The organism is Streptomyces sp. HB132 (genome assembly GCF_016909575.1).
GTDB lineage: Bacteria > Actinomycetota > Actinomycetes > Streptomycetales > Streptomycetaceae > Streptomyces.
In genome coordinates, this window is sequence record NZ_JAFBGA010000013.1 from 114,449 (window position 1) to 172,119 (window position 57,671).

At 70.0% G+C, this 57,671-nt stretch carries 47 protein-coding genes and 1 pseudogene (2 of these 48 running past the window's edge); 30 read left to right on the forward strand and 18 right to left on the reverse strand.

The genetic code is table 11. The features are described 5' to 3' along the window. The 8 genes from JOC24_RS25345 to JOC24_RS25380 form a co-directional block, all read left to right on the forward strand. Positions 1-396: the 3' portion of an acyl-CoA dehydrogenase family protein gene (locus JOC24_RS25345; RefSeq protein ID WP_205022700.1), read on the forward strand. The gene continues 1,551 nt to the left of window position 1, outside the view; the window shows 396 of its 1,947 coding nt (coding positions 1,552-1,947); its start codon lies beyond the left edge, outside the window; it ends in the stop codon at positions 394-396. Between the two features lie 81 nt (positions 397-477). Further along, positions 478-1,719 carry a 3-phosphoshikimate 1-carboxyvinyltransferase gene (aroA, locus tag JOC24_RS25350; protein WP_205022701.1) on the forward strand — a complete coding sequence of 414 codons (1,242 nt, stop codon included), beginning with the start codon at positions 478-480 and terminating at the stop codon, positions 1,717-1,719. A gap of 121 nt (positions 1,720-1,840) precedes the next feature. Then, positions 1,841-3,103, forward strand: a complete 1,263-nt coding sequence (gene dxr / locus JOC24_RS25355) for a 1-deoxy-D-xylulose-5-phosphate reductoisomerase (protein ID WP_205022750.1) — start codon at positions 1,841-1,843, stop codon at positions 3,101-3,103. Beyond that, on the forward strand, positions 3,100-4,410 hold the full coding sequence (locus JOC24_RS25360; protein ID WP_205022702.1) for a M50 family metallopeptidase: 1,311 nt from the start codon (positions 3,100-3,102) through the stop codon (positions 4,408-4,410). The genes dxr and JOC24_RS25360 overlap by 4 nt, the downstream gene beginning before the upstream one ends. 182 nt (positions 4,411-4,592) lie before the next feature. Then, the gene (gene ispG, locus JOC24_RS25365) at positions 4,593-5,750 is read left to right on the forward strand and encodes a flavodoxin-dependent (E)-4-hydroxy-3-methylbut-2-enyl-diphosphate synthase (RefSeq protein ID WP_205022703.1); all 1,158 of its coding nucleotides are present in this window, start codon (positions 4,593-4,595) and stop codon (positions 5,748-5,750) included. Positions 5,751-5,896: 146 nt separating this feature from the next. Next, a complete protein-coding gene (locus JOC24_RS25370; RefSeq protein WP_205022704.1) occupies positions 5,897-6,742 on the forward strand; it encodes a GNAT family N-acetyltransferase in 846 nt (281 codons plus the stop codon). A gap of 29 nt (positions 6,743-6,771) precedes the next feature. Continuing rightward, a complete protein-coding gene (locus JOC24_RS25375) occupies positions 6,772-7,347 on the forward strand; it encodes a GNAT family N-acetyltransferase (protein ID WP_205022705.1) in 576 nt (191 codons plus the stop codon). Between the two features lie 72 nt (positions 7,348-7,419). Next, complete coding sequence (locus tag JOC24_RS25380; RefSeq protein ID WP_205022706.1) at positions 7,420-9,123, forward strand: proline--tRNA ligase; 1,704 nt, start codon at positions 7,420-7,422, stop codon at positions 9,121-9,123. Positions 9,124-9,199: 76 nt separating this feature from the next. On the opposite strand, the gene JOC24_RS25385 is transcribed toward JOC24_RS25380, so the two are convergent. The 3 genes from JOC24_RS25385 to JOC24_RS25395 form a co-directional block, all read right to left on the reverse strand. After that, positions 9,200-10,114 carry an aminoglycoside phosphotransferase family protein gene (locus tag JOC24_RS25385; protein ID WP_205022707.1) on the reverse strand — a complete coding sequence of 305 codons (915 nt, stop codon included), beginning with the start codon at positions 10,112-10,114 and terminating at the stop codon, positions 9,200-9,202. Between the two features lie 66 nt (positions 10,115-10,180). Beyond that, a complete protein-coding gene (locus JOC24_RS25390) occupies positions 10,181-10,675 on the reverse strand; it encodes a ferritin-like domain-containing protein (RefSeq protein WP_205022708.1) in 495 nt (164 codons plus the stop codon). Beyond that, the gene (locus JOC24_RS25395) at positions 10,672-11,190 is read right to left on the reverse strand and encodes a hypothetical protein (RefSeq protein ID WP_205022709.1); all 519 of its coding nucleotides are present in this window, start codon (positions 11,188-11,190) and stop codon (positions 10,672-10,674) included. Before JOC24_RS25395 ends, JOC24_RS25390 begins: the two co-directional genes overlap by 4 nt. 171 nt (positions 11,191-11,361) lie before the next feature. On the opposite strand from JOC24_RS25395, the gene rimP reads away from it, so the two are divergent. From rimP to JOC24_RS25440, 9 genes are all read left to right on the forward strand, one after another. Continuing rightward, a complete protein-coding gene (rimP, locus tag JOC24_RS25400) occupies positions 11,362-11,859 on the forward strand; it encodes a ribosome maturation factor RimP (RefSeq protein WP_205022710.1) in 498 nt (165 codons plus the stop codon). 2 nt (positions 11,860-11,861) lie between these two features. Continuing rightward, entirely contained in the window at positions 11,862-12,902 is a 1,041-nt protein-coding gene (nusA, locus tag JOC24_RS25405) for a transcription termination factor NusA (RefSeq protein ID WP_205022711.1), read from the forward strand. A gap of 152 nt (positions 12,903-13,054) precedes the next feature. Next, positions 13,055-13,333: a YlxR family protein gene (locus tag JOC24_RS25410; RefSeq protein WP_205022712.1), complete on the forward strand. Its 279-nt coding sequence runs from the start codon at positions 13,055-13,057 to the stop codon at positions 13,331-13,333. Between the two features lie 148 nt (positions 13,334-13,481). Further along, positions 13,482-16,604, forward strand: coding sequence for a translation initiation factor IF-2 (infB, locus tag JOC24_RS34055; RefSeq protein WP_205022713.1), 3,123 nt, complete (start codon positions 13,482-13,484; stop codon positions 16,602-16,604). Between the two features lie 165 nt (positions 16,605-16,769). Continuing rightward, positions 16,770-17,066, forward strand: a complete 297-nt coding sequence (locus JOC24_RS25420; RefSeq protein WP_053929043.1) for a DUF503 domain-containing protein — start codon at positions 16,770-16,772, stop codon at positions 17,064-17,066. Positions 17,067-17,091: 25 nt separating this feature from the next. Continuing rightward, on the forward strand, positions 17,092-17,553 hold the full coding sequence (gene rbfA / locus JOC24_RS25425) for a 30S ribosome-binding factor RbfA (RefSeq protein WP_014153744.1): 462 nt from the start codon (positions 17,092-17,094) through the stop codon (positions 17,551-17,553). Then, the gene (truB, locus tag JOC24_RS25430; RefSeq protein ID WP_205022714.1) at positions 17,550-18,455 is read left to right on the forward strand and encodes a tRNA pseudouridine(55) synthase TruB; all 906 of its coding nucleotides are present in this window, start codon (positions 17,550-17,552) and stop codon (positions 18,453-18,455) included. Before rbfA ends, truB begins: the two co-directional genes overlap by 4 nt. A 211-nt stretch (positions 18,456-18,666) precedes the next feature. Further along, positions 18,667-22,236: a S1 family peptidase gene (locus JOC24_RS25435; protein WP_205022715.1), complete on the forward strand. Its 3,570-nt coding sequence runs from the start codon at positions 18,667-18,669 to the stop codon at positions 22,234-22,236. A gap of 43 nt (positions 22,237-22,279) precedes the next feature. Continuing rightward, positions 22,280-23,233 (forward strand): bifunctional riboflavin kinase/FAD synthetase, encoded by a 954-nt coding sequence (locus JOC24_RS25440; protein ID WP_205022716.1) that lies wholly within the window; start codon positions 22,280-22,282, stop codon positions 23,231-23,233. Between the two features lie 131 nt (positions 23,234-23,364). Here the strand turns inward: JOC24_RS25440 and JOC24_RS25445 are convergent, their stop codons facing one another. The 9 genes from JOC24_RS25445 to eccE all read right to left on the reverse strand — a co-directional run bounded on the left by JOC24_RS25445 (position 23,365) and on the right by eccE (position 35,275). Then, complete coding sequence (locus JOC24_RS25445; RefSeq protein WP_205022717.1) at positions 23,365-24,372, reverse strand: oligopeptide/dipeptide ABC transporter ATP-binding protein; 1,008 nt, start codon at positions 24,370-24,372, stop codon at positions 23,365-23,367. After that, positions 24,369-25,421 (reverse strand): ABC transporter ATP-binding protein, encoded by a 1,053-nt coding sequence (locus JOC24_RS25450; protein WP_205022718.1) that lies wholly within the window; start codon positions 25,419-25,421, stop codon positions 24,369-24,371. The genes JOC24_RS25445 and JOC24_RS25450 overlap by 4 nt, the downstream gene beginning before the upstream one ends. Beyond that, positions 25,418-26,341: an ABC transporter permease gene (locus tag JOC24_RS25455; RefSeq protein WP_205022719.1), complete on the reverse strand. Its 924-nt coding sequence runs from the start codon at positions 26,339-26,341 to the stop codon at positions 25,418-25,420. The genes JOC24_RS25450 and JOC24_RS25455 overlap by 4 nt, the downstream gene beginning before the upstream one ends. Next, positions 26,338-27,426: an ABC transporter permease gene (locus tag JOC24_RS25460; protein ID WP_205022720.1), complete on the reverse strand. Its 1,089-nt coding sequence runs from the start codon at positions 27,424-27,426 to the stop codon at positions 26,338-26,340. The genes JOC24_RS25455 and JOC24_RS25460 overlap by 4 nt, the downstream gene beginning before the upstream one ends. A 3-nt stretch (positions 27,427-27,429) precedes the next feature. After that, a complete protein-coding gene (locus JOC24_RS25465) occupies positions 27,430-29,304 on the reverse strand; it encodes an ABC transporter substrate-binding protein (RefSeq protein WP_205022721.1) in 1,875 nt (624 codons plus the stop codon). Positions 29,305-29,500: 196 nt separating this feature from the next. After that, positions 29,501-32,521: an SCO5717 family growth-regulating ATPase gene (locus tag JOC24_RS25470; protein ID WP_205022722.1), complete on the reverse strand. Its 3,021-nt coding sequence runs from the start codon at positions 32,519-32,521 to the stop codon at positions 29,501-29,503. A gap of 389 nt (positions 32,522-32,910) precedes the next feature. Beyond that, a complete protein-coding gene (locus JOC24_RS25475; protein WP_205022723.1) occupies positions 32,911-33,144 on the reverse strand; it encodes a DUF397 domain-containing protein in 234 nt (77 codons plus the stop codon). Between the two features lie 83 nt (positions 33,145-33,227). Further along, a complete protein-coding gene (locus JOC24_RS25480; RefSeq protein WP_205022724.1) occupies positions 33,228-33,938 on the reverse strand; it encodes a hypothetical protein in 711 nt (236 codons plus the stop codon). After that, entirely contained in the window at positions 33,935-35,275 is a 1,341-nt protein-coding gene (gene eccE, locus JOC24_RS25485) for a type VII secretion protein EccE (protein ID WP_205022725.1), read from the reverse strand. Before eccE ends, JOC24_RS25480 begins: the two co-directional genes overlap by 4 nt. A 183-nt stretch (positions 35,276-35,458) precedes the next feature. Here eccE and eccB point away from each other — a divergent pair, with 183 nt between their 5' ends. The 7 genes from eccB to JOC24_RS25520 all read left to right on the forward strand — a co-directional run bounded on the left by eccB (position 35,459) and on the right by JOC24_RS25520 (position 42,701). Beyond that, positions 35,459-36,991 carry a type VII secretion protein EccB gene (eccB, locus tag JOC24_RS25490; protein ID WP_205022726.1) on the forward strand — a complete coding sequence of 511 codons (1,533 nt, stop codon included), beginning with the start codon at positions 35,459-35,461 and terminating at the stop codon, positions 36,989-36,991. An 11-nt stretch (positions 36,992-37,002) separates the two neighbouring features. Continuing rightward, on the forward strand, positions 37,003-38,244 hold the full coding sequence (gene mycP, locus JOC24_RS25495) for a type VII secretion-associated serine protease mycosin (RefSeq protein ID WP_205022727.1): 1,242 nt from the start codon (positions 37,003-37,005) through the stop codon (positions 38,242-38,244). A 184-nt stretch (positions 38,245-38,428) separates the two neighbouring features. Beyond that, positions 38,429-38,881, forward strand: a complete 453-nt coding sequence (locus JOC24_RS25500; RefSeq protein ID WP_205022728.1) for a hypothetical protein — start codon at positions 38,429-38,431, stop codon at positions 38,879-38,881. After that, a complete protein-coding gene (locus JOC24_RS25505) occupies positions 38,881-40,605 on the forward strand; it encodes a hypothetical protein (RefSeq protein ID WP_205022729.1) in 1,725 nt (574 codons plus the stop codon). The genes JOC24_RS25500 and JOC24_RS25505 overlap by 1 nt, the downstream gene beginning before the upstream one ends. 25 nt (positions 40,606-40,630) lie before the next feature. Next, a complete protein-coding gene (locus JOC24_RS25510) occupies positions 40,631-41,890 on the forward strand; it encodes a S8 family serine peptidase (protein ID WP_205022730.1) in 1,260 nt (419 codons plus the stop codon). A gap of 73 nt (positions 41,891-41,963) precedes the next feature. Beyond that, positions 41,964-42,338 carry a WXG100 family type VII secretion target gene (locus tag JOC24_RS25515; RefSeq protein ID WP_205022731.1) on the forward strand — a complete coding sequence of 125 codons (375 nt, stop codon included), beginning with the start codon at positions 41,964-41,966 and terminating at the stop codon, positions 42,336-42,338. Between the two features lie 63 nt (positions 42,339-42,401). Beyond that, the gene (locus JOC24_RS25520; protein ID WP_205022732.1) at positions 42,402-42,701 is read left to right on the forward strand and encodes a WXG100 family type VII secretion target; all 300 of its coding nucleotides are present in this window, start codon (positions 42,402-42,404) and stop codon (positions 42,699-42,701) included. A gap of 215 nt (positions 42,702-42,916) precedes the next feature. Here JOC24_RS25520 and JOC24_RS25525 read toward each other — a convergent pair whose 3' ends face one another. Continuing rightward, on the reverse strand, positions 42,917-43,990 hold the full coding sequence (locus JOC24_RS25525) for a (+)-(1(10)E,4E,6S,7R)-germacradien-6-ol synthase (RefSeq protein WP_205022733.1): 1,074 nt from the start codon (positions 43,988-43,990) through the stop codon (positions 42,917-42,919). A 382-nt stretch (positions 43,991-44,372) separates the two neighbouring features. On the opposite strand from JOC24_RS25525, the pseudogene JOC24_RS34275 reads away from it, so the two are divergent. After that, positions 44,373-44,423: pseudogene (locus tag JOC24_RS34275) on the forward strand (hypothetical protein); the annotation flags it as partial. Here JOC24_RS34275 and JOC24_RS34280 read toward each other — a convergent pair. Next, the gene (locus JOC24_RS34280) at positions 44,404-44,784 is read right to left on the reverse strand and encodes a winged helix-turn-helix domain-containing protein (RefSeq protein WP_374104524.1); all 381 of its coding nucleotides are present in this window, start codon (positions 44,782-44,784) and stop codon (positions 44,404-44,406) included. The pseudogene JOC24_RS34275 and the gene JOC24_RS34280 overlap by 20 nt on opposite strands. A gap of 86 nt (positions 44,785-44,870) precedes the next feature. Between JOC24_RS34280 and JOC24_RS25535 the strand changes: the two genes are divergently transcribed. Beyond that, entirely contained in the window at positions 44,871-45,320 is a 450-nt protein-coding gene (locus JOC24_RS25535; RefSeq protein WP_307792757.1) for an IS630 family transposase, read from the forward strand. A gap of 75 nt (positions 45,321-45,395) precedes the next feature. Here the strand turns inward: JOC24_RS25535 and JOC24_RS25540 are convergent, their stop codons facing one another. From JOC24_RS25540 to eccCa, 4 genes are all read right to left on the reverse strand, one after another. After that, positions 45,396-46,013: a hypothetical protein gene (locus tag JOC24_RS25540; RefSeq protein ID WP_205022734.1), complete on the reverse strand. Its 618-nt coding sequence runs from the start codon at positions 46,011-46,013 to the stop codon at positions 45,396-45,398. A gap of 3 nt (positions 46,014-46,016) precedes the next feature. Continuing rightward, a complete protein-coding gene (locus JOC24_RS25545) occupies positions 46,017-48,320 on the reverse strand; it encodes a DUF6571 family protein (protein ID WP_205022735.1) in 2,304 nt (767 codons plus the stop codon). Further along, positions 48,320-48,790 (reverse strand): hypothetical protein, encoded by a 471-nt coding sequence (locus tag JOC24_RS25550; protein ID WP_205022736.1) that lies wholly within the window; start codon positions 48,788-48,790, stop codon positions 48,320-48,322. The genes JOC24_RS25545 and JOC24_RS25550 overlap by 1 nt, the downstream gene beginning before the upstream one ends. Positions 48,791-48,937: 147 nt before the next feature. Further along, positions 48,938-52,906, reverse strand: a complete 3,969-nt coding sequence (gene eccCa / locus JOC24_RS25555; protein WP_205022737.1) for a type VII secretion protein EccCa — start codon at positions 52,904-52,906, stop codon at positions 48,938-48,940. A gap of 244 nt (positions 52,907-53,150) precedes the next feature. On the opposite strand from eccCa, the gene eccD reads away from it, so the two are divergent. The 4 genes from eccD to JOC24_RS25575 all read left to right on the forward strand — a co-directional run. Further along, positions 53,151-54,653: a type VII secretion integral membrane protein EccD gene (eccD, locus tag JOC24_RS25560; protein ID WP_205022752.1), complete on the forward strand. Its 1,503-nt coding sequence runs from the start codon at positions 53,151-53,153 to the stop codon at positions 54,651-54,653. Between the two features lie 178 nt (positions 54,654-54,831). After that, on the forward strand, positions 54,832-55,122 hold the full coding sequence (gene rpsO / locus JOC24_RS25565) for a 30S ribosomal protein S15 (protein WP_003965855.1): 291 nt from the start codon (positions 54,832-54,834) through the stop codon (positions 55,120-55,122). A 272-nt stretch (positions 55,123-55,394) separates the two neighbouring features. Next, positions 55,395-57,611: a polyribonucleotide nucleotidyltransferase gene (locus tag JOC24_RS25570; protein WP_205022753.1), complete on the forward strand. Its 2,217-nt coding sequence runs from the start codon at positions 55,395-55,397 to the stop codon at positions 57,609-57,611. After that, positions 57,608-57,671, forward strand: the 5' portion of a protein-coding gene (locus JOC24_RS25575; RefSeq protein WP_205022738.1) for a M16 family metallopeptidase. It continues 1,316 nt past the right edge of the window; only the first 64 of its 1,380 coding nucleotides appear in the window; the start codon lies at positions 57,608-57,610; the stop codon falls past the right edge of the window. The genes JOC24_RS25570 and JOC24_RS25575 overlap by 4 nt, the downstream gene beginning before the upstream one ends.

Genomic DNA, 57,671 nt, shown 5'->3' on the forward strand with positions numbered 1-57,671 from the left:
CGCTCCACCTTCTACGCGATGTCCCGCTGGCAGGGTCGTATGGAGACCAAGCAGGGTTTCCTCGGCCGGATCGTCGACATCGGCGCCGAACTCTTCGCGATGAGCGCCGCCTGCGTCCGGGCCGAGCACCTGCGGGCCGACGACGACCACGGCCGCGAGGCGTACCAGCTCGCCGACGTGTTCTGCCGGCAGGCCCGGATCCGGGTGGAGGAGCTCTTCAACCGGCTCTGGTCCAACACCGACGACATCGACCGGCGCGTCGTCGACGGTGTCCTCTCCGGGACCTACACCTGGCTGGAGGAGGGGGTCATCGACCCCAGCGGCGACGGCCCCTGGATCGCCGACGCCACTCCCGGCCCGGCCATCGGGGAGAACGTCCACCACCCCGTCCGCTGAACCCGGCACATCCCCGCGGGGCGCGTCCACTGCCTGGACGCGCCCTGCGGGCACGCCCTCCGCAGGGCAAAATGGACGCCCGTGACCGTCATCGACATCCCCGGCTCCAAGTCCGTCACCGCCCGCGCCCTGTTCCTGGCCGCCGCGGCGGACGGCACCACCACCCTCCTGCACCCCCTGCACTCGGACGACACCGAGGGGTTCACCGAGGGACTGACCCGCCTCGGCTACGCGGTCAGCCGGGAGCCGGACCGCTGGCACATCGAGGGAAGCCCCTCGGGGCCCGCGGCCGCCGAGGCCGAGGTCCACTGCCGCGACGGTGCCACCACCGCGCGCTTCCTGCCGACGCTCGCCGCCGCGGCGGCCTCCGGCACGTACCGCTTCGACGCCTCCGCACAGATGCGCCGCCGCCCTCTCGCACCCCTCACCGAGGCCCTGCGCGCCCTCGGGGTGGACCTGCGCCACGAGGGAGCGGAGGGCCACCACCCGCTCACCGTCGAGGCGTCCGGCGTCAAGGGCGGCGAACTGACCCTGGACGCGGGGGAGTCGTCCCAGTACCTCACCGCACTGCTCATGCTCGGTCCGCTCACGCGGGAAGGCCTCCGGATCGACGTCACGGAGCTGGTCTCGGCGCCGTACATAGAGATCACCCTCGCGATGATGCGAAGCTTCGGCGTCGAGGTCGCCCGGGAGGGGAACACCTTCACCGTCCCTCCCGGTGGCTACCGCGCCACCACCTACGCGATCGAGCCCGACGCCTCCACCGCGAGCTACTTCTTCGCCGCGGCGGCGCTCACCGGCCGCGAGGTCACCGTCCCCGGCCTCGGCACCGGCGCGCTCCAGGGGGACCTCCGCTTCACCGAGGTGCTGCGCCGCATGGGCGCGGACGTACGGACGACCGCGGAGTCCACGACCGTGCGGTCCACCGCCCCGCTCTCCGGTCTCACCGTCAACATGCGGGACATCTCGGACACGATGCCGACCCTCGCGGCCATCGCGCCGTTCGCGACGTCGCCGGTACGCATCGAGGACGTCGCGAACACCCGGGTGAAGGAGTGCGACAGGCTGGAGGCCTGCGCCCAGAACCTGCGGAACATGGGCATCACCGTGCACACGGGTCCCGACTGGATCGAGATCCACCCCGGCACCCCGAGGCCCACCGAGATCGTCACCCACGGCGACCACCGCATCGTGATGTCGTTCGCCGTCGCCGGCCTGCGTACGCCCGGCACGACGTACGACGACCCCGGCTGCGTACGGAAGACCTTCCCCGGCTTCCACGAGGAGTTCGCGGAGTTCGTGGCGAGGACCGCCGGCCGGTGACGGCGGTGCGCCGTTTCGGGTTACGTCGGCGGCCCACCGGTGCGGGGAAACCGGTGCCGGGCGGGCCGGAGCACGCGCCGACGGGGGAGCGCTGTCGGTGCGCACAGCGGATGCGGCAACAATGGGGGCCATGAGCGACAGCCCCGCACCCCTCGCCGACCCGCACCTCGTCTTCGACGCGACGGAAGGCCGCCGGGATCTGGTGATCCTCGGCTCCACCGGGTCCATCGGCACCCAGGCCATCGACCTGGTCCTGCGCAACCCCGCCCGCTTCCGCGTCACCGCCCTCTCCGCCGCGGGCGGCAGGGTCGGGCTCCTCGCCGAGCAGGCGCGGCAGCTGCGCGTGCGTACGGTCGCTGTCGCCGACGGGGACAAGGCGCCGGCCCTGCGCGAGGCGCTGCGCGAGGTCTACGGGGCGGGGAAGCCGCTCCCGGAGATCCTCGCGGGACCCGAGGCGGCCTCGGAGCTCGCGGCGAGCGACTGCCACACCGTTCTGAACGGGATCACCGGCTCCATCGGCCTCGCCCCGACGCTCGCAGCGCTGAAGGCGGGCCGCACGCTCGCCCTGGCGAACAAGGAGTCGCTGATCGTCGGCGGCCCGCTGGTGAAGGCACTCGCGGCCCCCGGCCAGATCATCCCGGTCGACTCCGAGCACGCCGCGCTCTTCCAGGCGCTCGCCGCGGGCAAGCGCGCGGACGTCCGCAAGCTCGTGGTGACCGCGTCCGGTGGCCCGTTCCGCGGGCGTACGCGCGCCGAGCTGGCCGACGTGACGCGGGAGCAGGCCCTGGCGCACCCGACCTGGGCCATGGGCCCGGTCATCACGGTCAACTCCGCGACCCTGGTCAACAAGGGCCTCGAGGTCATCGAGGCGCATCTGCTCTACGACATCCCGTTCGACCGGATCGAGGTCGTGGTCCACCCCCAGTCGTACGTTCACTCGATGGTGGAGTTCACCGACGGATCGACCCTCGCCCAGGCCACCCCGCCCGACATGGGGGGCCCCATCGCCATCGGTCTCGGCTGGCCCGAGCGGGTACCGGACGCGGCCCCCGCCTTCGACTGGACGAAGGCCTCCAGCTGGGAGTTCTTCCCGCTCGACACCGAGGCGTTCCCGTCCGTCGGGCTCGCCCGGCACGTGGGCACGCTCGGCGGCACCGCACCCGCGGTGTTCAACGCGGCCAACGAGGAGTGCGTGGACGCATTCCTGGCGGGACGGCTGCCCTTCAACGGAATCATGGATACGGTCACAGCGGTGGTGGCCGAACACGGCGACCCCGCCACGGGAACTTCACTGACGGTCGCGGACGTCCTCGAAGCGGAGACCTGGGCCCGGTCCAGGGCCCGCGAACTCTCGGCGGAAGCGACAGCGGAGGCGCACGCATGAGCATGACGACGATCCTGATGACGGTCCTTGGGATCGCCATCTTCGCCGTGGGTCTGCTGTTCTCGATCGCCTGGCACGAACTGGGCCACCTGTCGACCGCCAAGCTCTTCGGCATCCGGGTGCCGCAGTACATGGTCGGCTTCGGCCCGACGATCTGGTCGCGCAGGAAGGGCGACACCGAGTACGGGATCAAGGCCATCCCCGCCGGCGGCTACATCCGCATGATCGGCATGTTCCCCCCGGGGCCCGACGGCCGGCTGGAGGCGCGCTCCACCTCCCCCTGGCGCGGAATGATCGAGGACGCCAGGTCCGCCGCCTTCGAGGAGCTCCAGCCCGGCGACGAGTCGCGCCTCTTCTACACGCGCAAGCCGTGGAAGCGCGTGATCGTGATGTTCGCCGGACCCTTCATGAACCTGATCCTGGCCGTCGCGATCTTCATGGGCGTCGCGATGACCTTCGGCTTCCAGACGCAGACCACGGAGGTCGCGGGCGTCCAGCAGTGCGTGATCGCGCAGAGCGAGAAGCGCGACACCTGCGAGGCGTCCGACCCGGTCTCGCCGGCGAAGGCCGCGGGCCTCCAGGAGGGCGACACGATCGTCGCCTTCGACGGGCAGAGGATCGACGACTGGGCCACCCTCTCGGACAAGATCCGGCAGACGGTCGGCCCCGCCACCATCACCGTCCGGCGCGACGGCCGGGAACAGACGCTGAACGCCGTTCTGGAGAAGAACGCCGTGGCCAAGAAGGACGCCGACGGCGAGGTCGTCCCAGGCGAGTACGTCACCGCCGGCTACCTCGGCTTCGCCGCCAACACGGAGATCCTGCCGCTTTCCTTCGGTGACTCGGTGGTCCGCATGGGCGACATGATCGAGAACGGCGTCGATTCGATCATCGCCCTGCCCACCAAGATCCCCGACCTGTGGAACGCGGCCTTCGGCGACGGCGAACGCGCCGACGACTCCCCGGTCGGCGTGGTCGGCGCGGCCCGGATCGGCGGCGAGGTCATGAACCTCGACATCCCGGCCCAGAACCAGGTCGCGATGATGCTGTTCCTGCTGGCCGGGTTCAACCTCTCGCTGTTCCTGTTCAACATGCTGCCCCTGCTCCCGCTGGACGGCGGGCACATCGCGGGTGCGCTCTGGGAGGCCCTGCGCCGCAATGTGGCCAAGGTCTTCCGACGGCCCGACCCCGGCCCGTTCGACGTGGCGAAGCTCATGCCCGTCGCCTACGTGGTCGCCGGGATCTTCATCTGCTTCACGCTGCTGGTGCTGGTCGCCGACATCGTGAACCCCGTGAAGATCACCTGACGCGTTCGCCCGCCCATGGGCGGGCGGCCGGACTTCCAGATGGTGTCCGCCCGCCCGCCCCCGGGCGGTTCGACGGCACGGGTGCGCCCCGTCGGCCTCCGGTGCCGTAACCTCGAAGCCCGGAGCCCGCTGTTCTCGGGACCACGATCCAGACTCATCCACACCTTGGGGATGCTCAGCGCATGACTGCGATTTCTCTCGGAATGCCGGACGTTCCGACCAAGCTCGCCGACCGACGGGTCAGCCGCCAGATCCAGGTCGGATCGGTGGCGGTCGGTGGGGACGCACCGGTGTCGGTGCAGTCGATGACGACGACGCGTACGTCGGACATCGGTGCGACGCTCCAGCAGATCGCGGAGCTGACGGCCTCCGGCTGCCAGATCGTGCGGGTCGCGTGTCCCACGCAGGACGACGCGGACGCCCTGGCGACCATCGCGAGGAAGTCGCAGATCCCGGTGATCGCCGACATCCACTTCCAGCCGAAGTACGTCTTCGCGGCGATCGACGCCGGCTGTGCGGCGGTCCGGGTGAACCCGGGCAACATCAAGCAGTTCGACGACAAGGTCAAGGAGATCGCCAAGGCCGCCGGAGACGCGGGCACCCCGATCCGCATCGGTGTGAACGCGGGCTCGCTGGACGCGCGACTGCTGAAGAAGTACGGCAAGGCGACGCCTGAGGCCCTCGTGGAGTCGGCGCTGTGGGAGGCGTCGCTGTTCGAGGAGCACGGCTTCCGCGACATCAAGATCTCGGTCAAGCACAACGACCCGGTCGTCATGGTGAACGCCTACCGCCAGCTGGCGGCGCAGAGCGACTACCCGCTGCACCTGGGTGTGACGGAGGCGGGCCCGGCGTTCCAGGGGACGATCAAGTCCGCGGTGGCGTTCGGCGCACTGCTCTCGGAGGGCATCGGGGACACGATCCGGGTGTCGCTGTCCGCGCCTCCCGCCGAGGAGGTCAAGGTCGGGCTGCAGATCCTCGAGGCGCTGAACCTCAAGCAGCGGCGGCTGGAGATCGTGTCGTGCCCGTCGTGCGGGCGTGCGCAGGTCGACGTGTACAAGCTCGCGGACCAGGTGAGTGCCGGCCTGGAGGGCATGGAGGTCCCGCTGCGCGTCGCGGTCATGGGCTGTGTCGTGAACGGCCCGGGTGAGGCCCGCGAGGCCGACCTGGGTGTGGCGTCGGGGAACGGCAAGGGGCAGATCTTCGTGAAGGGCGAGGTCATCAAGACCGTCCCGGAGTCGAAGATCGTGGAGACCCTCATCGAGGAAGCCATGAAGATCGCGGAGCAGATGGAGAAGGACGGGATCGCCTCGGGCGACCCGCAGATCTCCGTCGCCGGCTGACCGACCCGGTCCCTCCGTGCCCCGCAGGCCCCGTCCTGCGGGGCACAGGCGTTTTCCCGGGCCTGCGGACCTCCCGCGCGGGGCGGCACCCCACAGCCTTCGCGGGTACAGTGCGGACATCAAGTAGACCGTTTGGTGAGGCCCCAGTGTTGACGCAGACCACTACCCGGGTCCTCGACCCCGGTGAGCTCCCCGCCGCGCTCGCCATCCTCGAGAGCGAACCCGTGGAGAACGCGTTCGTCACCTCACGCGTCCAGATCGCCGGACTCGATCCCTGGCGCCTCGGCGGCGAGATGTGGGGCTGGTACGCCGACGGCCGGCTGCGCTCCCTCTGCTACTCCGGGGCCAACCTGGTGCCCATCTGCGCCACCCCCGAGGCCGTCAGGGCCTTCGCCGACCGCGCCCGGCGGGCGGGCCGCCGCTGCTCCTCGATCGTCGGCCCCGCAGGCCCCACGGCCCAGCTGTGGCGCCTCCTCGAACCGAGCTGGGGTCCCGCCCGTGAGGTCCGGCCCAACCAGCCGCTGATGGTGACCGAGCGGACCTCGGCGGAAGTGGCCCCCGACCCGCTCGTACGCAGGGTCCGCAAGGAGGAGATGGACGTCCTCATGCCGGCCTGCGTGGCCATGTTCACCGAGGAGGTCGGCATCTCCCCGCTGGCCGGCGACGGCGGGCTCCTCTACCAGGCACGGGTCGCCGAACTGATCACCTCCCGCCGGTCCTTCGCGCGCATAGAGGACGGCAAGGTCCTCTTCAAGGCGGAGATCGGAGCGGCCACCTCCCACGCCTGCCAGATCCAGGGCGTCTGGGTCGCCCCCGAGGCCCGGGGCCAGGGCCTCTCCGAGGCGGGTATGGCCGCTGTCCTGCGTTACGCGCTCAGCGACGTGGCGCCGATCGTCAGCCTGTACGTGAACGACTACAACACCGCCGCACGCAGGGCGTACAGCCGCGTCGGCTTCCGTGAGACGGGCGCGTTCATGAGCGTGCTGTTCTGACCCGGCGGGCGGCCAGTAGGGTTCCCCGCATGGCAGCAGCAACGCCCGCGTCCCCCTGGGGCTCCGGGTCCCCCGACATCGTGGTCGGACCGCTCGACCTCGCCGCCCGCGTCGACGAGGCCCTCGCCGTGCAGGCCCTCGCCTTCGGTCTCGGCCGGGACGAGATCGAGGTACGCCGCCATATCGTGCTCCGGCACCTCGACCACCCGCAGGCCCGCGCCCTCGGCGCCACCGCCGCGGACGGACGGCTCGTCGGATTCGTCTACGGTCTGCCGAACGACCGGGCGCACTGGTGGTCCACCGTCGTCGAACCGTACCTGCGCGCCACGGGATCCGACGACTGGCTCGACGGCTCCTTCGTGATCACCGAGCTGCACGTCCACCCCGACTTCCAGCAACGCGGCATCGGCCGCAGCCTGATCACCACCATCACGGACGCCGTGGACCTGCCCCGCTCGATCCTCTCCGCGATCGACACCGAGAGCCCCGCCCGCGGCCTCTACCGCGCCCTGGGCTACCAGGACCTGGCCAGGCAGGTGCTCTTCCCGAGCGCGCCCAAGCCGTACGCGGTGATGGGCGCGCCCCTCCCGCTGCGCCGCGGCTGACGAATCGATTTCCGCCCGCGCGGGCCCCCCGGCTAACCTCGGGCTCACCACCCTTGCGAGCAGGAGTTCATCATGGCCCAGGTCCAGCGCATGTCCCGATTGATGATCAAGACACTGCGCGACGACCCGGCGGACGCCGAGACGCTCAACCACAAGCTCCTCGTCCGCGCCGGTTACGTCCGCCGCACCGCGGCCGGCATCTGGTCGTGGCTGCCGCTCGGCAAGAAGGTCCTGGAGAACGTCACCCGCGTCGTCCGCGAGGAGATGGACGCCATCGGCGGCCAGGAGGTCCTGCTCCCCGCGCTGCTCCCCAAGGAGGCGTACGAGGCGAGCGGCCGGTACGACGAGTACGGCGACCTGCTGTTCAGGCTCCAGGACCGCAAGGGCGCCGACTACCTCCTCGGCCCCACCCACGAGGAGATCTTCACCCAGGTCGTCAAGGACATGTGCTCGTCCTACAAGGACCTGCCCGTGATCCTCTACCAGATCCAGACCAAGTACCGCGACGAGGCCCGCCCCCGCGCCGGTGTGCTGCGCGGCCGCGAGTTCCAGATGAAGGACTCGTACTCCTTCGACACCACCGACGAGGGCCTGGCCGAGGCGTACCGGCTGCACCGCGCCGCCTACATCCGGATCTTCGAGCGCCTCGGCCTCGACCACCGCATCGTCTCTGCCGTCTCCGGGGCCATGGGCGGCTCCGCCTCCGAGGAGTTCCTCGCCCCCGCGCCCGCCGGCGAGGACACCTTCGTCGACTGCCCGAACTGCGACTACGCCGCCAACACCGAGGCGGTGACGTACAAGGTCACGTCCGTCGCCGACGCCTCCGCGGCCGGCGCCGTCGAGGAGCTGGACACCCCCGACACCCCGACGATCGAGTCCCTCGCCGCCCACCTCGGCGTCCCGGCCTCGGCCACCCTGAAGAACCTGTTGGTCAAGGTCGACGGCGAGATCGTCGCCGTGGGCGTGCCCGGAGACCGCGAGGTCGACCTCGGCAAGCTCGGCGAGCACCTCGCCCCCGCCGTCGTCGAACTCGTCACCGCCGAGGACTTCGTGGGCCGCCCCGACCTGGTGCGCGGTTACGTCGGCCCGCAGGGCCTGGAGAAGGTCCGCTACATCGCCGACCCCCGCGTCGCCGCGGGAACCGCCTGGATCACGGGCGCCAACAAGGAGGGCGTGCACGCGAAGAACGTCGTCGCGGGCCGCGACTTCGAGGTCGACGACCACTTCGACGTCGTCGTCGTCGAGGCCGGGGACCCCTGCCCCAACTGCGGCGCAGGCCTCCAGGTGGACCGCGCCATCGAGATCGGCCACATCTTCCAGCTCGGCCGCAAGTACGCCGACATCTTCTCCCTCGACGTCCTGGGCCAGCAGGGCAAGCCGGTCCGCGTCACGATGGGCTCGTACGGCATCGGCGTCTCCCGCGCGGTGGCCGCCCTCGCCGAGCAGACCGCCGACGACAAGGGCCTGTGCTGGCCCCGTGAGATCGCCCCTGCCGACGTGCACGTCGTCGCCGCGGGCAAGGCGCTCCAGACCGAGCTGGCCCTGGACGTCTCCGAGAAGCTCAACGCCGCCGGGCTGCGCGTCCTGGTCGACGACCGCGCGGGTGTCTCGCCCGGCGTGAAGTTCACCGACTCCGAGCTCATCGGCGTCCCGAAGATCCTGGTCGCCGGGCGCCGCTCGGCCGAAGGCGTCCTGGAACTGAAGGACCGCCGCACGGGCGAGCGCGAGGAGCTCACCGTCGACGAGGCGATCGCACGCCTGACCGACCAGGGCTGATCCCTCCGGACAACGCAGATGTCCTTCCGGACACGCAGAGGGCCCCGCGCGCCGCGCGGGGCCCTCTGCGTGTGCCCTACAGCCAGCCCGCGAACTCGAGGGACAGCTCGCCGTCCTGCGTGCGCCCCGCCGTCAGCGCGCGGGTGCCGGACTCGACCGCCCGGAACAGCGTCCAGCCGCGCAGCCGCGCCTGGTCGACCTCCAGCGAGTCGGCGAGCTTCTTGACCCGCCGCCGGGCCGTGGCGGCACCTCCGGGAGAGGCCACCAGGTCCTCGACCCGGTCACGCACCAGCCGCGCCAGGTCGTACGCCCGCTCCCCGGTCAGCGGCTCGGGGCCGACCGCCAGCCACGGCGCGCGCTCACCCGACAGGACCTTGCTCTGCCGGAAGTTGCCGTGCAGCAGGAGGAGTTCGGGGGAGTCCAGGACCAGCTCCTCGCGGGCCGCGAGGGCGGCCGAGACGAGCGGTTCGAGTTCGGGGTCCCGTTCCGCGGCGGCGCGCATGGCCTCCGACTGCCCGGCGGTGCGCTCCGCGACGGTCTCGAAGGCGTGGCCGGCCGGCGGCTCGACCCACAGCCGCCGCACCGTGCCGGCGGCCTCGAGCAGCGCCTTCGCCTCGGGGAGGGAGCGCAAGGACATCTCGTGGTGGAGCCGTTCCAGCAGGACGGCCTCCTCGGGCACCGCGCCGTCCGGAGCGGTCAGGAGCTCCACCGCGCCCCAGCCGTTCCAGTGGGCCAGCGCCGCCCGCTCGAGCGCGGGAGCAGCCCCGGGAGGCGCGATCTTCAGCACGGCGGGGCTGCCGTCCGCCCGGCGGACCAGGAGGACCAGGCTGCTGCGCCCGCCGGGGGCGCACACCCGGTCGAGGGAGACCGAGTGCGCGGACAGCGCGTCGTCGGTGAGTGCGGGGAGCCGCCCCAGCCAGTCGGCGGCGGCCGTGTCCCCGTACGTCTCGCCGAGCGCTCGCACCAGACGCTGCGGCGGTTCGAAACCCATACGTGCCTTGTTCCCTTTCGGAGCGTGGTCGGCTGCGGCGTGCTCGGCCGCAGCGCGCTCGGTTGCTCAGTGTGTGGCGCCGGTGGCCCCTGCCTCCGCCGTGTCGTCGGGCGGGGCGGCCCTCTCGGTGAGCCCAGGAAAGGCTACGCCGGTGCCGCGCCAGCGCACCGCACGCACCGCGGCCTCCCTGAGCGCGCCCGCGGCATCCTGCCGCAGCGGCCCTCGAGCGGCCCGTACGAGATCGGAGTAGACGCCCGCGACCCTGTCCTCCAGCACGGCGGCGAGCCGCATGGCGGTCGCCGGATCGCGTACGGCGAAGGGCAGTGCGTACGCCGCGTGCGCCGCCACCGGCGTACCGCCCAGGTCGCGGACCGTCCGTACGAGCGTGTCGCGACGGGCCCGGTGGGCGTCGCAGGCAGCCGTCGCGTCCCTGCGGCGGTCCCCCTCCAGCCGGCCGCCCAGCACCCCGTACCCGTACACCGCGGCGTGCGCGGCACCGAGCGCGGCCTGCGCGGCGCGCAGCGTTCCGTCGGCGTCGTCCGTCGTGGCCTTCGGTGTCATGCCGGGGTCTCCTTGGCCAGTTCTGTCAGCAGGAACGCGTGGGCGGCGCCGGCCGCGGCGACCGAGGCCAGCAGCCTGGCCAGTTCCGGTTCGGCGGTCAGCAGGGCGGTGGCGCGGCCGTCCGCCACCCGGCGCTCCTGGGCCGCGAGGTCCTTCAGGGCCGTCCGCGCCTCGGTGGGGGCAGCCGGCGGGGTCGGTGAGGGGGAGCCGCTCGGGGCCTTCGCCGGCCCGCCCAGCGCCGTCAGGTGCTCCCGCACAGCGGCGGCCAGTGGTGCGAGCCCGGCCTCCGTCACCGGGTGGGCGGCCGCGACCTGTTCGTAGCCGGAGAGCAGCGAGGCACTGTCACGGGCGGCCGACGCCCGCAGCGCCCCCGACCGGGAGGCGGTGCGTGCGTCCGTGCCTCCAAGGGCCGTTCGCGTCTCCGGCCCGCCCCCGCAACCCGTCAGCACCGCGCCCAGAGCGAATGCCCCCGTAGCGGTGAGCGCACCCCTGCGCGTCGTCCCCGTGCGGTGCACTTGTCTCCTTCAGCCTGGTTTTTGACAGTTTTTGACCTGAAGTGATCACCGAGGCTGAGCGTACCCGCGGTGGGGCGGGAGGCGGACGGCAACACCCCTGCGGACCGGATACCCTTTGACCTGACACGCGACGATCCCCACAACAGCACACGCGGCCGAGGAGTCACCCGGATGAGCACCACCCAGAGCGACAGGCTGCGCGAACTGCTGGAGCCGCTCGTTGGCGCCAAGGAGCTGGACCTCGAGGAGATCGAGGTGTCCCGGGCGGGCCGCCGCCGCGTGCTGAGGGTCATCGTGGATTCCGAGGACGGCGTGGAGCTCGACACCTGTGCCGAGCTGAGCCGCACGATCTCCGAGACGCTCGACGAGACCGACGCGATGGGCGACGACGAGTACGTCCTCGAGGTGAGCTCTCCGGGCGCCGACCGCCCGTTGACCGAGCACCGCCACTACGTACGCGCCATCGGACGGCTGGCCAAGCTGAACCTGGACGACGGCGGCGAGCTGGTGGCCCGCATCCTGGGCGTCGACGACGAGGGGCTGGATCTCGAAGTGCCGGGCGTCAAGGGCCGCAAGCCCACGGCGCGCCGTGTCGCCTTCGACGAGATCGCCAAGGCGCGCGTCGAGATCGAATTCAACCGCAAGGACAAGAAGGAAGAGGAGGCGTAGCCGTGGACATCGATGTGAAGCTTCTGAAGGGCTTGGCGCAGGACAAGGAGATCCCCTTCGACGTGCTCGTCGGGGCGATCGAGTCGGCCCTCCTCATCGCGTACCACCGCACCGAGGGCAGCCACCGCCGTGCGCGCGTCGAGCTGGACGCCGCCGGTCACGTCACGGTGTGGGCGAAGGACGACCCGGCCGAGCTCGAAGAGGGCCAGGAGGCGAAGGAGTTCGACGACACGCCCTCCGGCTTCGGCCGTATCGCCGCGACCACCGCCAAGCAGGTCATCCTGCAGCGGCTGCGCGACGCCGAGGACGACAGGACGTTCGGGGAGTACGCGGGCCACGAGGGTGACGTCGTCACCGGTCTCGTCCAGCAGGGCAAGGACCCGAAGAACGTACTGGTCGACATCGGCAAGCTGGAAGCGATCCTGCCCGTGCAGGAGCAGGTGCCGGGCGAGGAGTACACCCACGGCCTGCGGCTGCGTACGTACGTCGTGCGGGTGGCCAAGGGTGTGCGCGGTCCGTCCGTCACCCTCTCGCGTACCCACCCCAACCTGGTGAAGAAGCTCTTCGCCCTGGAGGTCCCGGAGATCGCGGACGGGTCGGTCGTCATCGAGGCCATCGCCCGCGAGGCCGGTCACCGCACCAAGATCGCCGTACGTTCCACCCGGGCCGGCCTGAACCCGAAGGGTGCCTGCATCGGCCCGATGGGCAGCCGTGTGCGCAATGTCATGGCCGAGCTGCACGGCGAGAAGATCGACATCGTGGACTGGTCGGACGACCCCGCGGAGATGGTCGCCAACGCGCTGTCCCCCGCGCGGGTGAGCAAGGTCGAGGTCGTGGACCTCGGCACGCGCTCCGCCAGGGTGACCGTGCCCGACTACCAGCTGTCGCTGGCGATCGGCAAGGAGGGGCAGAACGCCCGCCTGGCCGCGCGGCTCACGGGCTGGCGCATCGACATCCGTCCCGACACCGAGACCGAGGCCGAGCGCGACGTCGCCGACCGTGAGCGCGCCGAGCGCGCCCGGGAGCGTTCCGAGCGCGGCTGACCCGACCACGCACTGCCTCCGGAGCCGCTCAAGGGCGGCTCCGGAGGCAGTGCGACGGAATAGATCGAGGCGCTGTGCCGCTGAGATCACGACAACATCCGTTCGATTCTTGCCCCAAAGGGGTGAGGTCGGTGCGGGGAGGTAGACTTAGCGTGTCTGGCCGGACGCACGCCCGCGTTTGCCCCGAGCGAACCTGTGTGGGATGCCGGGAGCGAGCGGCCAAGAGCGAGCTGCTGCGCATCGTGGTGGACGGGGTTGAGGTTGTCCCTGATCCACGCGGTACGCTGCCCGGCCGGGGTGCGTATGTGCACCCGGCCTCTGTCTGTCTCGACCTGGCGGTTCGCCGCCGGGCATTCCCCCGGGCCTTCAAGGCCAAGGGGCCGTTCGATTCCGCGGCACTGCAGCGGTTCGTCGAACGGGTGACACCGTAGGAAAGTGAACGGCACGGGTCCCCGTGCGGTCAGGTACCTCGCGAGTTGGAAGTAGGTCGAGATTGCGATGAGCACTCGATGAGTACGCGATGAGTACGCCCATGAAGTAGCGACGGTCCGGCGGTAACCCGGACCTAAAAGGAGCGAAGTGGCTAAGGTCCGGGTATACGAGCTCGCCAAGGAGTTCGGCGTAGAGAGCAAGGTCGTCATGGCCAAGCTCCAAGAACTCGGTGAGTTCGTCCGTTCGGCGTCCTCGACGATCGAGGCGCCGGTTGTACGCAAATTGACTGACGCACTGCAGGGTCCCGGCGGCAACGCCGGCAAGTCCGCTGCGAAGCCTGGCGCGCCCCGCAAGGCCGCCCCCGCGAAGCCCGCTGCGCCGTCTCCGGCCGCCGCGGCACGTCCCGCTGCCCCGAAGCCCGGCGCCCCGGCTCCCAAGCCGGCCGCCGCGGAGACCCCGGCGAGCAGCACCCCTTCGGCGCCCTCCGCGCCGTCGGCGGGTCCCCGTCCGGGCCCCAAGCCCGCGCCGAAGCCGGCCCCGGTGACTCCGGTCCCCGCCGCCGAGTTCTCGGCACCGGCTCCGGCCCAGCCGGCCGCCCCCCAGCAGCCCCAGGCCCCGCGTCCCGCGGGCGCCACCCCGGGCCCCCGCCCCGCCCGTCCGGCTCCGGCCGGCGGTCAGCGCGACGGCGGCCGTGGTGGCGAGCGTGACGGCGGCCGTGGCGGCGAGCGCGGCGGAGACCGTCCCGCACGTCCCGCCGGCCAGGGCGCACCCCGCCCCGGTGGCGCGCGTCCGGCCGGACCCCGTCCGGGCAACAACCCCTTCACCTCCGGCGGTTCCACCGGCATGGCGCGCCCCCAGGCGCCCCGTCCCGGCGGTGCCCCGCGCCCCGGCGGCGGTCAGGAGCGCCCCGGCGCCCCGCGTCCGCAGGGTGGCCCCGGCGGCGCCCCGCGTCCGCAGGGCCAGGGTCAGGGCGGCGCACGTCCGTCCCCGGGCGGCATGCCCCGTCCGCAGGCTCCCCGTCCGGGCGGTGCCCCCTCGGGTAACCGTCCGAACCCCGGCATGATGCCGCAGCGTCCCGCTGCGGGCCCGCGTCCCGGCGGTGGCCCCGGCGGCGGCCGTGGTCCCGGTGGCGGCGGCGGTCGTCCCGGTGGCGGCGGCGGTCGTCCCGGTGGCGGTGGCTTCGCAGGCCGTCCGGCCGGTCCCGGTGGCGGCGGTGGCGGCTTCGCGGGCCGTCCCGGTGGTCCCGGTGGCGGTGGCGGCGCAGGCCGTCCCGGTGGTGGCGGTGGCTTCGGCGGCCGTCCCGGCTTCGGTGGACGTCCCGGCGGCCCGGGTGCCCGTGGTGGCACGCAGGGTGCGTTCGGCCGTCCCGGTGGTCCCGCGCGTCGTGGCCGCAAGTCGAAGCGTCAGAGGCGCCAGGAGTACGAGGCCATGCAGGCCCCGTCGGTGGGCGGCGTCATGCTGCCTCGCGGCAACGGGCAGGCTGTCCGGCTGTCGCGCGGCGCGTCCCTGACCGACTTCGCGGAGAAGATCAACGCCAACCCGGCGTCGCTCGTCGCCGTGATGATGAACCTCGGCGAAATGGTCACCGCCACGCAGTCCGTCTCCGACGAGACGCTGAAGCTCCTCGCGGACGAGATGAACTACGTCCTCGAGATCGTCAGCCCGGAGGAGGAGGACCGCGAGCTGCTCGAGTCCTTCGACATCGAGTTCGGTGAGGACGAGGGCGGCGAAGAGGCCCTGGTCTCCCGTCCGCCGGTCGTGACCGTCATGGGTCACGTCGACCACGGTAAGACCCGGCTGCTGGACGCGATCCGCAAGACGAACGTCGTCGCGGGCGAGGCCGGCGGTATCACGCAGCACATCGGTGCCTACCAGGTCTCCTCCGAGGTCAACGGCGAGGACCGGAAGATCACCTTCATCGACACCCCGGGTCACGAGGCGTTCACCGCCATGCGTGCCCGTGGTGCGAAGTCGACCGACATCGCGATCCTCGTGGTGGCGGCCAACGACGGTGTGATGCCCCAGACGATCGAGGCGCTGAACCACGCCAAGGCGGCCGAGGTGCCGATCGTGGTCGCGGTCAACAAGATCGACGTCGAGGGTGCCGACCCGACCAAGGTGCGCGGTCAGCTCACCGAGTTCGGTCTGGTGGCCGAGGAGTACGGCGGCGACACGATGTTCGTCGACATCTCCGCCAAGCAGAGCCTCAACATCGAGGCACTGCTGGAGGCCGTCGTCCTCACCGCCGACGCCTCGCTCGACCTGCGGGCCAACCCGGAGCAGGACGCGCAGGGTATTGCGATCGAGTCCCACCTCGACCGCGGTCGAGGTGCCGTCTCGACCGTCCTGGTCCAGCGCGGAACGCTGCGCATCGGTGACACGGTGGTCGTGGGCGACGCGTACGGCCGTGTCCGGGCGATGCTCGACGACAGCGGTCAGAACGTCCAGGAAGCGGGTCCCTCGACCCCCGTCCTGGTGCTCGGTCTCACCAACGTCCCGGGCGCCGGCGACAACCTCCTGGTGGTCGACGAGGACCGTACGGCCCGTCAGATCGCCGAGAAGCGTGCCGCCCGTGAGCGCAACGCCAACTTCGCCCGCAAGGGCGTCCGGTTCTCCCTGGAGAACCTGGACGAGGCGCTCAAGGCCGGTCTGGTCCAGGAGCTCAACCTCATCATCAAGGGCGACGCGTCCGGTTCGGTGGAGGCTCTCGAGTCCTCGCTGCTCCAGCTCGACGTCGGTGAAGAGGTCGACATCCGGATCCTGCACCGCGGTGTGGGTGCGGTCACCGAGTCGGACATCAACCTGGCGACCGGCTCCGACGCCATCGTGATCGGCTTCAACGTGCGCGCCGCGGGGCGTGCCGAGCAGATGGCCGAGCGCGAGGGCGTGGACGTCCGGTACTACTCGGTCATCTACCAGGCGATCGAAGAGATCGAAGCGGCCCTCAAGGGCCTGCTCAAGCCGGAGTACGAAGAGGTCGAGCTCGGCACGGCGGAGATCCGCGAGATCTTCCGCTCGTCCAAGCTGGGCAACATCGCCGGTGTGCTGGTCCGCTCCGGCGAGGTCAAGCGCAACACCAAGGCGCGCCTGCTGCGCGATGGCAAGGTCATCGCGGAGAACCTCAACATCTCCGGTCTGCGCCGCTTCAAGGACGACGTCACCGAGATCCGCGAAGGCTACGAGGGTGGTATCAACCTCGGAAACTTCAACGACATCAAGATCGACGACGTCATCGCGACGTACGAGATGCGCGAGAAGCCGCGAGGCTGATCAACGGGGAACCCAGGGGGAGACCCCCGGGTTCCGTGCACGGTCGGGGCCGGTCGACGGGTCGTATTTCCGTCGATCGGCCCCGGCCGTTCCGTGTACGGTTCGGGTGTCCCCGCCAAGCGATGGCGGGGCACGACCCCGAACCGGCGGGACATCCGGACTTACATGTATGTGGGGACTCTGTCCTTCGATCTGCTCCTCGGCGACGTACGGTCGCTGAAGGAGAAACGCTCGGTCGTCCGCCCGATCGTCGCCGAGCTCCACCGCAGGTTCGCGGTGAGTGTCGCGGAGACGGGCGACCAGGACCTCTACCGCAGGGCCGAGATCGGCCTCGCCGTGGTCTCCGGGGACACCGGGCACCTCACAGACGTACTCGACCGGTGCGAACGCATGATCGCGGGCCGGCCGGAAGTGGAGCTGCTGTCCGTACGACGGCGGCTGCACAGCGACGAAGACGATTGAGCACGTTCAGATAGGAGACGGACCAGTGGCCGACAACGCGCGGGCAAAGAAGCTGGCGGACCTCATCCAGGTGGTGGTCGCCGAGAAACTGCAGCGCGGTATCAAGGACCCGCGTCTGGGCACGCACGTGACCATCACGGACACCCGTGTCACCGGCGATCTGCGGGAGGCCACGGTCTTCTACACGGTCTACGGCGACGACGAGGAGCGGGCCAGCGCGGCCGCCGGACTGGAGAGCGCCAAGGGCATCCTCCGCTCGGCGGTCGGTGCCGCGGCGGGGACGAAGTTCACCCCCACCCTGGCCTTCGTGGCCGACGCCCTGCCGGACAACGCCAAGGCGATCGAGGACCTGCTCGACCGGGCACGGGCCTCGGACGCCAAGGTCCGCGAGGCATCCTCCGGTGCCACGTACGCCGGTGGCGCGGACCCGTACCGCAAGCCTGAGGACGAGTCCGACGAGAACGACGGGGACTCGCCTTCCGCATGACGCAGAACAAGCAGGACAGGACGCCGGACGGCCTCGTCATCGTCGACAAGCCGTCCGGCTTCACTTCGCACGACGTCGTGGCCAAGATGCGCGGTATCGCCCGCACACGGCGGGTCGGCCACGCCGGCACGCTGGACCCCATGGCCACCGGAGTCCTCGTGCTCGGTGTCGAGAGGGCGACCAAGCTGCTGGGCCACCTCGCGCTCACCGAGAAGGAGTACCTGGGGACGATCCGGCTCGGCCAGGACACCGTCACCGATGACGCGGAGGGCGAGATCATCTCGTCCACCGACGCCTCGGGGGTGACCCGCGAGGGCATCGACGCGGGGGTCGCCGCTCTGACCGGCGCGATCATGCAGGTGCCGTCCAAGGTCAGCGCCATCAAGATCGACGGCAAGCGGTCCTACGCGCGGGTGCGCGGCGGCGAGGAGTTCGAGATCCCGGCCCGGCCGGTGACCATCTCGTCCTTCCGGGTCTACGACGTGCGCGAGGGAGTCGCGGAGGACGGTACCCCGGTCGTCGACCTGGTCGTCTCCGTCGTGTGCTCCTCGGGTACGTACATCCGTGCCCTGGCCCGCGACCTCGGCGCCGGGCTCGGCGTCGGCGGGCACCTGACCGCGCTGCGGCGCACCCGCGTCGGACCCTACGGCCTCGACGCGGCGCGCACGCTCGACCGGCACCAGCAGGAGCTGACCGTGATGCCGGTGGCCGAAGCGGCCGCCTCGGCCTTCCCACGCTGGGACGTGGACGAGAAGCGCGCCAAGCTGCTGCTCAACGGCGTACGGCTGGACATGCCGTCGTATCCGCCGGGACCGGTCGGGGTCTTCGGGCCCGACGGGGCGTTCCTGGTGCTCGTCGAGGAGCAGAAGGGCAAGGCCAAGAGCCTCGCCGTCTTCGCCTGACGCGTCGCCCCATGGGTTCGACCCTTCGTGGAGCGGGCACGCCCCCGTGCGTGTGCCCGCTCCACGGTCCCCCTCCGAGGACCATTCCTGTCCAGGAAGAACCCGCCGATTCACCCCAATGGGCGGCGCTCGGAGTGACTGAGGGGTGCGAGGGGGGCGCTTTCGTCCCGTGGGTTTCCGGTGCCGATCATCTTGGATCTACCGTCGGAGCATGGGCAGCGGGGACCGGTCGAAACTTGTGAGAATCTGCGATCAGGCAGGCCGGCCGCAGGGGACCGGATTCGTCGCGGACGACCGGGGCACCGTCGTCACCAGCCATCAGGCGGTGGGGCGCTCCACGCACCTGATCCTGCACGGCGCAGACGGCCGTAGCCGCCCCGTCGGCCCCGGCGACATCACCGCACTGCCCGACCTCGGCCTCGCCCTGCTGCGCACCGACGGCCCGGAGGCCCTGGGCGTCGAACCGCTCCCCATCGCCGTACGCGAGCAGATCGACACGGGTACCTATGTGCGGATCGCCGCCCACGGCTGGCGTGAGGCACGCGTCCTAGGGTCGACGGGGGCGACGTACTCCGAGGGCACACGCGAACACCACGTGGCCGACGCGCTGGAGCTCGCCCTCGGTACGGACGGGCGCGACGCGCTGCGCTCCGGCGGAGCCGCTGTCGGCGGGCCCGTGACGGACCCGCGCACCGGGGCGGTCCTGGGCGTGCTCTCGACCGCCCTGAGCGCCGGCCGCGAGACCGCCGGACTCGCGGTGACGCTGACGCCACGGGACACCCCCGGGCCACTGGCCGAGGTGCTCCGGCGCAACGCGGGCGGTGTCCCGGGATACGGCTGCGACCTCAACCTCGCGGGCGCACTGCAGCTGACGGCCACCTCGGTCGGCCAGGCCGACGGCCGGCCCTGCGGCGCGGAGCCCGTCGAACGTCCGGAAAGCCGTGCGGAGTTCACGGCCTTCGAGGCCGGAACCGAGCCCGTACTCGGCCTGGTCGGAGCCCCGGGTACCGGCCGCACCACGGAGCTCGCCGCCCTCGCCGGCGCTCGCGCCCGCGGGCCCGTGCCCGCCCTGACGCTCTGGCTGCGCGGAGCAGATCTGCTGGCCGACGACCTCTCGGTCGCCGACGCGATGACCCGGGCACTGCAGCGCTCCGGGAGGATCGTCACCGCTGCCGGGGCCCGGGGCGACATGGGGGCCGCCACCCCTGAGCGGGTGGCCCGCCTCGCCGCGGCGTCCGGGAACCCGCTGCTCGTCGTCGTGGACGGCCCGGAGGAGATGCCGCCCCTGCTGGCCCACCGGCTTGCCGGGTGGACCGTGGCGACGGCCGAGTGGCTCCTGGCACACGAGGCGCGGATGGTCGTCGCCTGCCGCCCCGAGCACTGGGAGACCGCCGGCGCGCTGTATCCGCCGGGCGCCCTGCACAGGCCGGAGCGGCCGGGGGAGCGGGCCGGGGGGCTGCCGCCCGCCGTCCGACTCGGCGACCTCACGGCGGAACAGGCCGAGCGGGCCTGGGAGCGGTACGGCATCCCGCCCGGATCGATCGCACCGGGCCACGACCGGCATCCCCTCACCCTGCGCCTGCTCGCCGAGGTGCGGGCGGCGCTGCCTCCCGACGCACCCGGCAGGCCCGGGACCGAGGAGGTCTTCGCCGCCTACCTGGACCTCGCCTGCGTCCGCGTCGCCGTCCGGATCGGCGCCCGGGCCGAACCCAGGCTCAACGGCGCGGCGGTCCGCAGACTGGCCGCCAAGGTCGCCGGCCAGGTCCACGAGGCGGCCAGGCGGTGCCTCGGCCCGGGGCAGGGTGAGCTGGACAGGGAGGCATTCGAGGAGGTCTTCCCCTGGCGCACGGGATGGGCGCCGGCCGTCCTCACCGAGGGGCTGCTGGTCCCGGCCGGTGCGGGATACCGCTTCGCCCACGAGGAGCTGGGCGACTGGGTGCAGGGCGCGCACCTCGACCTGGACGCGGCGCTGCACTCACTGGTCCACCGCTGGCACGCGGACGGGGCCACCACGGAGGTCGAACCCGCCCCGCAGGACGCCGCGGAACCCGGCAGCCTCCCCGTGCCGCGCCACCGCATCGGCCCGGTGCTCCAGGCGATGCTCCTGCTGGAGCGGCGGCAGGGGCACGCGGCGCTGGCTCACCGGATGGCGGACCTCATCGAGGCGATGGACCGCCTGCCTTCCGCCCCCGGCGCACACGAGCGCCTCACCGACGCGGCCTGGTGGGCGGCCCGTCTGCTCCGGGAGAGCCTCCTCCGGGTGCCGGACGCCCGGCCCTGCCTCGGGGTGCTGCGGGTGCTCGCAGGCCGGATCACCCGGCGGTCCCTGTCCGGCGGCGGTCCGGCCGCCCTCGGCCCCTACGCCGAATTCGTGCCGTGGTTCTGGTGCCGGATCCGGCTGCCCGAGGACGACCGGATCGACCTGCTGCGCCGTCTCCTGCCCGCCGACGGCGCACCGCGCACCGATGGCGGTGAGAGGTATCTGGACGCCGTGTCCCGGCGCCTCGCCGCCCACCCCAGGACCGTGCAGGCCCTGCTGTGCCGCTGGTTCACCGACGAGAGCCCACTGCCCGCCGAGGAGGGTGTGCCGATGCGGCTCACCGTGGCCGCCGCCGCGCAGGCCCTCCTGTACGCCCGCCGGGACCTCGCGGTCGACGACCTGACCGAGGCGCTCGTGGACACCGCGCACCCGCGCGCCGCCGAACTGCTCGTCACCCTCGCCGAGGACGAACCAGGCGCCCTCTGCCGGGCCGTCGACCGGTGGGCACGTGACGAGGAGCGGCCGGGACGGCGCGCCGCCGCGGCCCTCCACGCCACGCTCACCGCCACCCGCACCCTCTCCGCGTCCGACCGCGCCCTGCTGCGCGGTGCGGCGCTCACCCTGCTGGCGCGGCCGGACGACACGGTCCTGCACGCCCAGGCCCTCACCGTCCTCGTACGGGACCCGGGGGCAGGGCGCCGCTACCTGCCGCAGGCCCTTCGGATCTTCGCCGCCGGTGACCCCCGGCTGCCGCTGGCCCTGCTCACGGAGGTGTTCCCCGAGCACCCCGAACCGGTGCTCGCCGCACTGCGCGTCCGGCTGTCGCTGCCCGGGGACGCCGCCGACGACGTACTGCGGGACCTGGCCTCCCTGGACACGCCCGCCCTTGCGCTGCACGCCCCGGGCCTCGTACGCCATTACGTCGAGAGCCGCAGCCGCGCCGGCGAGGACGCCGCCGCTGAGACCGCCGCCTACGTCGGCCTCAGGCTCGAGCACAGTCCGGCCGCCCGGGCCCTGCTGCTTCCCCTGATGGCCGCGCTGCTGCGGGACCGGCCCGTTCCGGCGCCCGTGCGTGCCGCGCTGGCCCGGGTGCTCGCCGCCCCGGGGAGCACGGCGTCCAGGCCGCTGCGGGCCGAGCTGCTGGAGGTCCTGCTGGAGTTCGAGCAGGACACCGGCAGGGATCCGGAGGTCCTCGACGCCCTGCTGCGGGCGGCCGCGGCAGCTTCCGGGCGCCGCCCCGAAGCCCGCACACGGGCTCTGGTGCACCGCACCGGGATGCTTCTCGCGCGGACTCCCGAGGGCGTGGCCCGCTTCGACCGCGGGCTGGCCGAACTCGCCAGGGACGTTCCCGGATTCGCGGCCCTCGTCACCCGCTGGCTCGAGGACGCCCCTGCCGAGTGGGCCGCCGTCGTGGGCCCCGGCGCCAGGCGGACGCTGGAGGAACTGGCCGGGCCGCGGTCCGGCATCCCGGTGCCGATGCAGGCCGCGGGACGTGAGCATGGCAGTCTTAGACCTGCGTAATGGACATCTACACGTACACAGGTTCGGGCGAGGAGCGGTCACAGTGCACTGCTGGCGTGGCTTGGAGGACATCCCTGAGGGCTGGGGGCGAAGCGTCGTCACCATCGGCTCCTACGACGGGGTGCACCGCGGACACCAGCTGCTCATCAGCCGTGTCGTGGAGCGGGCGCACGAGCTCGGTGTGCCCTGCGTGGTCGTGACCTTCGACCCGCACCCCAGCGAGGTCGTCCGCCCCGGTACCCACCCGCCGCTGCTCGCACCGCACCACCGGCGTGCCGAGCTCATGGCCGGACTGGGTGTGGACGCGGTGCTGATCCTGCCGTTCACCGCCGAGTTCTCGCAGCTCTCGCCCGCCGACTTCGTCGTGAAGGTGCTCGTCGACAAGCTCCACGCGCAGCTGGTCGTGGAAGGCCCCAACTTCCGCTTCGGCCACCGGGCGGCCGGCAACGTCGCCTTCCTGGCCGAGCTCGGCCCGACGTACGACTTCCGGACCGAGGTCATCGACCTGCATGTGAGCGGTGAGGCGGGCGGCGGCGCGCCGTTCTCGTCCACGCTCACCCGCCGCCTGATCGCCGAGGGCGACGTCGAGGGCGCCGCGGAGATCCTCGGCCGCCCCCACCGCGTCGAGGGCGTGGTCGTGCGCGGCGCCCAGCGCGGCCGCGAGCTCGGCTTCCCCACGGCGAACGTGGAGACCCTGCCGCACACCGCGATCCCCGCCGACGGCGTCTACGCCGGCTGGCTCACGGCGAACGGCGAGGTGATGCCCGCCGCGATCTCCGTGGGCACGAACCCGCAGTTCGACGGCACGGAGCGCACCGTCGAGGCGTACGCGATCGACCGGGTCGGGCTCGACCTCTACGGGCTGCACGTGGCAGTGGACTTCCTCGCCTACGTACGCGGGATGCTGAAGTTCGACTCGATCGACGACCTGCTCGTGGCGATGGCCGCCGACGTGAAGCGGTCCAGCGAGCTGGTCGCGGCGTACGAACGGGCCTGAGGCCCGTCGTCCCGCGGCCGCGGGACGACGACGCCGCACGGCCCGCACGGCTTCCGCTCGGGCAGGATCCGCGGCGCCCCCGGCACAGCGGACACGGGCTGTGGGCCGGACCGGGAGCACCCGCGGTCGTCCTACCCTGCCGTGGTCACCGAAGCCCCCGCCGCCGCCCAGTGGCAGGCGACCTGCGCCCGGCCGTCACCCCCCAGCACCGGCAGGTCCGTCGTGCGGCACGCGTCCGCGACGCCCGCGCGTTCCGCCTCGCCCGAGGCGAGGACCTGGCAGCGGGCGTGGAAGCGGCAGCCGGACGGGATCCTGGAGGGGTCCGGCGGCTCGCCCGTCAGGATCACCGGCTCGCCGTCCCCCTCCGGCAGCACGGACAGCAGGGCCTGCGTGTACGGGTGCCGGGGAGCCGTGAGGATCTGCTCGACGTCACCCGTCTCCACGACCCGGCCGAGATACATCACCGCCACCCGGTCGGCGATGTTCCACGCCAGCCCCAGATCGTGCGTCACCACCAGCGCCGACAGACCCAGCTCGTCGCGCAGCCGAAGCAGCAGCGCCAGGATCTCGCCGCGCACCGACGCGTCCAGCGAGGCCACCGGCTCGTCCGCGACGATGAGCTCCGGTTCGAGGACCAGAGCACCCGCGATCACGACCCGCTGGCGCTGACCACCGGACAACTCGTGCGGATAGCGCAGGAAGAACCGCTCCGGAGGTCGCAGCCCCGCCCGCGCCAGGGCCCCGGACACGGCCGCCCGCTCGTCGCCCGCGTACCCGTGGATGCGCAAACCCTCCGCCACGGCGTCGTACACCGTGTGGCGGGGGTTGAGGGAGCCGCTGGGGTCCTGGAGCACCAACTGCACCCGCTTGCGGTACGCCTTCAGCGCCCGGCCCGAGCGGTCGAGGGGCAGGCCGTCGAAGGTGACCCGGCCGGCCGTGGGCGGTACCAGGCCCAGCAGTGACCGGGCCAGCGTCGTCTTTCCGCAGCCGGACTCGCCGACCAGGGCGACGATCTCACCCCGACGGATGTCGAGGTCGACACCGTCGACGGCCCGCGCGGTCGCCGCTCCGCGCCGGCCGGGGAAGGCGACCTCCAGCGACCGGGCGCTGAGCAGGGGGGCCGGGGGAGTGGTCGTCATGAGGTGCTCCTCGTTTCCGCGGTACCGCCGGGCGTCACGGTGGCTTCCGGCTCCACCAGCACACAGGCCGCCCGCCGGGACGGACCGGCCGGCCGCAGTTCCTGGTCCTCCTCGGCGCAGGATTCCAGCGCCGCCGTGCAGCGCGGATGGAACGTACAGCCGGAGGGCAGCGCCGACGGGTCCGGCGGGTCACCCGGCAGACCCCGGGGCGCGTGCCGTGACGCCAGGTCGCCGACGCGCGGGAACGCGGCCGACAGGGCGCCGGCGTACGGGTGTCTGGCGCTCTCGTGGACCTGCTCGGCCGGCCCCTCCTCCACGACCCGGCCCGCGTACATCACCGCCAGCCGGTCACAGGTGTCGGACAGCACCGCGAGGTCGTGGCTGATCATGATCAGGCCGAGGTCCTGGTCGCTGACGAGCCGTTCGATCAGCCGCAGGATCTGTGCCTGGATCATCACGTCGAGAGCGGTCGTGGGTTCGTCGGCGATGATCAGCCGCGGGTCGCAGGCCAGCGCCATCGCGATCATCACCCGCTGGCGCTGGCCTCCGGACAGCTCGTGCGGATAGGCGTCCGCACGCGTGGCCGGCAGCCCCACCTGCTCCAGCAGCCCGCCTGCGCGGCTGCGGGCGGCGGCCGGGGTCCCCCTGCCGTGCAGCAGGATCGGTTCGGCGATCTGGTCCCCGATGCGGTGCACGGCGTTCAGCGAGTGCATCGCGCCCTGGAAGACGATCGACGCACCCGCCCAGCGCACGGCGCGCAGACGCCCCCACTTCATGGTGAGGACGTCCTCACCGTCCAGCAGGATCTCGCCGCTCAGGGTCGCGGACGCGGGCAGCAGGCGCAGCAGCGCCAGCGCCAGCGTCGACTTCCCGCAGCCGGACTCCCCGGCGATCCCGAGCTTCCGGCCCGCCTCGACCCGCAGGTCGACACCCCGCACGGCGGGGACGGCAAAGGCCCCCGAGCCGTAGGTGACGTGCAGGTCCCGGACCTCGAGCAACGGCTGCCCGGCCTCCGGCCTCTCGACGCTCTCGGTCTTCACAGCGGTCAACGGGACACCCCCAGCTTGGGGTTGAGCACGGTCTCGATGGTTCGGCCGCACAGCGTGAACGCGAGGGCGACGACCGCGATGGCGAGTCCGGGCGGAGCGAGGTACCACCAGTTGCCGGAGCTGACCGCTCCGGCCTCACGGGCGTCCTGGAGCAGCCCGCCCCAGGAGACGATCGTGGGATCGCCGAGCCCGAGGAACGCGAGGGTCGCCTCCGTGAGGATGGCGGTGGAGATCACCAGCGTGGTCTGTGCGAGCACCAGTGGCATCACATTGGGCAGGACGTGGCGGGACATGATGTGGCCGTGCCCGCCACCGAGCGCCCTGGAGCGCTCGATGTACGGGCGAGACTCCACGGACAGCGTCTGCGCGCGCACGAGCCGCGCCGTCGTGGGCCAGGTCGTCACGCCGATGGCGAGCACCGTCGTCCAGAGCGACCGCGAGAGCACGGTGGCCAGCGCGATGGCGAGGACCAGCGTCGGCATCACCAGGAACCAGTCGGTGATCCGCATGACGACATTGCCGTACCAGCCCTTGAAATGACCGGCCGTGATGCCCACCAGGGTCCCGATGGCCACCGAGAGGAAGGCGGCGAGCAGGCCCACGGTCAGCGAGACCCGTGTCCCCCACACCAGGAGGGCGAGCAGGCTGCGGCCGAACTGGTCTGTGCCGAGCGGGAACCCGGCGCTCGGCGCCTCCATCGGGCCGCCCGGCGCCGTGGTGACGCTCCGCGAGTCCGCCCCGACCAGCAGTGGGGCGGCAACCGCGGTCAGGGCGATGACCGCCAGCACACCCAGGCCGACGAGGCCGGCCCGGTGGCCGCGGTACTGCTGCCAGAAGCGGCCCGCCGCCTGACGCCTGCGGGCCCGGGTGAGCGCGCGCGGGCCGGTGGCCTGTCGTTCGGCGTCGGTCGTGGTCGTCATCGGCCCACCCGGGGATCGAGGAGCGGATAGATCACATCGGCGAGCGTGTTCATCAGGATCACCGCGGCGGCGAAGAGGAAGAACAGCGCCTGCACGAGTGGCAGGTCGGGCACGCTGAGCGCCTGGTAGAAGAGACCGCCGAGGCCCGGCCAGGAGAACACCGTCTCCACCAGGATGGCTCCCGCGACCGTGTTGCCCAGGTTGACGAAGAGGAGCGTCACCGTCGGCAGCATCGCGTTCGGGACGGCGTGCCGACGGCGTACGAGGTCGTCGCGCAGCCCCTTCGCGCGGGCCGTCGTCAGGTAGTCGCCGCCCATCTCGTCGAGCAGCGAGGAACGCATCACCAGGAGGGTGCGCGCGTACTCGACCGCGACCAGGGTGACGACGGGAAGCACCATGTGGTGGGCCACGTCGAGGGCGTACGCGAAGCCGCTCTCGCCGCCGGACTCCATGCCCCCGGTCGGGAACATGCCGGGGATCGGCCCGATGCCCACCGACAGGGTGACGATCAGGAGCAGACCGAGCCAGAACGAGGGCACCGAGTACAGCGTCAGGGCGAAGGCCGTGTGGAAGCGGTCGCCGGCCGAACCGTTGCGCCAGGCGGACCGCGAACCCAGCCAGATACCGATCACGGTGTAGATCACGAACGCGGTGCCGGTGAGCAGCAGTGTCGCGGGCAGAGCCTCGGTGATCTTGTCCATGACGGGGGCGCGGAACTGGTACGACGTACCGAAGTCCCCGGTCAGGGCCTTGCCGCAGTATTCGGTGAACTGCTGCCAGAGCGGCAGGTCCAGGCCGAACTCCTCGCGCATCGCGGCGATCTGCTCGGTCGACACCTGCCGGCCGCCGGTCATCTGCTTGACCGGGTCGCCGGGGATCAGGCGGAACAGGAAGAAGCTGGTCACGAGTACGGCGAACAGCGAGACGGCCGCACCGGCCAGCTTGCCCGCCGCATAGCGGAGGTAGGCGGTCGTGCCGCGGGTACGCGGACCGCGGTCCGACGGCCCGGCCGGAGCCGGACCGTCGGACCGCACGGCGTCCACGCCCGTCGCACTCTTCAGGGCGGGAGTGCTCTCTGCGCTCATGGACTATTCACGGTCTTCCGCGGTGGAACGACGACGCATGGCGAACAGCAGCCCGCCACCGGCAAGGACGACTACGGCGACGCCGACACCGATGAGGACCCCGGTGGAGCCGCCGCCGTCGCCGGACGAGCCGCCCGACGCACCGGCGGCCGGGACAGCCGACCACCAGCTCCAGTAACCGTCCTGCCCGTAGATGTTGCCCGCGTCCGAGGGCATGGTCGTGATCGACTCGATCTGGTCGGTTCGGTAGGCCTCGACGGCATTCGGGTACGCCATGACGTTCATGTATCCCGTGTCGTACAGCCGTGACTCCATCCGCTTCACGAGATCGGCCCGTTTGGCGGGGTCGTATTCGGCCAGCTGCTTCGCGTAGAGCTCGTCGTACTGCTTGTCGCAGATGAAGTTGTCGGTCGCCGCGGACTCCTTCGCCTTGGCGGGCAGCGCGGCGCAGGTGTGGATCGACATCACGAAGTCGGGGTCCGGGTTGACGGACCAGCCGTCGAAGGCGAGGTCGTACTCACCGGCGTACCAGGGGTCCGAGACGTTGTCGCGGCAGTCGACCTTCAGACCGATGCCGAGGTCGCCCCACCACTCCTGGAGGTACTTGCCGATGGCCTTGTCGTTCGGGTCCGTGGCGTGGCACAGGATGCGGAAGTCGAGCGCCTTGCCGTCCTTGCCGGTCCGCTTGCCCGCGCTGTTCTTCCTGTAGCCCGCCTGGTCCAGCAGGGCACCTGCCTTCGCCGGGTCGTGGGCGAGCTTCTGCTCGGCCGTCGGCTTCCAGAAGTACGAGTCGTAGCGCGGCGGGATGTAGCCCTCGCCCTCCATGGCGTAGCCCTGGAAGACCTTGTCGATGATGGTCGTGCGGTCCACGGCCATGAACAGTGCCCGGCGCACCCTCTGGTCCAGCAGCGCCTCGTGCCCGTCGCCGAACTTCTTGCCGTCCTTGGTCCGGGCCCCGGGGTTGGCGGCCAGTGCGTAGAAGCGCCGGCCGGGGGCGTCGTTCACCTTGATGTTGTCGGTGGTCTTCAGCGACGCGGCCTGCGCGGGGGTCAGGCTCGGGCTTCCGGCGACGAAGGAGACTTCACCCTTTCGGAGGGCGGCCACCGCCGCGTCCTGGTCCTTGTAGTAGCGGAAGACGAGCTCGTCGAACTTGGGGGCACCCCGCCAGAAGTCCTTGTTCGCCTTCAGCTTCACATAACTGTCGACCTTGTAGTCCGTCAGGATGAACGGTCCGTTGCCGACGATCGGGAACTTCGTGTCGTTGTTGAACTTCGAGAAGTCGCCGACCTTCTCCCAGACGTGCCGGGGGACGATGGGCACGTCGAGCGCCGTCATCGTGGCCTGAGGCTGCTTCAGCTCTATGACCAGCTTGTCCGGGCTGGGAGCGGTCACCTTCTTGAAGTTGCCGACGAAGCTGCCGTTGGAGGTGGCCGCACCCTCGTCGGTCATCATCGTGTTGAAGGTCCACGCCGCGTCCTCGGCGGTGGCCTTCTCGCCGTCCGACCACTTCGAGTCGGACCGGATGGTGTACGTCCACGTCAGCTTGTCCGCCGACGTCTCCCACTCGGTGGCGAGCCCGGGGATCGTACGGCTGTCCTTGGCGTCGTAGTTGGTGAGGTAGTCGTACATCAGGCGGTGGATGCTCGTGGACACGAGCCGCTGCGCGAGGAACGGGCTCAGGGAGTCCACGCTCTGCGCGACCGCGACCGTGAGGGTCGACTTCCCGTCGGCGGCACGGGCTTCCTGCGGGGAGGGGCCGAAGGGGTTACCGGGGACGACCGAACCGGCTGCCAGCGCCGAGGCGGCGGCTCCGGAGGCGAGGAGGATACGCAGGCGGCCGCGTGGGCGGGAGGAACGTGAGGGGAATCTTGTGACCATGGACGTGGACCTCGCGTCATGACTCGCACGGTGAAGGCGGGCAGTCTCTGGGTTCGTCAGTTGGTGAAGCGAAGGTTTATCAGCGGCGCCGAGTCGCGTCAACGGTCCGCCAAACCGCGTGTGGTCTGCGGGAATGCGATGAGGGCCCGCACCGTGTACACGGTGCGGGCCCTCATTGGTTCAGACCTCTCCTGCCTTACTGCTGAGGCGCCGGCGGCGGCTGCGGAGGGTGCTGCTGCCGGCCCGACGGCGGAACGGGACCCTGCAGTTCGGGCTGTCCCGGCTGATGTGCCTGGCCACCGTGTTGCGCGGGCGCCGGAGGCGGTCCAGCGGGGCGCCCGCCGGAGGGCGCCTGGGCGGGCTGCTGCTGCCAGCCGTTGCTCTGCGCACCAGGGCCCGAGTAGGGCGGGTACGGCTGCTGCGGCGCGGCGGCGGCCTGCTGGGGCGGGGGCTGCCGTCCCCCGTACGGCTGCTGCCCGCCGTAGTGCTGCTGTCCCCCGTACGGCTGCTGCCCCCCGGGTGCGTACGGCTGCTGGGGCGGATACGGCTGCTGTCCGGGGTGCGGCTGTCCGGGGTACTGCTGCCCCGGGTACGGCTGACCGGGCTGGGGCTGGGGCGCGTACTGCTGCTGACCGGGCACCTGCTGGCCGGGTGTCTGCTGACCGGGCATCGGCGGGGCGAACTGCGGCGGCGGGCTGGTGCCGTCCGCCGTCCACAGGCCCTGCTGCTGCTGGGCCCGCTGGAAGTCCTCCGCGACGAGCGCGGAGAGGTTGAAGTAGGCCTCGCGGGTCTTCGGGCGCATCATGTCGAGATCGACCTCGGCACCTGCCGACAGGTGCTCGTCGAACGGCACGACCACCACGCCGCGGCAGCGGGTCTCGAAGTGCTGCACGATGTCGTCGACCTTGATCATCTTCCCGGTCTCGCGTACACCGGAGATGACGGTCAGGGAACGCTGCACCAGTTCCGCGTAGCCGTGCGCCGACAGCCAGTCCAGCGTGGTGGACGCGCTGGAGGCGCCGTCGACGGACGGCGTCGAGATGATGATCAGCTGGTCGGCGAGGTCCAGCACACCGCGCATCGCGCTGTAGAGCAGACCGGTGCCCGAGTCGGTGAGGATGATCGGGTACTGCTTGCCCAGCACCTCGATCGCCCGGCGGTAGTCCTCGTCGTTGAAGGCCGTGGAGACCGCCGGGTCCACGTCGTTGGCGAGGATCTCCAGACCCGAGGGCGCCTGCGAGGTGAAGCGGCGGATGTCCATGTACGAGTTGAGGTACGGGATCGCCTGGACCAGGTCGCGGATGGTGGCCCCGGTCTCACGGCGCACCCGTCGGCCGAGCGTGCCGGCGTCCGGGTTGGCGTCGATGGCGAGGATCTTGTCCTGCCGCTCGGTGGCCAGGGTGGAGCCGAGGGCGGTGGTCGTCGTGGTCTTTCCGACGCCGCCCTTGAGGCTGATCACCGCGATCCGGTAGCACGACAGCACCGGCGTGCGGATCAGGTCCAGCTTGCGCTGCCGCTCGACCTCCTCCTTCTTGCCGCCCAGCTTGAAGCGCGAGGCGGCCGACGGGGTGCGGCTGCTCTTTGCCTTCTGCTTGCCCCGGACCAGCCGGTCCGACGACAGCTCCACGGCGGCCGTGTAACCGAGCGGGGCGCCCGGCACGGAACGCTCGCGCTGGTCGTGGGTGACCGGCGTCGGCCACGCGGAACCGGTGCGCGGATCGATGGGCGGGGCCTGAGGTGCGGGCGGCTGGGCCTGGTAGGCCTCGGGCTGCTGCTGCGGCTGCTGGGCCGGCAGGTTCGGTGTGGCCTGGGCCGGCTGCTGCGGGACCTGCGGAGGGAGCGGGGCCCCCTGCGCCGGGAACGGGGGCTGCTGCCGCGCCTGCTGAGCGGGGAAGCCGTAACCACCCTGAGGCTGTGCCGGCGGGGGCAGTTGGGGTGCTCCCTGGGCGGGGAACTGCTGCTGCGGCGCCTGCGGGAATCCGTGACCGCCGTGCTGGGGGCCCTGCGGGAAGCCGTAACCGCCCTGTGGGGCAGGCGCGTTGGGCTGAACGGGCTGCTGCGGCATCGGCTGGTGCGGCTGGCCCTGCGGGAAGCCGCTGCCACTCTGCGGGGCGGGCGGGTTGGGCTGAGCAGCCTGCTGCGGCATCGGCGGGGACGGCTGGGCGGGCGGCGTCGGGCCCTGCGGGAAGCCGTAACCACCCGGCGCCCCGGCGGCGGGAGGGGGCTGCTGTGCGGGCCACTGGGGCGCGGGCTGCGGTGCGCCCGGCTGCGGCGCGGCAGGCTGGAAGGCAGGCGGCAGCGGTGGGAGGGCGCTCTGCGGGGGCGGCGCCGGGGTCCACGGAGCCGGTGCGTCCGAGGGGACGGGGCCCGGACTCCCGGGCGCGTCCGCCGACGGTGCGTCGGCCTGCGGCACGGCCGCGGGCGGTGTGGCGGCGGGCGGGGTGTCCTCGGGCGTCGCGTCCGTCACGGAGGCCACGGGTACGGACGTGCCGGTCCGCCCGTCCGGCCCTTCGGCGTCCGTCTCCGGCTCGTCGTCGGCCGCTCGTACGGGGTCTTCCGCCGTGTCCGCCGCAGAGCTCTCCGCAGCGACCGGCTCCGGGTTGCCGGTCCCGTCGCCCTCCTCGTCAAAGTCGCCGCCGTCGACCGCACCGGCCGGCTCCGCGTCCGTGGCCTCGGTCGGGGCGGCCTGAGATGTCGGCCCACTCTCGGACCCGGACGCCGTGGGCTCTGCCTCGGCCTCGGCGCCGCCCTTGGCCGCCTCGCGTTCGGCGATCTCCTGCTTCAGCGCGGCGGGGGAGAAGCGCATGGTCGCGCCGCTCTCGACGTCGCCACCGCCGAACGCGCCGCTCATGGCGTCCGGATCGCCGGAGCCCGTGGCGGGCGATGCCGGGGGAGCGGGGGTGAAGGACGGCGAGGGCGGCTCGGACGACGCGGCCGAAGACGCTTCGGACGGCGCTGCCGGAACCGGCGGCCAGCCGGGCTCGAACCCACCGGAGGCCGGCAGCCCCGGCACGGACATCGGCGCCCCCTGCGGCGGCGGAGGCGCCAGATGCGACCCCGCTCCACCCGACGAGTCACCCGGCGCGTTCTGCGTGTACCAGGCGGGCGGGGTGTAGTCGATGGTGAACTCACCCGTCATCTCGGCGGGATCCGCGTCGGACGACTCGTCGACGGGCGTGTTCCATCCCCCGTTGATCTCGTCCCGATCGCCGTTCACTTTGCCTCCTGGTGTGGTCGAGCACCCTTGTGCCGTGGTGGGTGGGGGCGACCGTTCCGGTAGTCCGGTCCGCCCGGCTCTCCCCCTTGCGACGCGCAGCGCCTGCCCGCAGGTTCCGTGCCCCCACCCACCCTAATCGCCATGGGCCGCACTGCGGCAGGCCGGATGTCACAGCGGCAACTGTCCCCCGGATCACACGCGGCCGTCGAGCGGAACGCGTACGGCAGAACGTGAAGGAACGGGCTGTTTGTCGCACTCGGGACGGACCGGTACACACTGCGGGACGCACCGGTACACACTCCGCGGTGCGTCAGGACGCGGCGGGAACTGACGCAGGACGCAGCACGGGGCGGCCGTCCCGGACGGCCGCCCCCGCGCCCCGCACGTGCCTAGGTGAGGTCGAACTCACCGTCCCGCGCGCCCAGTACGAACGCGCGCCACTCGGCCTCCGTGTAACGCAGCACCGTCTCCGGGTCGAGCGACGAGCGCATGGCCACCGCGCCCCCGGGGAGGTGGGCGATCTCGACCCGTTCCTCGGCGTTCTCCGTACCGGGTGCGCTCAGCCACTCCACATCCGAGATGTCGAGAGCGTAGAGCTCGTCCTTTTCCTGCTGGGTGCCCATGCGCACGTCCCTTCGGTCGAACCGTGTCCTTCCCGCCATGATCCTCAAAAGCGGTGCGTCGCGGGGTGCGAACGAGACAGGTTTCAGTCCATCCTGCGCGCGCTGCCCAGCAGTCCGGTCTCCACGTCCGTCGCGCTCGTCATCACCCAGTGGCGCTCGCGGCCCGACACCCAGAGCGTGACGCCGTCCGCCAGGGTGGGCAACGCCTCGCTCTCGGCCCGTGCGAGACCCAGGATCCGGCCGATCTGCTCCGCCTCCGCCGGTGAGACCCGCTGGATCCCCACGAGCGTCGCCGCCCGCATCAACCGCGGTGCCACAGGACTCAGATAGGGCAGCAGCGTCAGCACCGACTGCCATGGTGAGGACACCACCCGGCCGCGCGGCGGACGCATGCCGCAGTCGCGCACGACCACCACAGGACTGCCCACGGTCGCCCCGGTCGGCGGCACCCTGCCCACGTCGTGGAGCGAGATGCACTCGAGGCCGGCGCCCGCGGCCTGCGCCAGCGTGGTCCACGCCTGGGTACGGCCCGTCTCGACCGCCACCCGCGCACCCGTACCCGCCGCGCGCAGCGCCAGCACCTGCGCGGTCCACAGGCCGCCGATCAACAGGACGTCGTACGGCGCAGGCCGGTGGAACCCGATCATCTGCGGGCGGCCCTCGGCGTCGTCACCGATGATCACGCCGTCGTCGCCCACCGGCAGCGACAGCGCACCCAGGTGGTCCGCGGCCAGGGTGTGGCCGGCATGGCGGGGGCCCAGCAGGCCCCGCCTCGGAGCGATGTGCTTCGTCACTGCGCGCCTCCCAGCGGGAGCGTGGCGAGGACGCCCGGCAGCTGTTCGCGGTCCAGCCGCACGAGGCCGACCTCCGCGTGCCGGGCGGCTTGCTCCAATGTCCTTCGTACGCCGACCAGTTCGGTGTCGGAACCGCCGGTGATCCGCACGTGCCCCCGCACGGACACGTGCCCCTGGTGCGCACCGCGGCGCACCGTCAGGCTGAACGTCGTGGCGTACGCGGGCACCGAGGTCAGCAGCGCGACGAGCCGCGGGAGCGGCGTCGCCCCACGGCCGAGTTCGGGCCAGCGGTCCACCGCGTACGTGGTGTGCCAGCGGTCGTCGCAGCGCCAGACCCGCGTCGTCTCCGCCGTCCGCCGCTGCGGCGCTGCGTCCGGACGCCCGGCGCGCGCCGACAGGATGGGGTTCGCGCACGCGGACGTCGCCACGGCGGAGTTCAGCTCCTCCTGGTCCAGCACCGAGGCCCGGAACCCGGCGCCGGTGATCCGGCTCGCCATGTGGTCCGCGACCCGTACCAGACAGCGCTGCGCACCTCCGACCCCGCCACCGCGGGCCTCCACGGCCTCCCGGCACAGCTCCGGATCCAGCTTCACCGCCACCCAGGTCATGCGCAGTGCCGGCGCCCCGGTCCGGTCCTGGAGGGGGGCGTACGACAGGCGGGCGACCGACCGCTCCGGAAGGTGCGGGGCGGGGGCGGGCCGTACCTGCTGCACGAGCTGAGCGGACTCCAGCACGATGTCGTCCACCGCGAGCGCCTCGCCCAGAAGGGACAGCGGAAGAGCCCGGACCCCCATCGCCTGACGGAGCGACTCACCGCTCGCCTCGACCCGTACGACCGCGGTCAGGAACGTGCCGTCCCCGACCATGCCCACCGTGCGACGGGCGCCGTCCACGTAGATGTAGGGGGCGAGCCCAGGCACGTTCTCCGCCACCGGTGCCAGCTGAGGCTCCGTGTCGGCCGGGGGCGCCGCGGCCGTCCGCCTGCGGCGGCGGAGGGACGACACCGTCGACAGCCAGTCCTGCACGGCCCGGCCCCGGCGGCGTACGACCGCGAGAACGATCAGCAGACAGGCGATCACGCCGGCGGGGATCATCCACGCACCGCCGAGAGCCGCGCCGACCACGCCGACCGCCAGGGCTGCCTCGACGAGCACCATCTGGCGCAGCGCGGGCCCTACACGGCCGGTCCTGGAGATCGAATGGAGCGTGGTCGCCGCGGGGGCGTCCGCCGGCCGGTGGGGAGCTGCGCCGCCCTGCCCGTTGCTGCGTTGCCGCCGGGAAGATCCGGGTGTTCGTTGGGTGGACCGCCTCGTGCGCTCCCCCGTAGCTGCACCCATCGCCGCGTTGCCCCCTCGTGTCCGTATTCACCGTTTTTTGTACGGGCGTTGATCGGGCGATCACCCTACCTGAGCGGTGAGAGCCAAGTGCCAACAGGCATAGTAGGGGTCGCGGTCGGGGGCAGCGGCCCGCGAGGGGTGTGGGAACCTGGTCGCCCACTGGGGAGAAGGGGCAGCGCGCACATGGCATCACGGCGGGACGAACTCAATGCCTACACCTTCGCGAAGCGGAGGTTGGTCGCACAGTTCCTGCAGCCCCACCCGTCAGGCTCGGAAGAGGGCGCCCCGCGACCCCTTCGCGCGGTGGTGCCGGGAGCGATCGTCGGTGTGGTCGTCCTGGCGGTGTTCGGAGCCTGGGGGATGTTCAAGCCCGTGGCACCCCAGAAGTGGGACAAGCCGTACGAGAACGTCATCATCGCCAGTAAATCCACCACCCGTTATGTGGTGTTGACGACCGACGGCAAGACCCAGCTCCACCCCGTGCTGAACATGTCCAGCGCCAAGCTCCTCCTCGCCGCGGACAAGGGCACGGTCGTCAACGTCGACGAATCGGTCCTCGACAGCGGCGAGATCCCGCACGGGGCGACGCTCGGCATTCCGTACGCCCCGGACCGCCTGCCCGACAAGAGCGAAGCGGGCTCCGCGAAGCGCTGGGCGGTCTGCGAGCGGCCCGGCGAGGGCGGCAGAGCCATTCAGAAGGCGGCGTTCGTCTTCGCCGAGCGCGAGCAGGAGAAGACCGAGGGCACGAGCAAGCTGCGTGGCGGCGAGCTGATGTACGTCGAGGGCCCGGGGCCGGACAGGACCCGCTACATCGTGGACGCCACCGGCAAGGCGTACGCGGTGGAGAAGGACGAACTGCTGGTGCGCACCCTCGTCGACCAGAACCCCACTCCTCAGCGGGTGACCGCAGACTGGCTCGCCACGCTGCACACCGGGGACCCCGTCACCTTCCCGGTCATCGACGGAGTCCCCGGCAGCGACGCGGGTGTTCCGGGGGATCTGCAGTCGGCCGACAACAAGGTGGGCATGATCCTCGCCGCGACCGCGGGCACCAGGACGCAGCACTACGTGGTCCTGCCGGGCAGGGTCGCCCCGGTCTCCGACTTCGTCGCCAAGCTCCTGCTCAACAGCCGCCCCCTGGTGAAGCTGAATCAGGGTGGCGTGGCGAAGAACGTCAGCGCCGGAGCGTTCAAGCCCGGTGCGGCGTTCGGGCAGGAGAACGACTGGCCCAGGAACAAGCCGGTGACCGTCAACTCCGCGGGCACGGGGAGCGGAAGCCGCAACACCGTGTGCAACGTCCTGCGCGGCGTCTCGGACAAGGACGGGGCCAGCACGCTCAGCACCTGGGTCGGCACGGGCTTCCCCGCAACGCTGCCCACCGGCTCCAGCAGCGCCTACGTCACCCCCGGATCCGGCCAGCTCTTCCGGCAGTTCAAGGGGTCCAGCCCCGAATCCGGCCCGCTCTTCCTGGTGACCGACACCGGTCTGCGCTACGCGATGCAGTCCAACGGCGACAGCGTGCAGGGCGACTCGGGCATCGGCGAGTCCGGCACGAAGAAGGAGCGGGAGCAGGCCCAGCAGGAGGCGCAGCAGGCGCAGATCCAGCTCGGGTACAAGGACGTGGACCCCGCGTCCGTGCCCGCCGCCTGGTCCACCTTCCTGCCGACGGGCCCCCGCCTGTCGACCGGCGCCGCGCGTCAGCCGCAGGGCTCGTGAGGAGCGACGACGTGACCACGACCCCCTCCCGGCGCCTGCTGACGACCGCGGCCGCCACCGCCGTACTGTTCGTCACGCTGCCCGTGGTGCCGGCAGCCGCGGACGACGCCACCCAGTGCACCTTCCCCTCGAAGAAGTACACGGGGCGGCCCTGGGCACTGCAACGCGTGCTGATGGACGAACTGTGGGAGCAGTCCACCGGCAAGGGCGTGCGCGTGGCGGTCATCGACACCGGCGTGGACGTCAAGAACCCTCAGCTCACGAAGGCCGTGGACGCCGGCAGCGGCCGTAATTTCCTGGACAAGAACCTCAAGGACGAGAACGGCGCCAAGATCGAGCGCGGCAAGGAGAACGGCACCACCGACGTGGTCGGCCACGGCACCAAGGTCGCCGGCATCATCGCCGCGCGCGAGGCGAAGGGTACGGGTTTCACCGGCCTCGCCCCCGACGCGACGATCATTCCGATCCAGCAGAACGACGCCGAGGGCCACGGAACCGCGGAGACGCTGGCGCAGGCCATCGACTACGCCGCCGGGCAGGCGCGCGCCGACGTCATCAACATCTCCCAGGACACGGCCAACGCCGTGAAGCCCGCGCCGGAGCTGGAGCAGGCGGTGAACGCCGCGCTGGCCAAGGACATCGTGATCGTCGCCTCGGCGGGCAACGACGGGCTGGGCGGAAACAGCAAGAAGACCTACCCGGCCTCGTTCGCCGGCGTTCTTGCCGTCGCCTCTTCCGACCGGAACAACGAACGGGCTGCCTTCTCCCAGTCCGGCAACTTCGTCGGTGTCGCGGCTCCGGGCGTGGACATGATCTCCACGGTTCCCGGCGGGGGGCACTGCTCCGACAACGGCACCAGTTTCTCGGCCCCGTACGTGGCGGGAGTCGCGGCGCTCATCAAGGCCAAGCACAAGGACTGGACGCAGAAGCAGATCGTCGCGCAGATCGAGCAGACGGCCGAACGCTCGATCGCGGGCCACGACCACCTGGTCGGCTGGGGCGTGGTCGACCCGGTGCGCGCCCTGACCGAGGATGACAAGCCCATCGAGGAGCCGGTGGCACACGAAGGTGTGAGCAAGGGGGAGGCGCCGGTCCCCGCGGCGATCCACCTCGGCGAGACCGCCGACGAGCGCAACGCCCGGCTCGCGACGTACGTGGTGGTGGGCGGAGCGGTGCTGGTCGCCGCCATCGCGGGCTCGGCCGTGGCCGTGCGCGACAGCCGGCGGAGGCAGGCACGACCGGGCGGCGCCTGATGTACGGGATGCGCGCGGCGGTCGGGAGCGGCATCGATGTGGGGGAAGTTACGTCATGGACAAGACAGTTGGACCTGTCAGGCCCATTGGCTACAGTGATGCTATGGGGTCAGTGCTGTTTACGCGGGTGCGATAGCAACGCGCAACGGCCTGAGCAAACGGGGAAACGGGGAGAGGCCGCAACGTGGGTGAAGGAAAAGGTGATCTTCGGAAGGGCGTAGGAGCCCTGGAGAAGTTCCAGAAGAGCGTGAACGCGTTGCTGGCAGACCTCGAGAGTTCGGCGGCAGGGAAGTCGAAGGTCGCGGCACAATCCGTGTCGCGCACCGCCTTCAGCGGCCAGAACACATGCTTCGCGGAAGCGGATGGTCTGTTCACCCAGTACAACCGTGTCCACGAGTCCCTCGTCACGCTCTCGAAGTCCCTCGGTGACCAGATCGAGTACCTGAACCTGGGCGTGCACGCGGCGGCGGTCGGCTTCGACAACGTGGACGACGACACGCGGCGGCGGTTCCACGAGATCCAGACTCGTCTGAACAAGGAACACGAGCGGGCGCAGGACGAGAAGTCGGGCAAGCCTGAGCAGCCGCGCTCCGACGAGAAGACCGGCTCCGCCTACGACGACTTGGGTGACAGCTGATGAGTGACGAGAAGCAGCCGGAACTGACTCCTGCCGAACAGCAGAAGCAGGACCAGGCCATGGTCCGGATTCAGTTGGGTCAGACGGACATCAGCCGTGCCGTGCGGGAAAGCCTGGGTGGACTCATTCCCGGGGGCGGGGGATCTTCGGGACGGACCTCCTTCGAGGGCCACCAGATCAACTCGATGATCGACCTGATCGAGAACTCCCGGCCGGAACAGCTCGAAGAGGCGGGCCAGGCGCTTTGGAAGGCCCGGGACGCCATCAAGGAGGCCGCGGGGGAACTCCGCGACTTCATCAAGGGCGTCGACTGGGAGGGCGAGTCCGGAACAGCCTTCCGTGACTGGGGCGAGGGCCTGGCCGCCCATGCCGACAAGCTGGGTGACTTCGCGGATGTGGCCGGCACACAGATCACGGTCGCGGGCACGGGCCTCGCTTCGGTGCGCAACTCCCTTCCGCCCCGTGACACCCGTCAGGTCCGCAAGTCCCCCGACGAGATCGAACTCCCGAAGCGGACCGAGGGCAACGCGGAGTACGCGGCGGCGGTGAAGGTCGAGAAGGACCGCCAGGAGGCCATCAACCAGGCGAGCCGGCTGGCTTCGTACTACGCGGTCTCGGAGGAGCGGCTGGCGGCGCAGGAGCCGCCGCGGTTCGAGAAGAAGCTTGATGTGGCGATGCCGCGGCCGCAGGCCTACGACGCGCCCTCCGGGACGGAGGGCGCGTCGGAAGGATCTGGGGCGGCAGGCAGAGGTGGCTCCGGAAATGTGGCTGGGCCGGCGGTAGCCGCCAGCCAGGAACATGTGGCGAAGAGCCGTGATGACGAAACCCCCGCGGCGGTGGCGGCTGTTCCCGAGAGGGGCACGTCGACGGAGATCAACAGCGTCGCGGCCCCTCCATCCCCGGTGACAGCCCCGAACACGCCTTCTCCCGCACCGACTACGGCCCCCGCACCCAGTGGAGGCCCTACTGCTCCTCCCATGGCGACCGGGTTCGTGAACCCCGTGAAAAGCAGTTCGCGGGGACCTCAACCAGCCGCAGGCGCGTCCAAAACTGTTGGCCAGCCCGGGAACAGCGGCGCGCGAACAGGGAGCGGCCCGGTGGCAAACGGCCGCGCCGGATCTCCCGTGGGGCGTCCCGCACCCATGGGTGGAGGGTCCACCCCAGGAAACGCCGCACGTCCGGGTGGCGGGCCGCAGTCTCCCACTGCCGGTCGGGCGGGGATCACCGGTGGCAGGCCCATGGCATCAGGCCCTGCCGGTACGTCCGGAACCACCGGCCCGCGTGCCGGCCGAGCGAACGGCATCGTAGGCGGGACCCCGCAGCGCCCCGTTCCAGGCGCGGGTACGTCTGCGGGAGCTCGTGGTGTCCCGCGCGGCCCGGTCATCGGAGCAGGCGGAGCTGCACGGACCAGCGGCCCTGCCGGCACGGTCGGTCAGCGTGGCGTCGTCGGTTCTGGCGGCACGGCCGGCGCGTCCCGCCCTGGTGGCCGAGGCACTCCCAGCACCAAGGGAGTTGTCGGAACACCCCGCGGAGCTGTGGGCTCCGGCGCAGGCGCGAAGGGTTTCACCGCCGGCGGGGCAGGCCTCGTGCGTGGACCAGCCGGCCGCAAGGACTCCAGGGACGAAGACCAGGACGACGGCACCCCGCGCCCGGACTACCTGACGGAGGACAGAGAGACGTGGGAGGCCGGCCGGCGTGAAGCCGCTCCTCCGGTGATCGAGTAGGTACAGGGAAGGTTCGGAAGTCAGGATGACAGCAGTAATGAGCCAGACCCGCAAGCGCCGTGTGCCTCTCGGATTGCGAGGGCGTCTGCTCGGCACGATGGCCGCGGCCGCCGCCTGGAGTGTCGGATTCGTAGGGGTTGCTCCGGCTGCGATTGCTGAGGATGTGCAGTCGAAACAGTGGTATCTCGGGCCCATGCATGCCGAAGAGATGTGGAAGACGACCACAGGAGAAGGCATCAAAGTTGCTGTCATCGACTCGGGGGTCAACCCTCTGACGCCGTCTCTGAAGGGGCAGGTACTCAAAGGGTTCGATGCCTCGGGGACCGACGGTGACGAGTACGACGACAACGGCGGACACGGCACCACCATGGCTGAGTTGATTGCAGGAACGGGAAAAGGGGGAGGCCTGCAGGGTCTTGCTCCAGGGGCGAAGATTATTCCCTTCCGAATTACCGACACAGCGCTACAGAACCAAAAGTCCGTGAACGCGTACGACACGCGAGATGCGATCCGATCTGCAGCAGACAGTGAGGCGCAGATCATCAGTATGTCGTTTAGCAGTGAATTCCTGACCTCCGAAGAGCGCGAAGCTGTGGAGTACGCGCAGGGTAAGGGAAAGCTGCTATTCGCGTCAGTCGGGAATAACGCGAAGAAGGGAAACAAGGAAGGGTTTCCCGCTTCGTACCCGCAAGTCGTAGGTGTTGCTTCGACTGATAGCAGCGGCAAGGTCTCCACATACTCCCAGCATGGTGACAGCGTAGATATTGCGGCCCCCGGGGACGGAATTCCAACGTGGTGCGACTCAAAGTTTGAGAAGTACTGCGACTCCGTGGGCGGCACCAGTCAGGCCACAGCCATCACCTCGGCCTCTGCTGCCCTGATCTGGTCCGCCCACCCCGACTGGACAGCCAACCAAGTCCTCAACGTCCTCTTCGACACGGCCGGGCGAGGTGACTGGGAAAAGGGCACGCTCAGCAACTACCTCGGTCACGGCATCATTCGCCCCGCCGTCAACATCCTCAAGGGCAAGGGAACTCCCGGTGCCCCGGACATCAGCCCTCTCACCAAGGAGAAGACGTCCGGATCCACGGCGTCGCCGGCCGCTTCCGCATCAGCTTCGTCACAGCCCGAGAAGAAGGACAAGGCGGAGGATGCTTCCATGGCAGGCTCCAGCACTGAGAAGAACGACGACAGTCAACTGGGCCTGGTCCTCGGCGGAGTGGCAGTAGTGCTCGTACTCGGCGGCGGTGCTTTCGTTCTCGTTCGCAGGCGCCGTACCGCCTGACTGACCGCAGTTCCTCCCATATGCCTCCGGCGGTGACGCCGGACCGAAAAGCACCAGAAAGGAAGCCAGCACCATGGCAGATCAGAAGCTTTCAGATGATGCGCTCATCAAGATCGAGGGCGAGCTCTCCAGGCGGTTCGACTCCGTAAAGGGTCAGATCAAGACGCTGCAGGGGACGATCGACAGCCTGGAAGGCGCCTGGAAGGGTATTGGCGCCACCGCCTTCAACAGCAAGCAGGATGAAATCAACCGGAGGATGGGCAACATCGCCGTCCGGATGGCCAATTTCCAGGAAGCCATCAAGGCGGCCCGAGTCATCTCGGGCAACACCGAGGACGAGATCAGGCAGGCCCTCCAGGGCGTCGACGTCGTCGAGGGCTACTCGGCCGGCGCGGAGGCCAAGACCGCGGCCATCACCCCGCCGCCCTCGGCGTTCAACAAATTCTGAACCTTGCGGCATCCGTACCACGTACGGACCATCACATCGAACTAGATTGAACTGGAGGACCGTATGCCGACCAACGACGGCACGATGGTTGTCACTTACTCGAGCCTGGAGCAGGCGGCTGGTGACATCGACCGGCAGGGCAGGCAGCTTCAGGAGGACCTCGCGGCGATCAAGCGAGTGGTCGCGAGTGCGTCCGAGCTCTGGGTTGGCGAGGCCAAGTCGGCGTACGACGCGTCGCGGGCCGGCTGGGACCGTGACGCCGAGGCGATCGAGAAGGCTCTGGCCGAGATCTCCCGCAAGGTGCGCGACGCCGGCGCCGCCTACCAGGGCGGCGACAAGCGGGCGAGGGCCAACTTCGAGTAGATCTCGAAGAGCGAACTGACAGGTCAGGGTGGGCACGCACGGGAGGTGCCCACCCTGACCTGTGTCGTGAGCCCGTGTGCACCCGCAATGAACAAGGTGCGAGACTCCGGCGCGCTGGGGGCGTCCTGTGCGCCATGGCGCACGCCGAAGGACCCTCCAGGAAGGAGAGGCCCCCGGTACGCCCAAAGTGTCCGCAGCCGCCGAGCCGGCTCAGGTCACCGCTCGTCCAGCAGGTTCCACCACCAGGCGACACTGGCGATCGGCAGAGGCTGGTGCGCTTCCTGTTCCTGGAACGGGGAGGCCGCACTGCCGGCCGGAAGGTCGGCGGGGTTCTCCGGATTGACGTAGCGGTTGGTGGTGAGGGACCAGTCGTAGTCGGCGCGGATCCAGGAGTCGCAGTCCGTGATCCACCGGTGAAGTTCGGAGCCGGCGTCGCGGAGTATCTGGTCGCGGAGACGGAGGTACAGGGCCATGGCACGGGTGTGCATGACGGCGGTCTCGCTCACCGCTTCGTCGAGGGAGCAGTCTCGTTCGTAGGCGATCAGATCGACGATGTTCCCGTATCCCTCCTGGCTGCGTTGGCGCTCCTTGTGGTACGAGACGAGGTCGTTGGACCAGCCGATGATCGCCGCGAAGACCTCGACGAACGCGCGGACGTCGTGCCGTTCGTAGTCGGCCGCGGAGAGGTCGTATCCGTGGATGATCTCGCTGAGCGTCGAGAAGATCTTGACGCCGGAGGAGTCGAGCCGGACTGCCAGATGGTCGGAGAGGCTGGGAACCCGCCCGTGGGCGCCGTTCGCGGCCATCCAGATCTGGCCCTGTAGGTAGGCACGGAAGCTGGCGGCCCAGCGGGCGGTCTGCACGGGTGTGGTGAGGTCGTCGAGCCGCAGACGTAACTCGAGCAGTGCGGCGCTGTAGTTGTCGTCGATGGTGGCGGCCCAGGGGACTTCGACGACGCGTTGAAGCTTCGTGATGATGAGCAGGGTGGCATCCGGGGATGCCGCTACCGGCCCCTCGTCGCAGTACTCGTCGTCGAACGCGAAGAGCCACATCAGGAAGTCGGAGGTCCACTGCAAGCCCGCCATACGCCCGGACGGGGCACCGCGGCTCGTGATCTCACCGACGGAGATGCGTGTCAGCCGGTCACGTTGTGCCCGGTCCGAGTAGAGGCCGAATCGATCGAGCCAGTCGGCCGAACGATCGTCGATCTCACGCCACCTCGGGTGGATCCCCGACGGGAGCGGGACCCACAGCTGAGGGATCTTCGGCGCTGGAGCTGGGGAGGTCATGTACCGCCCTTTCGCATGTACGTAACCGATGCCTCTGAGACCCGGAAGTTAGCAAGGTGTAAGACGAACGGGTACAACTGATTCAAGCCGGGTTGGGCCACGGGCTGGTGCCCTTGCTGTCAGGGAGCCGTGGCGTCCGGCTAGGTCTCCGGTGCTCGTGAATGGCGCTAAAGCGGTTGATCACGCCGTCTTTGCGCTTGATCGCCCTGGGCGCGCAGGTGGCCCGAAAGTGACTCTTGTCAGGCATTGATCCGAACGCTGTAGGTTCAGGCTTGTTGATGGTGTGTGAGTGATCTGGTTGCGGACGCGCGGACTTGGTCGCCGGACGCGCAGGAGGCCGTGCCGTTGCTGGCGGTGTCGGCTGGTGGAGGGCCGTGATCGGGTGGAGGTCGCGGACCTGTTCAAGGTGTCGTTCAGGGCCGTGGACAACTGGTGGGTGAGGTGGCGGGCCGGCAGGCGGGATGCGCTGTTGTCCGTGCCGCGGAGTGGGCGCGCGGATGAACATCAGGTTCTGTCGGAGGCTGAGCAGGCCGCCGTGCGGCAGGCGGTCCTGGATCACACCCCGTCCGGCCTGGGGCTTTCTGGTCAACTGTGGACGGTGCGGCCGGTGACCTGGTCCGAAAGGACCCCGACCTGGTCAGAGACAGGATCTCGCCGTCATCGGCCTTCGCCCGAGCCCGGATCGCCGGCCAGGTCTCCTCGTGCCACGCTCGGACGGCTTCCGGATTCTGCTCGCCGGCCCGCTTCTCCGGCCGCTGGAAGGTCAGCCCCCAGCGCTTGAGGTTCTTGCCCACCCGGGGCTCGGTGAAGCGGACCCGTACAGCTTGAAGATCAGTCGGCCTATCCGTCCCTGGGCTGGGGTGCCAAGGGAAGGACTCCGGTGGTTCGCCGTACCGGGAACCGGTTCTCTGCGAACACGATGTCCGCGATCAGCACCCGCGGCCGGATGCATTTCATGGTCTTCACCGAGCCGTTCGACGCGACGGTCATGTGTCGCTTCCTCGCACGCATCGTCGGACTCTTCTACCGGAAGGTCCATCTGATCGTCGACCGGCACTCGGCCCACCGCTCGAAGACTGTCCGGTCCTGGCTCGCCGATCATGAGGACAAGATCGAGCTGCACTTCCTGCCCGCGTACTCACCGGAACTGAACCCGGACGAGCTCCTCAACGCCGACCTCAAGCGCAGCCTGCCCCACACTCACCGGGCCAGGAGACGAACCGAACTCGCCGCCGAGACGCGCAGGTTCTTCCACCGTCGGCAACGCCAACCCCACTTCATCACGGGCTACTTCACAGCCCCGCACGTCCGCTACACCCTCGACGAGTGAACCCAATGAGTTTCTGATGCGTAGGTACCGAGGATGTGTTGGTGGGTCTTGCGGTGATTTCTTCCGATTCAGCCTTTAAGCCTCGAAAGGGAGAGTGCAGCGAGCGTCCTTGTGGGCATATTTCGCTGCACTGGTGGCCAAGGTGATCATCTCTTTGCGATACCGGTCATTTTTTCTTTCCTCAGCTGTAACCCACAATACGACGATAGTGGTGAGGCTCCTCTTATCTTCAGCGAAGCAAGGGGCGGAAAGGGCCACCTTTCTCTGCGATACGACGCCCCATCTGTTCGTGCTGATGTCGAACCTATCGAAATTCTTAGGGTTTTCGATGTCGATCATTTTACTTGCCGGCCCATTGGCCCAGTCGGAGAATGTGCCACCCAGGTCTGTGTACTCGGTTCGCGTAACCAGAAATTCCATGTCTCCCGTCCAGGCGTGGCAGCCAGAGAAATAACTGATCCTCCCCCCCAAGTTTTTTTGTTCCCTAAACGAGTACTCCGGTTTGCGTGGGGCTATTTCCTGGAGGCTGGTCGCCACCCTATTCGAGGTGCCGAGGTTCTCGCATACGTCTTCTGCATCGATGATCCCGACGTCTTCGAACGGGGGGATGTCAAGAAGGTAGGCAGCCCCGACCGCAAGGGCCGTCACTGTGGCCAAACTCGCTGCAATATTTCGCACTCTGCTCTTACGCATAAATTATTTCTTCTCCTCGAGTTCGCCCGGCTTTCCTTCGCCGTCGATTGAGTTGCGAATGTTGGAGGTGGCGTTAGTGAATCCCGACTCTGCTGCGGGTGCTACGGAAGCTACGATGTGCGGGGAGGGGTTCCCTGACTGCTCGCCAGCTTTTATGGCGGCCTCCTCTATGAGCTTGTAGGTGGATTCCTTTGTTGCGTCCATTGCCTGCCCGTTGCTGTAGATGACATCCCCGGATTTATCTCTCATCGTTCCTTCTGTGAATCCGCTAATAATTTCGTCTGCAGCGGTACCGGCCACTCCCCCCACGATCACCCCGCCTGGACCAAGCATCGATGCTGTTCCAATGCCAATACCGATGCCAACAGTGCTGCCGACCCAGGTGCTCGTGGCCTCAATTGCTTTGTTGTACTCAGCGTCTTTGGCTCCGCCTTCCACTTCTGCCTCGTATGAGCGACCCGCGCCAATGGTTCCCTGGATTTCTCCGGCCGCCGTTGCGGTCAATCCGATTGTTTGCTTAAGGTTCTCGCTCTGTGGAACGCTCGGGTCGGTGACGAACGCGTCAGGATTCCGGAAGTGGTACTCCATGAGGTGAGTCGTATAACTGTGCTGCCCGACGTTTACTGCCGCGTAGCCTTCGGGGTTCCGCCCCAGCATGTAAAGGAAGCGCGTGGTGTCGGATTCCCCCACCGATACTGCGGAGCCTGCAATGGGAAAAAGATTGTCTTGACCTTTTTCATTCGGATTGATTGAACGAAAAATGTCAGGCATGTATTCTGCGGCAATCTGGCCGACGCTGTCAGACATGTAACTGTGATTGCCCAACAGCTCGGGCTTCTCTGAAATCGCCTCAATCAGGCTCTTCGTCAGTGCTGCCTGCTCCGCGTTGTGTGCCGGCGTATCCTGAGTAGGCATTTCTCCGGCCGGGTGCCCGGTCGTAGCTGCCTCGATGGCCTGGGCCATAAAGTTCCTCCCGGCGATGCTGTCGTCCCCCTTGTTGTTCTTGTCCTCCGGCCAGTCCCGCTCACCGAAGAGATAATCGAAGTTGCTGAGCTCCCTCATCCCCTTCTTCCCGTCCCCATCGGTGTCTTCCTTGAACTCGTGATCCTCCTCCTTCGTCAGGAAGGTGTCGTTGAAGAACTCCGTTGCAGCATCAGGGCTGCTCGACAGAGCCTTCATGAAGCCCGTCATCGGGTCCGTTCCGGAATCCGAGCCCGTGCGGTTGAGGACGGGATCCATGGGGCTTCCGGTGCGCCAGGCGCCGTGACGGCCGTTGTCCGTGCGCTCCTTCTCGGTCTTGATCAGTTCGTTTCCGTAGTCGTCGAGGAACTTGTTGTCGAAGTTTCCCCATCGCATCAGATTGCTCATCACCTGGAATCCCACGGTGTTCGATCCCCTTGCGATGGGCTGGCCGCCGAGATCCACCATGTCCCGCTTCCAGTCCGTCATCCCCCGGCTGTCGCTCTGGGTGGCGGTGGCCAGGGTCAGGCTGAGGCTCTTTTGCAGCTCGTCGTACTGGTCACCCCGGGCGCTGTGCAGGTCGGTGGGCCTCGGGGTGTTCAGCTCCGCCCAGAAATCCAACATCCCCTGCGCTTTGAGCTTCTCCGCGAAACGGGCGCTGAACAGTTCGTCGCCCGACATCTTCTTGAGCCCGGCGTTCAGCCTGTCGAATTCCTTGACGGTGAGGTCGGTGGGGTCCTTCTTCGCGATAACCGCCAACGCGTCGGCCTGCTTGATCGCGTTGTCCGCGGAGTCCCGGTCCTTGTATTCGGCGCCCGTGAATCCGAGTTCAGCCTGGTCGGACAGGGCCTTGAGGGCCACCGAGCCCGTGTGATCGCTCTCGGTCGCCTTGCCGAGGATGTTCTGGATCTCGGTGCGGAGGGCGTTCATGGCACTCTCGTTGTCTTCGGGGGAGGCGATCCCCGTGCTGCTGGGGCCGATGCGCGTGGACACCGTGAACCCGCCCCCGCCACTTGCTGAGACCGTGAGGTTCTTCTTCAACCCACGTTCCACGGCCTCATCGAGCTGACTCCGGTACGACTTCAGCTCGTTGCGCATGTCCTTGAGAATGTTCCACAGGGACTTGGCCTGTTTGTGCGCGTCGTCGAACTCCCGCACCGTCTTGTCGACGAACCCTTTGGTGACATTGGCGTTGTCGCCTGACCAGTCGGCCTTGTCGGCCTTTGCCTTGAGGCCGTCCCGGGCATCCTCTTTGAGGGCGGCAAGGTTCGTCACCATCGTCGACCAGTCGGTGACAGCCGCGTCCAGTTGTCCGAACTTGGCGAAGCGCAGGGTCTCGAAATCCATCAGTTGTCCGCCTTGTTCTTCTCACCCTTGGGCGCGTTGTCGTCGTCGAAGGCCTGGTCGAGCGCGGCGATACTGCTGACCCTGGTCCGGACGTACTGGTCGTCACTCTCGTGCACGTACTTCGTGAAGTCGACGTGGTTCGCTATGTGCCCACACGCGTCCCTGAGGGACTTGAGCTGTATGTCCCACCGATGCGCCACGTGCTGGAGAGCGCCACCGAGTTCGAAGCCCTGCTTGGTGAGGTCGCCTGCCGCCGTTTCGCTGGGAGGCACCGCCACACGGGCCTCCTTCCACAAGCGAGTGTGCAGCTTCTGGGCATCGTCACGTACGCCTGACAGGTCGGTCTGGTTGACCGCGAGGTCGCCCTTCTTACCTCCACCGCCTCCGGGCCCGGCCTTGTTCAGCCGCATCTGCGTGCCGGCCTTGTCAGCCGCTTCGGCCTTCAACTGTTCCCACTCGGCCCATGCCATGTGCGGACCCCCATCAGTCAGTAAGCGGAATGCTGAGCTTCGGAATCTCTTCTGCCTCTACGCCCGGCGCAGGTACGGGCGGTGACAGCGGCATCTCGCCCCCTGTCACCGCCCGCCCCGTCACCGCTGCGCGCCCTGCCGGGCGTCCTACCGTTCCCCGTCCATGAGCCCCGTCTGCACCAGCGGATTCCCGCGACGCCGGGTGACGAAGATTCCGCGCCCCGGCGGCATGGGACGCGGACGTACGTTGCCCAGCACATCGCCCTCGACGGGGTCGCCCGACAGGACCACGCCCTGCGCCCCCAGTTCCAGCATGCGCTGCATGAACGGCTCGTACAGCGCACGGCTCGCTCCCGCCGTGCTGCGGGCGATGATGAACCGCACGCCCACGTCGCGGGAGAACGGCAGCATCTCGGTGAGCTTCGCCAGCGGGTTCCCGCTGGACGTCGAGACCAGGTCGTAGTCGTCCACGACCACGTACACCGTCGGCCCGCTCCACCAGCTGCGCTCACGCAGCTCCTGGGCCGTGACCTCGGGTGAGGGCGTACGCCGTTTCATCAGGTCGTACAGCGCGTCAGCGTGGTGCTCCATGTTGTTGGACATGGGCACGTACTCCGCGAGGTGCGTCGCCGGGGTGACGTCCAGCAGCGCACGCCGGTTGTCGATGACGAAGAACTTCGCGGAGTTGCCGTCGTACCTCTCGGTGATCTGCTTGATGAGCAGGCGCATCAGGTTGGACTTGCCGGACTCGCTCTCGCCGAACACCAGGAAGAAGGGGTCCCGCTCGAAGTCGAGGAAGACCGGCTCCAGGTTGTTCTCGTCGATGGCGAACGCGATGCCCCGCTCCGGCTGCGCGTAGCCCGCGGGCAGCTCGTGCACCGGGAGTTCGCGGGGCAGCAGCCGGACGGCCGGGGCCGGAGCGGCGGTCCAGTGGCGGGCGACCTCCTGGTTCATGGCCGCCGTGGCCTCGGAGAGGTCGCTGTCGGAGTTGATGCCGTCGATGCGCGGTACCGCTGCCATGAAGTGCAGCTTCTCCGGCGTGAGCCCGCGTCCGGGGACGCCGGGGGGCACGTTGACCGCGGCCTTGCGGTCGAGTTCCGAGTCCATGACGTCACCGAGCCGCAGTTCGAGCCGGTTCATCAGGTGGTCCTTCAGGTTCGCCCGGACCTCCATGGACCGCGACGCCGTGACGATGAGGTGGATGCCGTAGCCGAGGCCGCGCTGCGCGATGTCCACGGCCGCCGATTCCAGAGCCTCGTAGTCCGTCCGGAAGTTGCCCCAGCCGTCGATGATGAGGAAGACGTCGCCCCACGGCTGGTCCGTCACCGAGATCTCGCCACGCGCCCGCAGCCTGCGGAAGGTGGCGATGGAGTCGATGCCCGCGCTGCGGAAGTACTCCTCACGGCGCGCCATGATTCCGTACACCTCGGCGACCGTACGACGCACACGTTCGGGGTCGAGCCGTGAGGCGACCCCTCCGACGTGCGGCAGACCGGAGACCGAGGCCATGCCACCGCCACCGAAGTCGAGTCCGTAGATCTGGACCTCGTGCGGCGTGTGGGTGAGGGCGAAGCCCGCGATGAGCGCGCGCAGCAGCGTGGACTTGCCGGACTGCGGGCCGCCGGTGATCTGCATGTGGCCCGCCGCACCGGAGAAGTCCCGGTAGAGCGTGTCGCGGCGCTGCTCGTACGGCTTGTCGACCACACCCAGCGGTACGACGAGACGGCCCGAGCCCTCGAACCCGGGCTGGGTCAGCCCCCGGCCCTCGACCGCGGAGAGCCCCGGCAGGAGCTCGTCCAGCGACGGCGGATTGTCCAGCGGAGGCAGCCACACCTGGTGCGCGGAGGCACCCCGGCCCTCCAGCCGGCGCACGATCACGTCGAGCACCGTGTCGGCCAGGGCGTCGTCCTCGGCCCTGCGCGCATCGGGTACGCCGGCCTGGGCCGTCGGCTGCACGTAACGCACCGGCACCGGAGCCGCGGTGAACACCGCGGGCCTGCGGTCCACGGGCAGAGGACCGGAGGACGCGGCCGGCTGGGCGCCCGAGCGGTACACGCCCGAGACGTACGCCGCCTTGAAGCGCACCATCTCGTCGGTGCCGTACTTCAGGTAGCCGGAACCGGGGACGTTGGGCAGGTGGTAGGCGTCGGGGACGCCCAGCGCGGCGCGGGACTCGCCCGCGGAGAAGGTACGCAGACCGATCCGGTACGACAGGTAGGTCTCCAGGCCGCGCAGCCGCCCCTCCTCGAGGCGCTGCGAAGCCAGGAGCAGGTGGACGCCCAGCGAACGGCCGATGCGCCCGATCTGTACGAACATCTCGATGAAGTCCGGCTTGGCCGTGAGCAGTTCGCTGAACTCGTCGATGACCAGGACGAGCGAGGGAATGGGCTGCAGCGCGGCACCCGCGGCGCGCGCCTTCTCGTAGTCGTGGATGTTGGCGTAGTTGCCCGCGTCGCGCAGCATCTCCTGACGCCGGTTGAGCTCACCGCTGATGGAGTCGCCCATGCGGTCCACCAGCGTCAGGTCGTCAGCGAGGTTGGTGATCACCGCTGCGACGTGCGGCATCTGAGCCATCCCGGCGAAGGTGGCACCGCCCTTGAAGTCCGCGAGGACGAAGTTCAGCGTCTCCGAGGTGTGGGTGACGGCGAGGCCGAGTACGAGCGTACGGAGCAGCTCGGACTTGCCGGAACCGGTGGCGCCCACGCACAGCCCGTGCGGGCCCATGCCCTCCTGAGCCGCCTCCTTGAGGTCCAGCATCACCGGGGAGCCGTCCTCGCCCACGCCGATCGGGACCCGGAGCCGCTCCGCCTGCGAACGCGCCCGCCAGGTGCGGCTGACGTCGACCGAGGCCGCGTCACCGAGGTTCAGCAGATCGGTGAACTCCAGATTGGCCAGCAGCGGCTCGTCGTCGTCCCCGCCCGAGGCGACGTGGAGCGGAGCCAGCTGCCTCGCCAGCGCCTCCGCGGCCTCGGGGCTCAGCAGGTCGGGCAGGCCGTCGTACACCAGGCCGTGCCCCGACTCCAGCTGCAGCGAGTGAGGGTCCACCACGATGGAGAGACCGCCGCGTGCTCCGTTGACCTGGCCCGTGACGATCTCGACGACCGTCACGCCCTGGAGACCCTCCGCCGACGCGAGGACGGACGTCGCCGGTACGGACTCGCCGTCGAGTACGACGACGAGGTGCGGCTGGTCGAGGTGCGGCTGGCCACCGGGCTGGAAGCGGGGCCGGCCGTCGAGGCGGCCCGCGAGCATCTCCTCCAGCTCCGCGACACTGGTGGAGATCAGACGGCGGCTTCCGGCACCGTCGATCGAGCCCCGCGCCTGGACGTGCGGGAGCCACTTCGTCCATTCCCAGCGCGGAGCGGCGTCACGGCCGGTCGCGACGGCGATGACCAGGTCCTCGGGGGAGTGCAGCGAGGCGAGTGCCGCGACCATCGCGCGGGCGGTGGCCCGCGCGGACTCCGCCTCGCCGCTGATCGTCAGGTGGTAGAAGGCGCGGAGCGAGACCGCCATCGGCAGCCCGTCCAGCGTGCTGTGGGTCGTGAGGAACTGCTGCATCGCCCCGGCCGTCAGGGGCTCCAGCTCATCGACGGGCGCGGTCTCGGGCGCGACGAGCGGTGTGGCGAGTTCCTGGCTGCCCAGGCCGATGCGCACGTGCGCGAAGTCCGCGTCCCCGACCCGGCGCTCCCACACCCGGCTGCCCTCGGCGACGAGCGCCCACAGCTGCTCCGGGGACGGGTGCAGGTAGAACTGCGCGTCGCGCTGCTGCCGTGCCGTCCTCAGGACGGCACGCCTGGTCTGCGTCAGGTACTTCAGGTAGTCGCGCCGCATGTCCGCGAGCTCACCCTGGGTGCCGCGCCGGAAACGGATGATCATCGCGATCGCCATGGCGATCGTCGAAGCGATCATGATCATGCCCATGATCCGCATGATCGGGAGCGGCGTCATGAAGAAGAAGACGACGGAACCACCCATGCCGAGCATCGGCAGCAGCTGCATCATCACCCCCTCCTGCTGCCCGCGGGGCAGCTCGGGCGGAGGTTGCAACTGCACCTGCTCGCCCGGAACTTCGGAGGGGAGGGCCCGTGGTGGGCGCTTGACGACGATCTGGCTCACAGCTCACCAATTCCCTTGCCGGACGGAACTGTTCCTATCGGCGCCCCCGTGGCGACGGGCCCCGTCCGCGGGAGGATCCTACTGGCGTACCCGGTGACCCGAGGGCGGTAGGGTGTCGCGACGCGTGTACGCATCCGCTAACTACCGCAAAAAAATGGGTCATTCGGGACGCAGTCGGAACCCGTGGCTCGAGGGTGCGTCCGCAGAGGTCCAGGAGAAGCATGAGGGGGAGCAGCACGTGACTATGACGGCCCAAACGGCGGCTACCGGATCCGGGCGGCCGGGTCCCGGAGTTCCGGCCGGCAACGGAACCGGCTTCTGCCGGGTCACGGTCGTCGCGCCCGACAGCCGCGTCGACGTTGCGCTGCCCGAGGACATCCCCGTGGCCGACCTCTACCCGGAGATCCTGCGACTCGCGGGCCAGAGCCCCGCACAGGGCGCCCCGGTCGGGTATCACCTGGTGCGCCGTGACGGCACCGTCCTGGACAGTGGGCGCACACTGGCCGGCCAGCGCATCCTCGACGGCGAGCTGCTGTCGCTGCGGCCCTTCTCCGAGTCGCTGCCCCCCGCGGTCTTCGACGACGTCTCCGACGCCGTCGCCAGCGCAGTGGCCCGGGACCGCACCCTCTGGGGCGACAGCCTCATGCGGTCGGCCGGACTCTTCGGCGGGTCGGTCCTGCTGGTCCTGCTCGGCTTCGTGCTGTGGACCTCCGACGTGCGGCACGACATGCACGGGCTGCCGGGCATCCTGGCCGCCGTCACCGCCCTGCTCCTCCTCGCGCTGGCCTGCGTACGCGCGCGTGTCTACGCGGACCGTGGCTCGTCCATCGCGCTGGGGATCGGCGTCCTCGCCAACGCGGCGGTCGCGGGTGCCGGACTCCTGCCGCTCAGCCAGGGCCAGGGCATCGGCAGGCTCCAGTTCCTGCTCGCCTGCGCCGCGGTGCTGGTGGCGTCGGTGATCCTCATGATCGCCGCCCCCGAGGGCGACGGCACCTTCGTCGCGTTCGTCTTCGCGTCCGCCATCGGCGTGCTCGTGACCTTCATCGCGATCATGACCGGCATGGAACCGGCCGAGACCGCCGCCCTGTGCGCCCCTCTCTCCGTGGGGCTGCTCGCCTTCCTCCCCGGGCTCTCCACCCGTTTCGCCCGGCTCCCGATCGGTTTCGAGCCGCCCCGCACCACCGTCGGCGACTACGGGACGTCCGACCCGGCGCCGCAGGGCCCGGTCGACGCCGACCGCATCACCGCCCAGGCACGGCGCGGCCACGAACTGCTCCTCGGCCTCGTCGGAGGGTGCGCCCTGGTGGCCGTGGGAGCCGCCGCGGTGCTCGGCTTCTCCGACAGCGTCTGGGGCCAGCTGCTGGCGCTCGCCACCGGTGTCGCGATGCTGATGCGCGCCCACCTGTTCCGCTACACGGCCCAGGTCGGCTGTGCACTGGGGGCCGGCCTCGCCGCACTCGTGCTCCTCGGCCTCGGACTCTCCCTGAATCCTCCGGTCGAACTGATCCGCGAGGCGTTCAAGGGGGACAGCGCAGGGCTCGACATCCGTACGATCTGGCTCACCGCCGCGGTCGCCGGAGTCGCCGCGCTGATCACCGCCATAGGGCTGATCGTGCCGCGCAAGGGGGTCACGCCGTTCTGGGGACGCTTCCTGGAGATCGCCGAGGCCTGCGTACTCCTGACGCTGCTCCCGCTGTGCCTCGCCGTTTTCGACGTCTACCACTCGATCCGGGCCCTCACCAGCTGATCGGCCCGTCGGGGGCGCTCCGAAGGGCTGGTACTCTGACCAGTGGCCGTTTGTGTACGCGTCCTCGGATCATCCTGAGGGCTGCGCTCATCGGACCTTCGCCTCCGAGTCACGGAAGCTCCCCTGAGATCAAGACCAGGGGCACTCGTGGGCGCATCGAACATCAAGAGGAGTACGCGTGCCGCTCGACGCCGCTACGAAGAAGCAGATCATGTCCGAGTTCGCCCAGAAGGAGGGTGACACCGGATCCCCCGAGGTCCAGGTCGCCATGCTCTCCCGCCGGATCTCGGACCTGACGGAGCACCTCAAGACGCACAAGCACGACCACCACTCCCGTCGTGGTCTGCTGATCCTGGTCGGCCAGCGTCGCCGCCTCCTGCAGTACCTTGCCAAGAAGGACATCCAGCGCTTCCGTGCGCTCGTCGACCGCCTCGGCATCCGCCGCGGTGCGGCCGGCGGCGCCAAGTAAGGACGCTGTGAGAGGGAGCGGCACCCCGGTTCCAGGGGGCCGCTCCCTTTGCTGTACGTGCGTGACCGGGGTCAGTCTCAGTAACCTGGACGTACGACAACAGAACGAGGAGAGGCGCGCCACGGCCGCCGCCGGTCCTCGGTAGTGGCCCCCGGGAAAACGCCCGGGAGCTTCGATCGAAGACCGGCCCGCACACACGGCGCGCTTCTCCTGCACCGTCCTCCGCCACACGGGCGGCAGGACGAAAGACGACGAGTATGGAGAAATCACTAGTGGAGAACGAGACCCACTACGCCGAAGCCGTGATCGACAACGGTACTTTCGGCACCCGCACCATCCGCTTCGAGACGGGCCGCCTGGCCAAGCAGGCCGCCGGCTCCGCCGTCGCGTACCTGGACGACGACACCATGGTGCTGTCGGCCACCACCGCTTCCAAGCGGCCCAAGGACCAGCTCGACTTCTTCCCCCTCACGGTGGACGTCGAGGAGCGGCAGTACGCGGCCGGCAAGATCCCCGGCTCCTTCTTCCGCCGGGAGGGCCGGCCCTCCGAGGACGCGATCCTCACCTGCCGCCTGATCGACCGCCCGCTGCGCCCCTCCTTCAAGAAGGGCCTGCGCAACGAGATCCAGATCGTCGAGACGATCATGGCGCTCAACCCCGACCACCTGTACGACGTGGTCGCGATCAACGCCGCCTCCGCCTCCACCATCCTGGCGGGCCTGCCCTTCTCCGGCCCGATCGGCGCCACCCGCGTCGCCCTGATCAAGGGCCAGTGGGTCGCCTTCCCGACGCACACCGAGCTCGAGGACGCCGTCTTCGACATGGTCGTCGCCGGTCGCGTCCTCGAGGACGGCGACGTCGCGATCATGATGGTCGAGGCCGAGGCCACCGAGAAGACCATCCAGCTCGTGAAGGACGGCGCCGAGGCCCCGACCGAAGAGGTCGTCGCCGCCGGTCTGGAAGCCGCGAAGCCTTTCATCAAGGCGCTCTGCAAGGCCCAGTCCGACCTCGCCGCCAAGGCCGCCAAGCCCACCGGCGAGTTCCCGGTCTTCCTCGACTACCAGGACGACGTCCTGGAGGCGCTCGGCAAGGCCGTCAGCACCCAGCTCGCCAAGGCGCTCACCATCGCCGGCAAGCAGGAGCGCGAGGCGGAGCTCGACCGCATCAAGGAGATCGCGGGCGAGAAGCTCCTCCCGGCCTTCGAAGGCCGCGAGAAGGAGATCTCCGGTGCCTACCGCGCACTGACCAAGAAGCTGGTCCGCGAGCGCGTCATCAAGGACAAGGTCCGCATCGACGGCCGCGGCGTCACGGACATCCGTACGCTCGCCGCCGAGGTCGAGGCCATCCCGCGCGTGCACGGCTCGGCGCTCTTCGAGCGTGGCGAGACCCAGATCCTGGGCGTCACCACCCTCAACATGCTCCGCATGGAGCAGCAGCTGGACACCCTCTCCCCGGTGACCCGCAAGCGCTACATGCACAACTACAACTTCCCGCCGTACTCCGTCGGTGAGACCGGCCGCGTGGGCTCGCCCAAGCGCCGCGAGATCGGCCACGGAGCGCTCGCCGAGCGCGCCATCGTGCCGGTGCTGCCGTCGCGCGAGGAGTTCCCCTACGCGATCCGCCAGGTCTCCGAGGCGCTGGGCTCCAACGGCTCGACGTCCATGGGCTCGGTCTGCGCCTCCACCATGTCCCTGCTGAACGCCGGTGTGCCCCTCAAGGCCGCCGTCGCCGGTATCGCCATGGGCCTGATCTCCGAGGAGATCGACGGCAAGACCCACTACGTCGCCCTCACCGACATCCTCGGTGCGGAGGACGCCTTCGGTGACATGGACTTCAAGGTCGCCGGCACCAAGCAGTTCGTGACCGCGCTCCAGCTCGACACCAAGCTCGACGGCATCCCCGCCTCGGTCCTGGCCGCCGCGCTGAAGCAGGCCCGTGACGCGCGCCTCCACATCCTCGACGTGATGAACGAGGCCATCGACGTCCCGGACGAGATGTCCCCGAACGCCCCGCGGATCATCACCGTCAAGATCCCCGTGGACAAGATCGGTGAGGTCATCGGCCCCAAGGGCAAGATGATCAACCAGATCCAGGAGGACACCGGCGCCGACATCACGATCGAGGACGACGGCACCATCTACATCGGTGCCCAGCAGGGCTCGCAGGCCGAGGCCGCGCGCGCCACGATCAACGCGATCGCCAACCCGACCATGCCGGAGGTCGGCGAGCGCTACCTGGGTACGGTCGTCAAGACCACCACCTTCGGTGCGTTCGTCTCCCTGATGCCCGGCAAGGACGGCCTGCTGCACATCTCGCAGATCCGCAAGCTCGCCGGTGGCAAGCGCGTGGAGAACGTCGAGGACGTGCTCGGTGTCGGCTCCAAGGTCCAGGTCGAGATCGCGGAGATCGACTCCCGCGGCAAGCTCTCGCTGATCCCCGTGATCGAGGGCGAAGAGACCGACGAGAAGAAGGACGACACCGACAAGTGACGTCCCGTAGTTCCGTGACGACGGCCCGCCCCTCCTCGGAGGGGCGGGCCGTCGCCCGTA

What these genes read in the sequence shown, in the direction of transcription:
- dxr (WP_205022750.1), top strand. Translation starts at nt 1,841, where the DNA reads ATGGGGGCCATGAGCGACAGCCCCGCACCCCTCGCCGACCCGCACCTC.
- JOC24_RS25360 (WP_205022702.1), top strand. Translation starts at nt 3,100, where the DNA reads ATGAGCATGACGACGATCCTGATGACGGTCCTTGGGATCGCCATCTTC.
- ispG (WP_205022703.1), top strand. Translation starts at nt 4,593, where the DNA reads ATGACTGCGATTTCTCTCGGAATGCCGGACGTTCCGACCAAGCTCGCC.
- JOC24_RS25375 (WP_205022705.1), top strand. Translation starts at nt 6,772, where the DNA reads ATGGCAGCAGCAACGCCCGCGTCCCCCTGGGGCTCCGGGTCCCCCGAC.
- JOC24_RS25380 (WP_205022706.1), top strand. Translation starts at nt 7,420, where the DNA reads ATGGCCCAGGTCCAGCGCATGTCCCGATTGATGATCAAGACACTGCGC.
- JOC24_RS25385 (WP_205022707.1), bottom strand. Translation starts at nt 10,114, where the DNA reads ATGGGTTTCGAACCGCCGCAGCGTCTGGTGCGAGCGCTCGGCGAGACG.
- JOC24_RS25390 (WP_205022708.1), bottom strand. Translation starts at nt 10,675, where the DNA reads ATGACACCGAAGGCCACGACGGACGACGCCGACGGAACGCTGCGCGCC.
- rimP (WP_205022710.1), top strand. Translation starts at nt 11,362, where the DNA reads ATGAGCACCACCCAGAGCGACAGGCTGCGCGAACTGCTGGAGCCGCTC.
- JOC24_RS25420 (WP_053929043.1), top strand. Translation starts at nt 16,770, where the DNA reads ATGTATGTGGGGACTCTGTCCTTCGATCTGCTCCTCGGCGACGTACGG.
- truB (WP_205022714.1), top strand. Translation starts at nt 17,550, where the DNA reads ATGACGCAGAACAAGCAGGACAGGACGCCGGACGGCCTCGTCATCGTC.
- JOC24_RS25435 (WP_205022715.1), top strand. Translation starts at nt 18,667, where the DNA reads ATGGGCAGCGGGGACCGGTCGAAACTTGTGAGAATCTGCGATCAGGCA.
- JOC24_RS25445 (WP_205022717.1), bottom strand. Translation starts at nt 24,372, where the DNA reads ATGACGACCACTCCCCCGGCCCCCCTGCTCAGCGCCCGGTCGCTGGAG.
- JOC24_RS25455 (WP_205022719.1), bottom strand. Translation starts at nt 26,341, where the DNA reads ATGACGACCACGACCGACGCCGAACGACAGGCCACCGGCCCGCGCGCG.
- JOC24_RS25460 (WP_205022720.1), bottom strand. Translation starts at nt 27,426, where the DNA reads ATGAGCGCAGAGAGCACTCCCGCCCTGAAGAGTGCGACGGGCGTGGAC.
- JOC24_RS25465 (WP_205022721.1), bottom strand. Translation starts at nt 29,304, where the DNA reads ATGGTCACAAGATTCCCCTCACGTTCCTCCCGCCCACGCGGCCGCCTG.
- JOC24_RS25475 (WP_205022723.1), bottom strand. Translation starts at nt 33,144, where the DNA reads ATGGGCACCCAGCAGGAAAAGGACGAGCTCTACGCTCTCGACATCTCG.
- eccE (WP_205022725.1), bottom strand. Translation starts at nt 35,275, where the DNA reads ATGGGTGCAGCTACGGGGGAGCGCACGAGGCGGTCCACCCAACGAACA.
- eccB (WP_205022726.1), top strand. Translation starts at nt 35,459, where the DNA reads ATGGCATCACGGCGGGACGAACTCAATGCCTACACCTTCGCGAAGCGG.
- JOC24_RS25505 (WP_205022729.1), top strand. Translation starts at nt 38,881, where the DNA reads ATGAGTGACGAGAAGCAGCCGGAACTGACTCCTGCCGAACAGCAGAAG.
- JOC24_RS25510 (WP_205022730.1), top strand. Translation starts at nt 40,631, where the DNA reads ATGACAGCAGTAATGAGCCAGACCCGCAAGCGCCGTGTGCCTCTCGGA.
- JOC24_RS25515 (WP_205022731.1), top strand. Translation starts at nt 41,964, where the DNA reads ATGGCAGATCAGAAGCTTTCAGATGATGCGCTCATCAAGATCGAGGGC.
- JOC24_RS25520 (WP_205022732.1), top strand. Translation starts at nt 42,402, where the DNA reads ATGCCGACCAACGACGGCACGATGGTTGTCACTTACTCGAGCCTGGAG.
- JOC24_RS25525 (WP_205022733.1), bottom strand. Translation starts at nt 43,990, where the DNA reads ATGACCTCCCCAGCTCCAGCGCCGAAGATCCCTCAGCTGTGGGTCCCG.
- JOC24_RS25540 (WP_205022734.1), bottom strand. Translation starts at nt 46,013, where the DNA reads ATGCGTAAGAGCAGAGTGCGAAATATTGCAGCGAGTTTGGCCACAGTG.
- JOC24_RS25545 (WP_205022735.1), bottom strand. Translation starts at nt 48,320, where the DNA reads ATGGATTTCGAGACCCTGCGCTTCGCCAAGTTCGGACAACTGGACGCG.
- JOC24_RS25550 (WP_205022736.1), bottom strand. Translation starts at nt 48,790, where the DNA reads ATGGCATGGGCCGAGTGGGAACAGTTGAAGGCCGAAGCGGCTGACAAG.
- eccD (WP_205022752.1), top strand. Translation starts at nt 53,151, where the DNA reads ATGACGGCCCAAACGGCGGCTACCGGATCCGGGCGGCCGGGTCCCGGA.